The sequence below is a fragment of the Nocardia sp. NPDC004568 genome, from assembly GCF_040609955.1.
GTDB lineage: Bacteria > Actinomycetota > Actinomycetes > Mycobacteriales > Mycobacteriaceae > Nocardia.
Window position 1 is genome coordinate 1 of sequence record NZ_JBEXLL010000038.1, and the last position, 57,671, is coordinate 57,671.

50 protein-coding genes (1 of these 50 running past the window's edge) are annotated in these 57,671 nt (G+C 68.1%); 18 read left to right on the top strand and 32 right to left on the bottom strand.

Features of this window, described 5'->3' with window-relative positions:
* Positions 1–184: 184 nt before the first annotated feature.
* Positions 185–976: a winged helix-turn-helix domain-containing protein gene (locus tag ABZV91_RS18165; RefSeq protein ID WP_355242658.1), complete on the bottom strand. Its 792-nt coding sequence runs from the start codon at positions 974–976 to the stop codon at positions 185–187.
* 99 nt (positions 977–1,075) lie between these two features.
* On the opposite strand from ABZV91_RS18165, the gene ABZV91_RS18170 reads away from it, so the two are divergent.
* The gene (locus tag ABZV91_RS18170) at positions 1,076–2,449 is read left to right on the top strand and encodes an AarF/ABC1/UbiB kinase family protein (RefSeq protein WP_355242661.1); all 1,374 of its coding nucleotides are present in this window, start codon (positions 1,076–1,078) and stop codon (positions 2,447–2,449) included.
* Positions 2,450–2,547: 98 nt separating this feature from the next.
* Here the strand turns inward: ABZV91_RS18170 and ABZV91_RS18175 are convergent, their stop codons facing one another.
* Positions 2,548–3,147 (bottom strand): GDSL-type esterase/lipase family protein, encoded by a 600-nt coding sequence (locus ABZV91_RS18175; protein ID WP_355242664.1) that lies wholly within the window; start codon positions 3,145–3,147, stop codon positions 2,548–2,550.
* A 118-nt stretch (positions 3,148–3,265) separates the two neighbouring features.
* On the opposite strand from ABZV91_RS18175, the gene ABZV91_RS18180 reads away from it, so the two are divergent.
* Complete coding sequence (locus tag ABZV91_RS18180) at positions 3,266–5,650, top strand: lysylphosphatidylglycerol synthase transmembrane domain-containing protein (protein WP_355242667.1); 2,385 nt, start codon at positions 3,266–3,268, stop codon at positions 5,648–5,650.
* Between the two features lie 283 nt (positions 5,651–5,933).
* On the opposite strand, the gene ABZV91_RS18185 is transcribed toward ABZV91_RS18180, so the two are convergent.
* Together ABZV91_RS18185 and fadD5 are read right to left on the bottom strand one after the other, a co-directional pair.
* Positions 5,934–6,527 carry a cysteine hydrolase gene (locus ABZV91_RS18185; RefSeq protein ID WP_355242670.1) on the bottom strand — a complete coding sequence of 198 codons (594 nt, stop codon included), beginning with the start codon at positions 6,525–6,527 and terminating at the stop codon, positions 5,934–5,936.
* A 143-nt stretch (positions 6,528–6,670) separates the two neighbouring features.
* A complete protein-coding gene (gene fadD5, locus ABZV91_RS18190; RefSeq protein WP_355242673.1) occupies positions 6,671–8,239 on the bottom strand; it encodes a fatty-acid--CoA ligase FadD5 in 1,569 nt (522 codons plus the stop codon).
* Positions 8,240–8,570: 331 nt separating this feature from the next.
* Between fadD5 and ABZV91_RS18195 the strand changes: the two genes are divergently transcribed.
* Positions 8,571–9,548 carry a nitronate monooxygenase family protein gene (locus ABZV91_RS18195; protein ID WP_355242675.1) on the top strand — a complete coding sequence of 326 codons (978 nt, stop codon included), beginning with the start codon at positions 8,571–8,573 and terminating at the stop codon, positions 9,546–9,548.
* A 135-nt stretch (positions 9,549–9,683) separates the two neighbouring features.
* On the opposite strand, the gene ABZV91_RS18200 is transcribed toward ABZV91_RS18195, so the two are convergent.
* Entirely contained in the window at positions 9,684–10,637 is a 954-nt protein-coding gene (locus tag ABZV91_RS18200) for an MBL fold metallo-hydrolase (protein WP_355242677.1), read from the bottom strand.
* Positions 10,638–11,100: 463 nt separating this feature from the next.
* On the opposite strand from ABZV91_RS18200, the gene ABZV91_RS18205 reads away from it, so the two are divergent.
* Positions 11,101–13,068, top strand: a complete 1,968-nt coding sequence (locus ABZV91_RS18205; RefSeq protein WP_355242680.1) for an acyltransferase domain-containing protein — start codon at positions 11,101–11,103, stop codon at positions 13,066–13,068.
* 95 nt (positions 13,069–13,163) lie between these two features.
* Here the strand turns inward: ABZV91_RS18205 and ABZV91_RS18210 are convergent, their stop codons facing one another.
* Entirely contained in the window at positions 13,164–13,568 is a 405-nt protein-coding gene (locus ABZV91_RS18210; RefSeq protein ID WP_355242683.1) for an RNA-binding S4 domain-containing protein, read from the bottom strand.
* A 3-nt stretch (positions 13,569–13,571) separates the two neighbouring features.
* The gene (locus tag ABZV91_RS18215) at positions 13,572–14,213 is read right to left on the bottom strand and encodes an NlpC/P60 family protein (protein ID WP_355242686.1); all 642 of its coding nucleotides are present in this window, start codon (positions 14,211–14,213) and stop codon (positions 13,572–13,574) included.
* Positions 14,214–14,601: 388 nt separating this feature from the next.
* On the opposite strand from ABZV91_RS18215, the gene ABZV91_RS18220 reads away from it, so the two are divergent.
* The 5 genes from ABZV91_RS18220 (at position 14,602) to ABZV91_RS18240 (ending at position 20,336) form a co-directional block, all read left to right on the top strand.
* The gene (locus ABZV91_RS18220) at positions 14,602–15,789 is read left to right on the top strand and encodes an ATP-binding protein (protein WP_355242689.1); all 1,188 of its coding nucleotides are present in this window, start codon (positions 14,602–14,604) and stop codon (positions 15,787–15,789) included.
* 398 nt (positions 15,790–16,187) lie between these two features.
* A complete protein-coding gene (locus tag ABZV91_RS18225; protein ID WP_355242692.1) occupies positions 16,188–16,478 on the top strand; it encodes a hypothetical protein in 291 nt (96 codons plus the stop codon).
* Between the two features lie 287 nt (positions 16,479–16,765).
* Positions 16,766–17,599 (top strand): hypothetical protein, encoded by an 834-nt coding sequence (locus ABZV91_RS18230; RefSeq protein WP_355242695.1) that lies wholly within the window; start codon positions 16,766–16,768, stop codon positions 17,597–17,599.
* 15 nt (positions 17,600–17,614) lie between these two features.
* Positions 17,615–19,585 carry a fumarate reductase/succinate dehydrogenase flavoprotein subunit gene (locus ABZV91_RS18235; RefSeq protein ID WP_355242698.1) on the top strand — a complete coding sequence of 657 codons (1,971 nt, stop codon included), beginning with the start codon at positions 17,615–17,617 and terminating at the stop codon, positions 19,583–19,585.
* A gap of 4 nt (positions 19,586–19,589) precedes the next feature.
* Positions 19,590–20,336 (top strand): succinate dehydrogenase/fumarate reductase iron-sulfur subunit, encoded by a 747-nt coding sequence (locus ABZV91_RS18240; protein WP_355242700.1) that lies wholly within the window; start codon positions 19,590–19,592, stop codon positions 20,334–20,336.
* 19 nt (positions 20,337–20,355) lie between these two features.
* On the opposite strand, the gene ABZV91_RS18245 is transcribed toward ABZV91_RS18240, so the two are convergent.
* Together ABZV91_RS18245 and ABZV91_RS18250 are read right to left on the bottom strand one after the other, a co-directional pair.
* Positions 20,356–20,553 carry a hypothetical protein gene (locus ABZV91_RS18245; protein ID WP_355242703.1) on the bottom strand — a complete coding sequence of 66 codons (198 nt, stop codon included), beginning with the start codon at positions 20,551–20,553 and terminating at the stop codon, positions 20,356–20,358.
* A 73-nt stretch (positions 20,554–20,626) separates the two neighbouring features.
* Entirely contained in the window at positions 20,627–20,863 is a 237-nt protein-coding gene (locus tag ABZV91_RS18250; protein ID WP_355242706.1) for a DUF397 domain-containing protein, read from the bottom strand.
* Positions 20,864–21,142: 279 nt separating this feature from the next.
* Here ABZV91_RS18250 and ABZV91_RS18255 point away from each other — a divergent pair, with 279 nt between their 5' ends.
* On the top strand, positions 21,143–21,343 hold the full coding sequence (locus ABZV91_RS18255) for a hypothetical protein (protein WP_039827478.1): 201 nt from the start codon (positions 21,143–21,145) through the stop codon (positions 21,341–21,343).
* 100 nt (positions 21,344–21,443) lie between these two features.
* On the opposite strand, the gene ABZV91_RS18260 is transcribed toward ABZV91_RS18255, so the two are convergent.
* The 3 genes from ABZV91_RS18260 to ABZV91_RS18270 all read right to left on the bottom strand — a co-directional run bounded on the left by ABZV91_RS18260 (position 21,444) and on the right by ABZV91_RS18270 (position 27,219).
* Positions 21,444–22,388, bottom strand: a complete 945-nt coding sequence (locus ABZV91_RS18260) for a DNA-3-methyladenine glycosylase 2 family protein (protein ID WP_355242709.1) — start codon at positions 22,386–22,388, stop codon at positions 21,444–21,446.
* Positions 22,389–22,665: 277 nt separating this feature from the next.
* Entirely contained in the window at positions 22,666–25,470 is a 2,805-nt protein-coding gene (locus ABZV91_RS18265) for an FAD-binding and (Fe-S)-binding domain-containing protein (RefSeq protein ID WP_355242712.1), read from the bottom strand.
* Between the two features lie 294 nt (positions 25,471–25,764).
* Positions 25,765–27,219 carry an MFS transporter gene (locus ABZV91_RS18270; protein WP_355242714.1) on the bottom strand — a complete coding sequence of 485 codons (1,455 nt, stop codon included), beginning with the start codon at positions 27,217–27,219 and terminating at the stop codon, positions 25,765–25,767.
* 174 nt (positions 27,220–27,393) lie between these two features.
* Here ABZV91_RS18270 and ABZV91_RS18275 point away from each other — a divergent pair, with 174 nt between their 5' ends.
* Together ABZV91_RS18275 and ABZV91_RS18280 are read left to right on the top strand one after the other, a co-directional pair.
* Positions 27,394–28,506: a DNA polymerase IV gene (locus ABZV91_RS18275; protein WP_355242717.1), complete on the top strand. Its 1,113-nt coding sequence runs from the start codon at positions 27,394–27,396 to the stop codon at positions 28,504–28,506.
* A gap of 75 nt (positions 28,507–28,581) precedes the next feature.
* Positions 28,582–30,462 carry an ABC transporter ATP-binding protein gene (locus ABZV91_RS18280; protein ID WP_355242720.1) on the top strand — a complete coding sequence of 627 codons (1,881 nt, stop codon included), beginning with the start codon at positions 28,582–28,584 and terminating at the stop codon, positions 30,460–30,462.
* A gap of 18 nt (positions 30,463–30,480) precedes the next feature.
* Here ABZV91_RS18280 and ABZV91_RS18285 read toward each other — a convergent pair whose 3' ends face one another.
* The 7 genes from ABZV91_RS18285 to ABZV91_RS18315 form a co-directional block, all read right to left on the bottom strand.
* The gene (locus ABZV91_RS18285; protein WP_355242723.1) at positions 30,481–32,082 is read right to left on the bottom strand and encodes a molybdopterin-dependent oxidoreductase; all 1,602 of its coding nucleotides are present in this window, start codon (positions 32,080–32,082) and stop codon (positions 30,481–30,483) included.
* 185 nt (positions 32,083–32,267) lie between these two features.
* Entirely contained in the window at positions 32,268–33,143 is an 876-nt protein-coding gene (locus ABZV91_RS18290; RefSeq protein ID WP_355242726.1) for an anti-sigma factor, read from the bottom strand.
* Positions 33,136–33,795 carry an ECF RNA polymerase sigma factor SigK gene (gene sigK / locus ABZV91_RS18295; protein ID WP_355242729.1) on the bottom strand — a complete coding sequence of 220 codons (660 nt, stop codon included), beginning with the start codon at positions 33,793–33,795 and terminating at the stop codon, positions 33,136–33,138. Before sigK ends, ABZV91_RS18290 begins: the two co-directional genes overlap by 8 nt.
* Positions 33,796–33,946: 151 nt before the next feature.
* Positions 33,947–34,600 carry a fasciclin domain-containing protein gene (locus ABZV91_RS18300; RefSeq protein WP_355242732.1) on the bottom strand — a complete coding sequence of 218 codons (654 nt, stop codon included), beginning with the start codon at positions 34,598–34,600 and terminating at the stop codon, positions 33,947–33,949.
* Between the two features lie 182 nt (positions 34,601–34,782).
* A complete protein-coding gene (gene lon, locus ABZV91_RS18305) occupies positions 34,783–37,173 on the bottom strand; it encodes an endopeptidase La (RefSeq protein WP_355242735.1) in 2,391 nt (796 codons plus the stop codon).
* 302 nt (positions 37,174–37,475) lie between these two features.
* Entirely contained in the window at positions 37,476–37,928 is a 453-nt protein-coding gene (locus ABZV91_RS18310; RefSeq protein ID WP_355242797.1) for a protein-tyrosine phosphatase family protein, read from the bottom strand.
* A gap of 234 nt (positions 37,929–38,162) precedes the next feature.
* Positions 38,163–38,888 carry a serine hydrolase domain-containing protein gene (locus ABZV91_RS18315; RefSeq protein WP_355242738.1) on the bottom strand — a complete coding sequence of 242 codons (726 nt, stop codon included), beginning with the start codon at positions 38,886–38,888 and terminating at the stop codon, positions 38,163–38,165.
* Between the two features lie 67 nt (positions 38,889–38,955).
* Here ABZV91_RS18315 and ABZV91_RS18320 point away from each other — a divergent pair, with 67 nt between their 5' ends.
* Positions 38,956–39,099, top strand: a complete 144-nt coding sequence (locus tag ABZV91_RS18320; RefSeq protein ID WP_355242741.1) for a hypothetical protein — start codon at positions 38,956–38,958, stop codon at positions 39,097–39,099.
* Between the two features lie 53 nt (positions 39,100–39,152).
* Here ABZV91_RS18320 and ABZV91_RS18325 read toward each other — a convergent pair whose 3' ends face one another.
* Both ABZV91_RS18325 and ABZV91_RS18330 read right to left on the bottom strand, forming a co-directional pair.
* A complete protein-coding gene (locus ABZV91_RS18325; RefSeq protein WP_355242744.1) occupies positions 39,153–40,856 on the bottom strand; it encodes a thiamine pyrophosphate-binding protein in 1,704 nt (567 codons plus the stop codon).
* Positions 40,853–41,653 (bottom strand): cyclase family protein, encoded by an 801-nt coding sequence (locus tag ABZV91_RS18330; protein WP_355242747.1) that lies wholly within the window; start codon positions 41,651–41,653, stop codon positions 40,853–40,855. The genes ABZV91_RS18325 and ABZV91_RS18330 overlap by 4 nt, the downstream gene beginning before the upstream one ends.
* A gap of 143 nt (positions 41,654–41,796) precedes the next feature.
* On the opposite strand from ABZV91_RS18330, the gene ABZV91_RS18335 reads away from it, so the two are divergent.
* The 4 genes from ABZV91_RS18335 to ABZV91_RS18350 all read left to right on the top strand — a co-directional run bounded on the left by ABZV91_RS18335 (position 41,797) and on the right by ABZV91_RS18350 (position 45,476).
* Positions 41,797–43,152, top strand: a complete 1,356-nt coding sequence (locus ABZV91_RS18335; protein WP_355242750.1) for a hypothetical protein — start codon at positions 41,797–41,799, stop codon at positions 43,150–43,152.
* Between the two features lie 111 nt (positions 43,153–43,263).
* Positions 43,264–44,067 (top strand): TIGR03084 family metal-binding protein, encoded by an 804-nt coding sequence (locus ABZV91_RS18340; protein ID WP_355242753.1) that lies wholly within the window; start codon positions 43,264–43,266, stop codon positions 44,065–44,067.
* 365 nt (positions 44,068–44,432) lie between these two features.
* A complete protein-coding gene (locus ABZV91_RS18345; protein ID WP_355242756.1) occupies positions 44,433–44,903 on the top strand; it encodes an SRPBCC family protein in 471 nt (156 codons plus the stop codon).
* 9 nt (positions 44,904–44,912) lie between these two features.
* Positions 44,913–45,476 (top strand): ribonuclease H, encoded by a 564-nt coding sequence (locus tag ABZV91_RS18350; RefSeq protein WP_355242759.1) that lies wholly within the window; start codon positions 44,913–44,915, stop codon positions 45,474–45,476.
* Positions 45,477–45,794: 318 nt separating this feature from the next.
* Here ABZV91_RS18350 and ABZV91_RS18355 read toward each other — a convergent pair whose 3' ends face one another.
* Entirely contained in the window at positions 45,795–46,103 is a 309-nt protein-coding gene (locus ABZV91_RS18355) for a hypothetical protein (RefSeq protein WP_355242762.1), read from the bottom strand.
* A gap of 155 nt (positions 46,104–46,258) precedes the next feature.
* Here ABZV91_RS18355 and ABZV91_RS18360 point away from each other — a divergent pair, with 155 nt between their 5' ends.
* Positions 46,259–47,335: a helix-turn-helix transcriptional regulator gene (locus tag ABZV91_RS18360; protein WP_355242765.1), complete on the top strand. Its 1,077-nt coding sequence runs from the start codon at positions 46,259–46,261 to the stop codon at positions 47,333–47,335.
* 563 nt (positions 47,336–47,898) lie between these two features.
* On the opposite strand, the gene ABZV91_RS18365 is transcribed toward ABZV91_RS18360, so the two are convergent.
* The 10 genes from ABZV91_RS18365 to ABZV91_RS18410 form a co-directional block, all read right to left on the bottom strand.
* Positions 47,899–48,525 (bottom strand): hypothetical protein, encoded by a 627-nt coding sequence (locus ABZV91_RS18365; protein WP_355242768.1) that lies wholly within the window; start codon positions 48,523–48,525, stop codon positions 47,899–47,901.
* 51 nt (positions 48,526–48,576) lie between these two features.
* Positions 48,577–49,458, bottom strand: coding sequence for a hypothetical protein (locus ABZV91_RS18370; RefSeq protein WP_355242771.1), 882 nt, complete (start codon positions 49,456–49,458; stop codon positions 48,577–48,579).
* Between the two features lie 132 nt (positions 49,459–49,590).
* Entirely contained in the window at positions 49,591–50,754 is a 1,164-nt protein-coding gene (locus ABZV91_RS18375; protein WP_039827493.1) for an MlaD family protein, read from the bottom strand.
* Complete coding sequence (locus ABZV91_RS18380) at positions 50,754–51,848, bottom strand: MCE family protein (RefSeq protein ID WP_355242774.1); 1,095 nt, start codon at positions 51,846–51,848, stop codon at positions 50,754–50,756. The genes ABZV91_RS18375 and ABZV91_RS18380 overlap by 1 nt, the downstream gene beginning before the upstream one ends.
* The gene (locus ABZV91_RS18385; RefSeq protein WP_355242777.1) at positions 51,845–52,945 is read right to left on the bottom strand and encodes an MlaD family protein; all 1,101 of its coding nucleotides are present in this window, start codon (positions 52,943–52,945) and stop codon (positions 51,845–51,847) included. Before ABZV91_RS18385 ends, ABZV91_RS18380 begins: the two co-directional genes overlap by 4 nt.
* Positions 52,942–53,940, bottom strand: a complete 999-nt coding sequence (locus ABZV91_RS18390; protein ID WP_245564194.1) for an MCE family protein — start codon at positions 53,938–53,940, stop codon at positions 52,942–52,944. Before ABZV91_RS18390 ends, ABZV91_RS18385 begins: the two co-directional genes overlap by 4 nt.
* On the bottom strand, positions 53,937–54,968 hold the full coding sequence (locus ABZV91_RS18395; protein WP_355242780.1) for an MCE family protein: 1,032 nt from the start codon (positions 54,966–54,968) through the stop codon (positions 53,937–53,939). Before ABZV91_RS18395 ends, ABZV91_RS18390 begins: the two co-directional genes overlap by 4 nt.
* Positions 54,965–56,521 carry an MCE family protein gene (locus ABZV91_RS18400; RefSeq protein WP_355242783.1) on the bottom strand — a complete coding sequence of 519 codons (1,557 nt, stop codon included), beginning with the start codon at positions 56,519–56,521 and terminating at the stop codon, positions 54,965–54,967. Before ABZV91_RS18400 ends, ABZV91_RS18395 begins: the two co-directional genes overlap by 4 nt.
* 3 nt (positions 56,522–56,524) lie before the next feature.
* The gene (locus ABZV91_RS18405) at positions 56,525–57,388 is read right to left on the bottom strand and encodes an ABC transporter permease (protein ID WP_355242786.1); all 864 of its coding nucleotides are present in this window, start codon (positions 57,386–57,388) and stop codon (positions 56,525–56,527) included.
* A 4-nt stretch (positions 57,389–57,392) separates the two neighbouring features.
* Positions 57,393–57,671 carry the final stretch of an ABC transporter permease gene (locus ABZV91_RS18410; protein ID WP_030524481.1) on the bottom strand. It continues 540 nt past the right edge of the window, so only the last 279 of its 819 coding nucleotides appear in the window; its start codon lies off the right edge, out of view — the gene reads right to left on this strand; its stop codon occupies positions 57,393–57,395.

The following is a 57,671-nucleotide window of genomic DNA, read 5'->3' on the forward strand; positions in this document are numbered from 1 at the left end:
TCGAGACTTGCGCTTCGCGCGGCGCTTTCGAGGCCGAAACGGCGAGACGGGCCTCAACCCTTGGAGGTGTCTCGTAAGACTCGACACATGGGGTTGCGCCGGGAGTCGATGGGGGGGACGCATGGGGGCGTTCGCGCAGCGGGAGGTTGTTGCCGGACTTCTCGTGTCGCGCGGGCAGCCTCGCTCAGGCGGTGGCCGCGTGGACCTCTTCGGTGTCGTCCTCGGCGCCGAGCAGTTCCTCGAATCGGGCGATGACCTTGTTGTGGTAAATCCCGAACAGGTCCTCGAACAGTGCCAGCTGGGCGGGGGTGGGCCCGGATTCCGATTCCCAGACCGCGATCAATGCCCGCCACACCAGGACGTGCAGGTCGGCGGCACCGGCGAAATAGGCGTCGACGGCCTCGGGGACTTCGAGCACCATTTCGCCGATGGAGTTGAGGATGGCGCGCTGCATACTCGATTCCAGGGCTACCAGCAGTTTGCGGACCACGCCGATTTCGATGGCGAGGATGCGACGGTAGTCGGGAACATCCAGGCGCGCCAGCGTTTCCAGGGTGTCGATCTCGGCCTTCAGCTCGGCGAGGTCGACCCCGGCCGCGGCCGCGACACCGTGGGCCAGACCGGTGTAGGAGAGCAGTGCGTCCATCACGATGCCGCGCTCGACCTCGACGATATCGCGGAACATCTCGATCGCGACCTCGGGCATCGGGATGGAGAACCGGAAGAGATGCCGGTAGACATCCAGGCCGCCGGCCGCGCGGACCTCACGGATGGTGAAACCCTTACCGCGCCGTGCCTCGACGAATCCGTAGGACTCCAGCCGACCGAGAGTGAGCTGAGCGGTGGCCCGGTTCATTTCGAATTCCTCGGCGACCTGACGGACCGAGGGCATCAGCTCGCCCGGCTGATATTCCCCGGCGGCGACCCGCCGTGCCAATTCGTCGGCGACGTCGGCGACCACCGTGCGGGATCCCATGGATACACCTTTCTCGGCAGCTGACACGTCCCAGACAGTCTATGCGCAAATATGCCAGACTGCACAGGAGAACAGGCGAATCGCTTCTGGGGATGAGGTATGAGCAGTCGACGTGATCCTGGCGCGCCGCCGGTGCGCCGGGCGCTGCGCAGCGCCAAGCTCGTAGCACTACCGGTCGCGTTCGCGGGCCGGCAGGCGGCGGGCGCGGGCCGCCGGGCGCTCGGCCGCCCGGCGCGGGAGGTGGACCGGGATATCCAATCCCGTACCGCCGAACACATGTTCGCGGTGCTGGGCGAACTGAAGGGCTGCGCGGCGAAACTCGGCCAGCTGCTGGCGATATACCAGCTGGCATTGCCTCGCGATATAGCTGCCCCCTATCAGGTCGCGCTGGCCCGGTTGCAGGATTCGGCGCCGGTGATGCTGCCCGCCACCGTGCACGCCGTGCTGGCCGAGCATCTGGGACCGGACTGGCGGGAACTGTTCCGCGAGTTCGACGATCGGCGGGCGGCAGCCGCGTCCATCGGCCAGGTGCATCGCGGGGTCTGGCACGACGGGCGCGCGGTCGCGGTGAAGGTCATGTATCCGGGCGCGCGAGCGGCGGTGGAGTCGGACCTGGTCCAGTTGCGGCGGATCTCCACACTGGCGTCGGTGTTCCTGCCGGGCGCGGATGTGAAATCGGTGACCGAGGCACTCTGTGAAAGTGTCCGAGCTGAGCTGGATTACGCGGCCGAGGCCGATAATCAGCGGGCGTTCGCACGGGCGTATGCCGCCAGTACCGAATTCCGGGTGCCCGAGGTGCTGGAACAGCGCGGCGACGTGCTGGTCTCGGAGTGGCTCGACGGGATTCCGGCCCCTCGGCTCGTCGAATCCGGGAGCCGCGCGCAGCGGGACCGGGTCGGCGAGTTGATGATGCGGTTCGTCCTGACCGGCTGGGAGGAGCACGGGCTGCTGTACTGCGACCCGCATCCCGGCAATCTGCGGCTGCTCGCCGACGGACGCCTGGGGGTGATGGATTTCGGTGCGTGCGCGCCGTGGCCACATCCGGGTTTCACCCGGCTGGTGGTCGAGATGTGCGACGCGATCTTCAACGGCGGCCCGGCGGCGGTGGAGACGGCGGTGCGGGCGCACGGGTTCGCGCTGCCCGGCCGGGCCTTCGACGCGGTGGCGCTCGACGCGGCGTTGTCGGCCTGCGCGGAACCGGTGCGGCACCCCCGATTCCGTATCACCACCCCGTGGCTGCGCAAGCAGGTGCTGCGCACCACCGCCCTGCGGCTGACGAATGTGATGCGGGAGTTGACCCTGCCGCCGGAGTGCACGCCGTTCGCGCGGGCCGCGCTCACCATGGTCGGCACCTTGGGCCAGCTGGAATGCGAATGCGATTTCGGCGACGAACTGGAGCGGTCGGTGCCCGAACTCGGGGAGGTCTTCGCGGTCATGCGGCGCGCTCCGGCACCGGGTGTATCAGCGAACTGACAGCCGGCGGCCGGATACAGACACCGCACCGTCTGGGACATTTTCCGGTGAGGATACCGAATTTGCGGAAATTCTATCCTATTTATCCACGGGAGCGCTCAGTACCCCAGCCATCGACGCCACGCGGGCAGCAGCCGCTCGGCGAACGCGGCGTATCCCTCCGCGGCGGGATGTGCCCCGTCCCCGGCCCGCACCTGCTCCCGCCAGACCGGATCCTGCGCCAGCAGCCAATACGACGCCGCATACGGCACCCCGAACTCGGCACACGTCCGCTCGAAGCGCCGGTCCAACTCCTCGATCCGCCGATTGTGCCCGGCCTCGTCGACCGGCGGCGGCCCCACCACCAGCACCGGCCACTCCTGCGCCTGCGCGCTGGTGAGCAGCACGGAGAGATTCGTCACCGAGTTCTGCTCCTCGACCAGGCGCCGCCCCTCGGCGACCACGGTGTCGTTCACCCCGAACGAGAACACCACCCGGCCGTCCGACCCCGCCGGCAGGCGCACCAGGCATTCCGCGGACCACCGCGCGACGATATCGGCGGAGGTGTGGCCGCGCACTCCGAGGTTGTAGGTGGTCCACGCGGCCGCCGCGGCCCGGGCGTGGGCGGTCAGCCGGCCGGTCCAGCCCAGAGCCTGTGGGTCCCCCACGCCGGCGACGAAAGAATCTCCCACGAAACAGATGCGTTGATCACCACTCACCCCTGCATTCTGACAGCGTGTTGGTGTGTATCGTCCGGCTCGGGCTCCTGCATACTCACCTGCTGGTGGGCGTGACCGGCCCGTCAGCGTCACCTCGATCCGAAAGTACCGATACGACATGCGAGTCGATGGGCGGGAGATCCCGGTCACGGGCAGTCTCCTCCAGCCGCTCACGCGGCGGACCAGCGATATCCTCCGTGTCGTCTTCGCGGCCGTCGGCGTCGCCGTCGTCATCGCCGGTTCCCTGATCACCCGGCCCGAATGGCTCGCGCTGGAACGCTCGGTCTCCAATATCGTCGGATTCCTCAACCCCGACCAGTCGAACCTGGTCTATCTGCTGTACGGGATCGTCATTCTCATCCTGCCGTTCGCGATTCTGGTGGAACTGGCGTTCGGACGGCAGTGGAAGCTGCTGGCCGGGTACGCCACCGCCGGGCTCACCGCGGTACTACTGCTGTCCATCACACCCAGCGGGTTGTCGGCACCGCAGTGGCACCTGCAGGTCCCGGAGAATCTGGACGACAAAACCTTCCTACAGCAGTTCCTCGACGACCCCCGCTGGATCGCCATGCTGGCCGCGGTGCTCACCGTCTCCAGCCCGTGGCTGCCGGTGCGGCCGCGGCGCTGGTTGTGGGTGCTGCTGCTGGCCTTCGCGCCGATCCATCTGGTGGTCAGCACGGTGGTTCCGGCCCGCGCCATGTTCGGCCTGGTGGTCGGCTGGCTCGTCGGGGCGGTGATCGTACTGCTGGTGGGGACCCCGGCACTGGAGGTTCCGCTGGACGCCGCGGTGCGCCGGCTGGCCCGCCGCGGCTACACCGTCACCCGGTTCACCGTCGTGCGGCCGGCCGGACCAGGCGCGCTGCTGCTGTCGGCGACCGTGGAGGAGCGCGAGCGGGCGCTGGTGGTCGAGCTGTACGGCAAGAATCAGCGTTCGCTGAGCGCACTGCGCCAGCTGTGGCGCTGGCTGACCTTCCGCTCCAGCGAGACCGCGCCGCTACACGGCTCCATGCATCGGGCGGTCGAGCATCGCGCGCTGATGTCGATCGCGCTGGCCGACCTCGGCGTAGCCGCGCACCGGCCGGTGACGGTGGCCGGATTGCCGCGCGGCTGGATGCTGTACGCGCATACGCTGCCGGCCGGGCGTTCGATCGAACAGGATCCCGCCGATACCGCGGCACTGGATTCGGTATGGAAAGCGCTGACAGTACTGCGCGAGCGCGGGATCGCGCACGGTGAGTTGCGGCCCGCCGAGATCCGGGTGGGACCCGACGGTGCGCTGTTCGGCGGTTTCACCGCGGCCGAACTGTGCGCCTCCGACGCGCAGCTGCAATCCGATATCGCCCAGCTGCTGGTCTCGATGACGGCGGTTTTCGGCGCCGAGGCGGCGGTACGGTCGGCGATCGGCGTACTCGGCGAACAGACCGTACTCACCGCGTCGCGCCGGCTCACCAAATTCGCCATGCCCGGCGGAATCCGTAAATCCATCCCCGATTGGAAATCGGTGGTGTCGGCGGCCCGCGAAGAGGTCCGCGCCCAGACCGGTGAGGACCGGATCGAAGCCGAGCAGATCACCCGCTTCAACCGCAAGAGCCTCATCCAGCTGGTACTGCTGACCGGCCTGGTCTACGTGGCCTATCCGTTCATCAGCGCGGTACCGACCTTCTTCACCCAGCTCAAAGAGGCCAACTGGTGGTGGGCCCTGGCCGGCCTGGCGCTGTCGTCGCTGACCTACCTCGGTACGGCCGCGGCACTGTGGGCGTGCGCGTCCAGTGTGGTGAAGTACTGGCCGCTGGTCCTGATGCAGATCGCGAACACCTTCGCCGCCACCACCACTCCGGCGCGCGTGGGCGGCCTGGCCCTGAGCGTGCGCTTCCTGCAGAAGGGCGGAGTCGGTGCGGTGCGGGCCACGGCCGCGGTGGCATTGCAGCAGGCCGTGCAGGTCTGCACGCATATCGGGCTGCTGGTGTTGTTCAGCGTGGCCGCCGGGACCTCGGCCGACCTCTCGCATTTCGTACCCTCACCGACCATCCTCTATCTGATCGCCGGGGTCGGGGTGGGTATCGTCGGCACCTTCATGTTCGTGCCGAAACTACGGCGCTGGCTCAACAATTCGGTACTCCCGCAGGTGCAGGAGGTGATCGGCGAGCTGGCGCTGCTGGCCCGCGACCCGAAACGCTGCGTGATCATCGTGCTCGGCTGCGCGGCCCTGACCCTCGGACAGGCGCTCGCGCTGTTTGCCAGTGTCCAGGCGTTCGGCGGCGGCACGACCTTCGTCACCGTCACCATCGTGACCATGATCGGCGGCACCCTGGCCTCGGCCGCGCCGACACCCGGTGGGGTCGGCGCGGTCGAGGCCGCACTGATCGGCGGTCTGGCCGCGTTCGGTCTGCCCGCCGCGGTGGCGGTGCCGTCGGTGCTGCTCTACCGGGTGCTCACCTGCTGGATCCCGGTGTTCTGCGGCTGGCAGGTGATGCGCTGGATGACCGAGAAGAACATGATCTGAGCTGTGCCTGATTGCTCGCCTCCGGAGCAGACGGAAAGTGCACGCCGACGGGCACCTCGGCCGATCCGGTGATGCTCGAGGCGCAATCGTCGCCGGTTCCCGAGCCGCCCGCCGCACAGCCCCGAGAACCGGGGCGCGCCCCGAGCGCGGAAGGGTCTTCGCAGACGTGCGCCCCGACCGGCCTCGGAGGGAGGCCCACAGCACCGTCGGTGCTCATGGTCGCCGATCGACCGACGGCACACGCGCCGTCGCCCGGAACCGGTCGGACCCCGGCCACGGAAGGTCAGTAGAGGTCGGCGAAGGCGTCCGCGGTGGTGCGGAGGCCGGCGCTGACCAGCGCGATGTTCGCCAGGGAGGCCGTATGTACCTGGTGGTCGGCGGCGGCCACGCAGTCGGCGACCGTGTAGACGGTGAAACCGAGGTCGGTGCCGTGGCGTGCGGTTTGCTCGACGGTGAGGTTGGTGGCGACACCGGTCAGGTACAGGGTGTCGATATCGTGCTCGGCCAGCCAGCGCGGCAGATCGCTACCGGCCAGCCCGGACAGTTTCTGATTGTCGACGACCCGGTCGGCCTGCCCGGCGATCTCGTCGATCAGTTGGCTTCCCGGAGTGTCCGGACGGAACTCGTGCTGGGCGGCGCCGACCGACTGCATGAACCCGGTATTGCGCACCAGCCGCCCTTCCCCTTCCGGGACGGTGAACCGCGTGCAGACGATCGGCAGGCCCAGCTCCGCCGCCTGTTTGTGGAAGTCCGCGGCCCGCTGTACCACTCCGCTGGCGGCCACCGGTTCGGCCAGCATCGGGCCGAAGAACCCTTCCGGCCGAATAACGTTCACCTGCCAGTGCAGGGCGAGGACTGCAGCATGTTGATCCGACATGGCGTAGATGATCGACCATGCGTACCCGGCGCGCACCACTGACCGGGAAAAGTCCAGGCCACCGGGCGCGCCGGAGCTCCCCCGCGCGGGTGTGCGCCGGATCGGCGGAACCGATCCGGCGCATGCTTCACGTGAAACATTGCCTACGAATCGAGCTTGCGCAGTTCGACTTTCACGACCTTGCCGCTGGCGTTGCGCGGCAGTTCCGCCACGAGCACCAGCTCTTTCGGATGCTTGTAGCGGGCCAGGTGCTCGTTGAGGAACGCTTCCAGTTCCGCGAGGGTGAGATCGTCGGCCGGATCGTTGAGCGCGACCACGGCGACCGGCACCTCGCCCCACTTCTCGTGCGCTTTGCCGATCACCGCGGCCTCGCGAATCTTCGGATGCGAGAACAGGACATTCTCCACCTCGGCGCAGTAGATGTTCTCGCCGCCGGAGATGATCATGTCCTTCTTACGGTCCACGACGTAGACGAAGCCCTCGTCGTCCTGGCGGACCAGATCGCCGGAATGGAACCACCCGCCGGCGAACGCGTCCGCGGTCGCCTCCGGCTTGTTCCAGTATCCCGACATCATGGTGGGACCGCGGTAGACGATCTCGCCGACCTCACCGGGCGCCACATCGTTCATCTCGTCGTCGACGATACGTGCCTGGATGGTGGGGATGACCTTACCGACCGAGCCGAGTTTGCGGATGGCGTCCTTACCCTCGAGCACACAGGTGATCGGCGACATCTCGGTCTGTCCGAACACCGCGACATTGAAGGCGTCGGGGAAGGCGTCGGCCATCGCCTTCAACACCGTGTCCGAGGCGGGCGCGGCGCCCCAGCTCAGCGCCCGCAGCGCGAGTTTGCGCTGCTTGACGGTCGGCTCGTTGCAGATCAGCTGCCACTGGGCGGGCACGCAGAACGCGGAGGTCGCCTGCTCGGCCTCCACCGCGTCGAGGAACTCGGTCGCGCTGAAGGCGCCCAGCGGATGCAGCACCGTCTTCGCGCCGAGCAGGAAAGCCGGTGCCAGGCTGCCGAGCCCGGCGATATGGAACAGCGGCGAGGTGCAGAAACCGATCGACTCCTGCTCCAACTGCAGCGCGCGGATACAGGTGAGCGCCTGGGCGTTCATATTGCCGTAGGAGAGGACGGCGCCCTTGGGACTACCGGTGGTGCCCGAGGTGTACATGATGAGGCACGGCGTGTCCTCGGCGATATCGAGCGGGGTGTGCGCATCCCCCGCCTCGGCGATCGCGTCCTCGAAGCCGACGACCCCGTCACCACTGCTGCCGCCGATGACGAAGCAGTGCTCGAGGCCCGGTGCCTGCCCCTGCACGGCGGTGGCCAACGGCTGCAGCACGGTATCGGTGACCACGGCCTTGGCGCCGCTGTCGCCCACGATATAGGCGACCTCGGGCGGGGTGAGCCGGAAGTTGACCGGCACCGCGATAGCGCCCAGGGCATTGATCCCGAACACGGCCTCCAGGTATTCGGGGTAATTGAGAGCCAGGATGAGGACCCGGTCGCCGAAGCCGACACCGCGGCGCGCGAGGGCGTCGGCGAATTTCTGCGAGCGCTCGTGCAGTTGCCGCCAGGTGGTGTCGGCACCGCGGAAACGCAGCGCCACCTCGTCGGGCCGCATCACCGCATGCGTGGCGAGCTGGTTGTTCCAGTGGTTGCGACGCGATCTGATCGGCTCGGCGAGGGCCTGCGCACCGGTGGACATACCACGTACTCCTCTCGGTACCGCGCGTCCCGCCGGAGTGTCCGGCGCCACACGCAGTGTGAACATGTCGGCAGAATAACAATTCACATCAGCACCGGCAAGGAAATCGAGGCCGAATAGCGGTTAATCCCGAGGAACTCGACCGGGCACAGAGTTCGCGCTCGTTGAAGCGCGTATTTGGGGTGATGCCCACCGCTCCGCACGTCACCCAGCTACACGAGATCCCATCACATATGCGAATCACGGCTCACTTCCAGGGTTGATCGGGCGCTCGCACCCGTGGCACCATGCAGCAGACGCGGACTATCCGCGAAAGTAGAGGAGAGCACCGATGCTGCGGACCAGGTTCACCGAGACCTTCGGTATCGAACATCCGATCGTGCAGGGCGGGATGATGTGGGTCGGCCGGGCCGAACTCGTCGCGGCCGTCGCAGGAGCCGGTGGGCTCGGTTTCATCACCGCACTGACCCAGCCCACGCCCGACGACCTCCGGCGCGAGATCGAGCGCACACGCGAACTCACCGACAAGCCGTTCGGCGTGAACCTGACCATCCTGCCGTCGATCAACCCGCCGCCGTACGAGGAGTACGCGCGGGCGATCGTGGACAGCGGGATCACGATCGTGGAGACAGCCGGCAGCAACCCCGAGCCCTTCCTACCCACCTACCACGAGGCCGGGATCAAGGTGGTGCACAAGTGCACCAGCGTCCGGCACGCCCTCAAGGCCCAGAAGATCGGTGTGGACGCGGTCAGCATCGACGGCTTCGAATGCGCCGGGCATCCCGGCGAGGACGATGTACCGGGCCTGGTGCTGATCCCCGCCGCGGCCCGCGCGCTGACCATCCCGATCATCGCCTCCGGCGGTATCGCCGACGCCCGCGGCCTGGTCGCGGCGCTGGCGCTGGGCGCCGACGGCGTGAACATGGGGACCCGGTTCCTGTGCACCGAGGAGTCCTCGATCGACCGCAAGGTCAAGGAGCAGATCGTCGCCAACTCCGAGCGCGATACCAAGCTGATCTTCCGCACCATGCACAACACCGCCCGGGTCGCCGACAACGAGGTGAGCCGCAAGGTGGTCGAGATCGAGAAGGCCGGCGGCAAGTTCGAGGATGTCCGCGAACTGGTGTCCGGCGCCCGCGGCCGGCGCGTTTTCGAAGAGGGCGACCTCGACGCCGGTATCTGGTCGGTCGGCCTGTGCCAGGGACTGATCGAGGACATCCCGACCTGCGCCGAACTCATCGGCCGCATGGTCGGTGAGGCCGAGGAACTGATCAGCGCCCGGCTGGCCGGTTTCGTCGCCTCGGCCTGATCGGGCCGGTTCCGTCGTATCGGAACCCCTGCGCCTCGTCGGACCAATGGCGATTCGATCCGACGCAGGAACGCGGGAAGCCATCCGGGAAAGGTTGGCTTCCCGCACTCTCCGGCCGCGGCCGGATCCCCCGGCTCAGTGCGCCGCGAGCGCGGTCACGGCGTCGTGATCGTGCGCGGCGACCACCTCGATACCGTCGGGCAGCGCGTGCAGCCGATGGATGGTCTCGAAGGCGAGATCGCGGTCGGCGTCGAACAATTGGCCGGGCATGGGCGCCTTCTCCCGGATCAGCTGGATCTGCAGCCGGTTCCACACCGAGTCACCGGCGAGCAGCACGCGGCGCCCGTCACCGGTGGCCAGCAGGACGCCGATACTGCCCGGGGTGTGCCCGGACAGGTCCACGAGCAGTACCGAACCGTCCCCGAACAGATCCAGGCTGCGCGCGAATGTCAGCACCGGCGGACCATCGAGTTCCAGCGGCTCCAGCGGCCGCCCCTGCAGCGGCCCCCGCACCACCCCGGTCGGTGCGTGCGGACCCTCCAGCGCCCAGCCCAGTTCCGCGGACGGCAGCCGAATCGGCACCGAATCCGGTAGTTCGAGCACCCCGGAAATATGGTCCCAGTGCAGGTGGGTGGGCAGGACGAAGTCGATGGCGCCGGGGTCGAGATCGCGGGCGGCCAGCGCGTCCGCCAGCCCGAGTACGGGTTCGTCCGGTGCCACCAGAGAAGGAATCGGGAAGGGCAGGCCCGGCAGCACCCGCCGGTGTACATGGGCACACAGGGCCGGGTCCACGATGAACCGCGCCGCCGGATGCTCGACGATATAGGCGCCCATCGCCATGGGCAGATGCCCGAGACTGCGCACCCCCTCCGCGACGATGGTCGTCGGCGCCGACATCCGCCCCTGCACGAGCACGGTCAACTGCACACCCGCCCGGGCCGTCGGCAACGGGGCGGGTTCCAGCCGCGCCAGGAATCCGGTATCGGCCCGGCGCGGGCGCAGCAGCCGCGCGGGGGTGGCGGCCAGCGCCGCGCAGCAGCGCAGCAGAGTCGGGATGGTGGGGGTTCGTCCGTCCGCGGAATCGGCCACCCGGCAACGGTACCGGCCGGGCCCGGGAACCAGTAGCGACAGCCGGCCGGGTCCCCGAGATCTGCCGGCACGCGGATGGTTCGGTGTCGCCGAGCCCCCTTCCGCCGGCACCGCCGGACCCTGCCCCATGTCCCCGCACAGCGCGTCCGCGTATCGGCACGATCACGACCACGACCGATATGAACCCATCCGGTGGTCTCCGGTGGCGCGCCGCATTTCGTCGACCGATCGGGCCCGGCACGATCGCGATCAAGCGGGCAGGCGCCGGGCCGGGCGTGCGGTGATCGCGGCCGCCGCGCGGACGACCCCAGACCGATCGGTCCAGACCGTTCATGGTGGAAGCCGCACGGCGCCAACGGTTTCGGAAGGCGGGATCACCCGTATTCCTCCGGCATAATCGACTCGTGAGGCCCTCCGCTCGCCACGGCCGCCAGGCAGTCCGGCTTTCCGCAATGTCACTACGATGATCGATTCTCCCCAGGGAGTGCTCTTCCTGTTCCCGGGCGACGGCGGAGAACACGAGCGAATGGGCCGGATGCTGGCCGGCCGCTATCCGGTCTTCGCCGACGCGGTGACCGCGGCCGGTGACGCGGTGGCCGCCGCCGGCGGTGCCCGGGTCTGGACTCCCCGATACGGCTTCCGCCCGCCCGGCCCTGCTGTGTCCACGGCGGATCCGGCGGCACATCCGGAATTCGTCCAACCCGCCCTGTTCGTCTACCAGGTGGCGCTCGCCGAATTGCTGACCGCGTGGGGTGTCCGGCCGGATGCCGCCGTCGGGCACGGTCCCGGCGAGATCGCCGCGGCGGTGACCGCCGGTGTGCTGCCACTGGCCGAGGCCGCGAAGGTGGTGGTGGCGCGCGGCCGCGCGGCGGGCCACCCGCCGGGTTCGAGCGCGACGGCCGAACTGCTCACCTCGGAGTCGGAGGCGGTCCGCCTGGTGCGGCCACTGGAGGGCAAGGTCACCGTCGCCGCGGTCAACGGGCCGCGCTCGGTACTCGTCACCGGCACTTCACGGTACGTGGATGTGGTGGTACGCCGCGCCGAACGCCGCGGTATCGCCACCGCCCGCATCCCGCGGGTCCATCCCGCGCACAGCCCGGCCACCCGCGAGGCGATACCGCGCTTCCTCGACGAACTCGGCCCGATCCGGTCGACCGTCCCACGCCTACCGCTCTACTCCAGCACGTACGCGGGCACCGTCGTCGGCGCCGCCGGTATGTCCGCCGGATACTGGGCCGAAAACCTCACCGGTCGCGTCGACCTCGATGCGGCGCTGCGGCGGGCAGCCGACGACGGAATGGCAATGGTCCTGGAGATCGGACCCGAACCCTTGCTCGCGGCGGCCGTCCGGGCGATACCGCGGTTCGCGCACACCACCTACGGCGCCGCGGACCGCACGGACGAGGGCACCGCCTTCCTCACCTGCCTCGCCCAGTTCCACGCGGCACGCGCGCTGGGCGCGGCCGGGACAGGGGGCGGGTCGGCGAACGGCCGCAACCGGACCGAGGGGAGACCGGCTCCGGAAGCAGGAATCCGGACGGTGGCTCCGGACGAACGGTGGCCGGAGCCACCCGTGGACGGAACAGGTCGCCCGCGAATGGCTTTCGGCGGTCGGGGTACGGCCGCCATCTCGGATCGACCGCTGCGCTCGGCCGCGGCCGAGCCCGACCGGCGACTCGACGGGGAGGATTTGCGGGCGGAGGTCATGGGTGCCGGAACGCTGGCATCGATACGGCTCGCCGATGACCCCCCACCCACAGATATCATCGCATGGACCCGGGTGGTCGATGCCAATAGGGCTATCCGCTTCATGGCCGGGCGCATCGCCGTCGATCCACCGATGGTGATCGATCGGGCCGGAACCTATGTCGTCAGTGGGGGTCTGGGTGCCCTGGGTTCGGTGATGGTGCGCCGGCTGCTCGCCGCGGGAGCGCGCGATGTGGTGGTGCCGACGCGTTCGCCGCGTCCGGTGCCACCACTGTTGGAGGGGTTCGAAGAGCGAATCGTGGTGGTGCGCTGCGATACCGCCGACCGCCACGATCTCGACAACGCACTGCGCGATATCCGGGAAACGGGATGCACGATTCGCGGAGTGGTCCACGCCGCACAGGTTTTCGAGGACACGGTGATCGATGCTGCCGTATCCGGCGATATCGCAACCAGTTCGGCGACCATCGCATCCGAATCGCCAGGTGAGCAACGGGTTCCGGATCAGGAGCCGGCACTCGATGCGGGCCGGCTGGCACGGCGATTCGCCGGGATCTCGGCGTCGGCGGCCCATCTCATCGAACTCACCGCGGCCGATCCGGTCGCTTTCATCGCCGTGTTCGCGACCCCGGTCGGCGGAGCGCCCCGACCGACCGGGAACACCTGGGCGTGCGCGGGTACCGCCGACTCCCCGGAACCGGCCGCCGGAAACCGCGAGCACTGAGAATCCGGCGCACCCGAGCACATGGGTTACACCGGAGCGGTAGAGATCGGATCTACCGTTTCAGCGAGCGGTTGGACGACGCCCCGGGAAGGCGGTCAATGATCGGTTCGACCGAGCAGCCGGTCGGTGTCGCGGCGTTCTCGTTTCGTCGGACGTCCGGAGCCGCGGTCTCGCTGCGGTAGGGTAACGAGAATTTCCCTGGGCGGCGGCGGTGGACTGCGGTCGATCAGGCATTGGGCGGCGATCGGAGCACCTACCCGTTTCGTGATCACCCGTTCCACGATGACGATCCGCTCGACACCGTTGTTCCGGATGCGGATCTCGTCGCCCGGACGTACCGGCTGTGCGGGTTTGGCCGTCGCGCCGTTCACACGCACATGGCCGCCTCGACAGGCGGCCGCGGCAGCCGACCGAGTTTTGAACAGGCGAACAGCCCAGACCCAGGAGTCGACCCGGGCCTGACCATTGCCGTCGTTCGGCTCGGTAGCGGCTCGGTTCACCCCTTATACGATACGACGCGCGGTGACCACATCGTCGGCGGAGAGGTGGGTGTAGGTGACCGGCTCACCGGACTGCACCGCGTTCAGCAGCAGGCCGTCACCGGCGTACATACCGACGTGACCGCCACCGTTGGTGATGACGATATCGCCGGGCTTCAGGTTGGAGAAGGCCACCGGCGCGCCCACATGAGACTGTTCGAAGCTGGTACGCGGCAGTTTGATACCGGCCTGCTTGTAGGCCCACTGGACCAGGCCGGAGCAGTCGAAGTTGGCCGGGCCGGCCGCGCCCCAGGAGTACATGGCGCCGACCTTGGTCTTGGCGGCGTCGAGCGCGATATCGCCGAGGGTCTGCTGCTGGACCGGGGCGGGCGGCGCGAAGTTGGGCAGCGCCGGAGCGGCGGGCATGGCGTGCGGAGCCTGCTCGAGGGCCTGGTTCAGCTGCTGGTTGAGCTGGTCCGCCTGCGCGGCGAACTGGTCCGGTACCTCGACGTCGAATTTGCCGATACCGGGAACGTCGATCGTGGTCGTCGCGGCCGAGGCGATCGCGGGCATGGTGCCCGTAGTCGCGGCCAGCGTGCCCATGACCAGTGCGCCCTTGACAGAATTAGGCAGCTTGGATTCTCGCTGCAAGCTGTGCTTACCCACCGAGCTACGTCTCCGATCTTCGTGCTCTCCCGCTGCTACGGTCGCGCGTCCTACTCGATTCGCGGCGGCCGACTGCGGCGGTGACCAATGGCGCCGCCTCACTTACGAAACGACTCGACTCCACTAAGTCACAAGAAGGTTACGATGCCACCCGGGTGTTGTCCAGCCGAACGGGTGTCCTTTTCGCGCCAACAGGGAGTACATGCGTAAAGCGTCGGCGCGGCAGCACTTTTCAGGTCGGCAGCAGGTCACGCGAAGGTCTCGCCCGGGCGTGTCCGCCCGGTGTCGTGGTGGCGCGGCCAGGAGACGCCGGAAGCCCGCTAGGCCTCTCTAGAACCCGACATAGATACGGCCAGATTTCCCCATCGGTTCGCTACGGTGTGAGGGTATGGACCCCGTGCGGAACCCGTATGCGCCCGGCGCTGGTCAGCGTCCACCGGAACTCGCCGGACGCGGCAAACAGCTCGACGCGTTCGATATCGTCCTCGAGCGGATCGCGCGGGGTCGCCCGGAGCGCAGCGTGATGCTCACCGGCCTGCGCGGCGTAGGGAAGACGGTCCTGCTCAACCAGTTGCGCTCGGCGGCGGTCTCGCGGGGCTGGGGTACCGGCAAGATAGAGGCCCGCCCGGACCAGGAACTGCGCCGGCCGTTGTCCTCGGCGCTGCACATGGCCGCGCGGGCCATTGCCAAGAACCACCACAACCAGGAACGGATCGACGACTTCCTGGGGATCCTCAAAGCGTTCGCGCTGCGCGCCACCGCGGACAAGGGCATGCGGGAGCGCTGGCAACCGGGTATCGACGTACCGGCCGTGACCGGTCGCGCCGACTCCGGCGATATCGAGATCGACCTGGTGGAACTGCTGGTGGAGGCCGCGGCACTGGCCCAGGACGTCGGCGCGGGTATCGCTGTCTTCATCGACGAGATGCAGGACCTGGGCCCGGCCGATATCTCGGCCATCTGCGGCGCCTGCCACGAACTCGGCCAGGACACCGCGCCGCTGATCGTGGTGGGGGCGGGCCTGCCCCATCTACCGGCGGTCCTGTCGGCGTCCAAGAGCTATTCCGAACGGCTGTTCAGCTATCACCGCATCGACCGGCTGGACCGGGAGTCGGCCGACCGCGCCCTGATCGCGCCGGCCGAGCGCGAGGACGTGAAATTCTCCGACGAGGCGCTGACCGCGCTCTACCGCAAAGCCGACGGTTATCCATATTTCGTCCAGGCCTACGGCAAGGCGACCTGGGACCAGGCGCCGGGCAGCCCGATCACCGCCGAGGATGTCGAGGTGGCGGCCCCGACCGCCGAGGAGGAACTCGCGGTCGGGTTCTTCGGCTCGCGGTACGAACGGGCGACCCCGGCCGAACGCGAGTACATGCGCGCGATGGCGGACCTGTCCGGCGACGACGGGCCGGTCGCCACCTCGGCGGTGGCCGCCGAACTGGGCCGCAGACCCGCCTCGCTGTCGCCGGCCCGCGACGGACTGATCAAGAAGGGTCTCATCTACTCCGCTGAGCGTGGAACCATCGGGTTCACGGTCCCGCATTTCGGGCGCTACCTGCGCAGTGTCACCACCTGACCGGGCGGCACCAGCGTTCTATCGGACTCACTACAAGATTCCGTAGAAGGGACCAGAGAGTCCGATGGAGCGGGAGGCCATAGCTTTATTCGGCTTTCTACCATTTCTACTAGAGGCGCTTATACAGCGATCGACTCCGGATCGAGCGGTGTATACGTATTTCTCGCCGCAGAGCTAGAGAGCCGTATACGGCCGCAGAGCGCCGTGCCGACCGCGGACGGGTCGCTCCCATCGGCGCCCAACCGAGATCCGATCTTGATCTTCGGACGAGCCGGAATCGGGATTTTGCCGTACTGTGTTGTAGATCACCTTGTGTGGTCGGTCACAAGCGCGCCGGACGGCCGGCGTAGTCCGGATGGCGTTCGCACCGCGACCGGTCAGCAACTCAGGAGGTACCCATGACACGTAGCGACATCGCGGAACTCCGATACGCCGTAAACCAGCTCCGCCAGTCCATCGGGGTGCTGCGCACCCATTATGGAGACGCCGGCTCCGTGCGCCGGCTGGAGAACGATCTGGAACGGCTCTGCATCGATGCCGACGAACTGGAGAAGAGCCCACCCCCGCAGGTGGCGGCCCGCCGCGGCCAGGAACCCATCTACGTCCCGGACAGCAAATCCGACGAATCGGCGTGGATGGGCGCCCAGGACGAGGGCCTCGGCTTCCACTCCCGGCCCCGCACCCAGTAACCGCCCGGAGTTCACCGCCGGATAACTGGACCCCGGACATCGGACCACAACCCGATGATCTTCGGACGGCCGGTCGCCGCACAGGCGACCGGCCGTCCTCGTTTGCGACGTGTTCACCGGAGCAAGATCGTCAGTAAATGTGGCGCAAATCACTGCCCCTTCGGGCCATCGAGATTGCGCGGACCCTGCTCATTCGATAGCGGGCCGGGCGTATGGTGCTCAGCATCACATTCGATCGCGGAGGTACCCATGACCACCCGCACCGCCGATCAGCGAGGCATCGACCAGTGAGTGCCGCAACGACCACAACCGCTCCCGAAGCGGGTACAGGCGTATTCAGCAGGACCCGGGCCCGGATCACCACCCGGACCCTACGCACGGATCGGTGGTGGCTACCGCCGCTGATCACCGTGATCGGGCTGGCCGCGTTCGTCGTCTACGCGACCATCAGATCCTTTGTGCGAACGGCGTACTGGGTGCCGGACTACCACTATCTGACGCCGTTCTACTCCCCCTGCCTGAGCACCTCGTGTGTCGAGGGCGCCAGCCACTTCGGCACCCCGTTCGGCGACCTGCCGATGTTCCTGCCGCTCGGGTTCCTGGTGCTGCCGTTCCTGCTCGGATTCCGGCTCACCTGCTATTACTACCGCAAGGCCTACTACCGGTCGGTGTGGTTCTCCCCGCCGGCCTGCGCGGTGGCCGAACCCCACGCGAAGTACACCGGCGAGACCCGGCTGCCACTGATCATCCAGAACGCCCACCGCTACTTCTTCTATGTCGCGGTGCTCATCTCGTTGATCAACACCTATGACGCGGTGATCGCCTACCACGGCAAGACCGGCGGCCTCGGCATCGGCCTGGGGAGTCTGATCATCACCGGCAATGTGATCCTGCTGTGGGCCTACACCCTGTCCTGCCATTCCTGCCGGCATATCGCGGGCGGACGACTCAAGCACTTCTCCGCGCATCCGGTGCGGTACTGGTTCTGGACGCAGGTCTCCAAGCTCAACACCAGGCATATGCAGCTGGCCTGGACCACGCTGGGCACCCTCGTGCTCACCGACTTCTACGTGATGTTGGTGGCCAGCGGCACGATTTCCGATCTTCGCATCATCGACTGAGGAGTTTGCACGGCTATGCCCGAAGTGGAGCGGCACACCTACGACGTCGTGGTGATCGGTGCCGGCGGCGCCGGACTACGCGCGGTGATCGAAGCCCGGGAACACGGCCTGTCGGTGGCGGTGGTGTGCAAATCGCTGTTCGGCAAGGCCCACACCGTGATGGCCGAGGGCGGCTGCGCGGCGGCGATGGGCAATGCCAACGAGAAGGACACCTGGCAGACCCATTTCCGCGACACCATGCGCGGCGGCAAATTCCTGAACAACTGGCGGATGGCCGAACTGCACGCGCGGGAGGCTCCCGACCGGGTCTGGGAGCTGGAAACCTACGGCGCTCTGTTCGACCGGACCGCCGACGGCCGGATCAGTCAGCGCAACTTCGGTGGCCACACCTACCCGCGACTGGCGCATGTGGGCGACCGGACGGGGCTCGAACTGATCCGCACCATGCAGCAGAAGATCGTTTCGCTGCAGCAGGAGGACTACGCGCAGACCGGCGACTACGAGGCCCGGATCAAGGTCTTCGCCGAATGTACGATCACGGACCTGCTCAAGGACGGTGACCGGATCAGCGGCGCCTTCGGTTACTGGCGTGAATCCGGCCGCTTCATCCTGTTCGAGACCCCCGCGGTCGTGCTCGCCACCGGCGGAATCGGCAAATCCTACAAGGTCACCTCGAACTCCTGGGAGTACACCGGCGACGGTCACGCCCTGGCGCTGCGGGCCGGTGCCCGGCTGATCAATATGGAATTCCTGCAGTTCCATCCCACCGGCATGGTGTGGCCGCCGAGTGTGAAGGGGATCCTCGTCACCGAGGGTGTCCGCGGTGACGGCGGTGTACTGAAGAACACCGACGGCAAGCGGTTCATGTTCGACTACATCCCGGCGGTCTTCAAAGGGCAATACGCGGAGAGCGAGGAAGAGGCCGATCAGTGGCTGCGCGACAACGATTCGGCGCGCCGCACCCCCGATCTGCTGCCCCGTGACGAAGTGGCCCGCGCCATCAACGAAGAGGTCAAGGCCGGTCGGGGTACCGAACACGGCGGGGTCTACCTGGATATCGCCTCACGGCTCACCCCGGAGGAGATCATCCGCCGGTTGCCCTCGATGCACCACCAGTTCAAGGAACTGGCCGATGTGGACATCACCAAGGAACCGATGGAGGTCGGACCCACCTGTCATTACGTGATGGGCGGTATCGAGGTGGATCCGGATACCGGCGCTGCGCATGTACCGGGCCTCTTCGCCGCCGGCGAGTGCTCGGGCGGTATGCACGGGTCCAACCGGCTCGGCGGCAATTCGCTGTCGGATCTGCTCGTCTTCGGCCGGCGGGCGGGCCTGGGCGCGGCAGAGTACGTCGCGGGGCTCGCCGAGCGGCCGGCGGTGGCCGACACCGATATCGCGACGGCGGCCCGGACCGCGCTCGCCCCGTTCGATCCGCCGGAGGGCGCCTCCGGGGAGAACCCGTACACGCTGCACACCGATCTGCAGCAGACCATGAACGACCTGGTGGGCATCATCCGCAAGGAACGCGAGGTCCGCGAGGCGATCACCCGGCTCGAGGCGCTGCGCGAACGGTTCGCGCACGTCACCATCGAGGGGCACCGGCAGTTCAACCCCGGCTGGCATCTCGCCCTCGATATGCGCAACATGCTGCTGGTCAGCCAGTGCGTGGCGCAGGCCGCGTTGCTACGCACCGAGAGCCGCGGCGGGCACACCCGCGACGACCACCCCGGTATGGACCCGCAGTGGCGCAACAAACTGCTCGTGTGCGCCACCGACGGCGTCGGAGTCGCCGACGTACCGGATATCTCGGTGACCGTGCGGGACCAACTGCCGATGCGGGGCGAACTACTCGCCCTCTTCGACTTCGGCGAGTTGGAAAAGTACTACACCCCAGCCGAACTCGCGGGCCATCCGGCCGCGGTGAACGGCGCCGCGGCAGGGTCGACGCCCGCAGACCGCGAATCGGACAGCAAGGAGGCGTGAGCGGATGAGTTACGACGCCCAGTTCCGCGTATGGCGTGGCGATACCGAAGGCGGGGAACTACAGGATTTCACGGTGGCGGTGAACGAGGGCGAAGTTGTCCTCGACATCATCCACCGCCTGCAGGCGACCCAGGCGCCGGATCTCGCGGTCCGCTGGAACTGCAAGGCGGGCAAATGCGGTTCGTGCTCGGCCGAGGTGAACGGTAGGCCCAAGCTGCTCTGCATGACCCGGATGTCCACCTTCACGCCGGAAGATGTTGTCACTGTGACGCCGTTGCGGACGTTCCCGGTGGTCCGCGACCTGGTGACCGATGTCTCCTACAACTACCAGAAGGCGCGGGAGATCCCCTCCTTCACACCGCCCCCGGATCTGGAGCCCGGGCAGTACCGGATGCAGCAGGTCGATGTGCAGCGCTCCCAGGAGTTCCGCAAGTGCATCGAATGTTTTCTGTGCCAGAACACCTGTCATGTGGTGCGCGATCACGACGAGAACAAAGAAGCCTTCGCCGGCCCGCGTTACCTCATGCGCATCGCGGAGTTGGAGATGCATCCGCTGGATGTTGCCGATCGCCGGGACGCCGCGCAGGAGCAGCACGGGCTGGGTTACTGCAACATCACCAAATGCTGCACCGAGGTGTGCCCGGAAAATATCAAGATCACAGATAATGCGCTGATACCGATGAAGGAGCGCGTCGCCGACCGGAAATACGATCCGATCGTGTGGCTCGGCAACAAACTCTTCCGGCGCTGACCGATTCGACCGGCCGATTTCACAACATCCCGACCACACCGGTCGCGACCAGCCCCACGAGCACTCCGACGAACAACGCCGAGAACACCGAGCCGGTGAGTACGAAAACGCCCACCGCTGATGCCGCAAAGAGCAGGCCGACGATCAACCGCGCAACGGCGTCGCCGGGCCCGAATTTGCGGAGCCGGGGACGGGAGTTCTTGATCCCTGGGTCCACATATTGTTGTCTACCCGTTACCTGACGGACCCAAACTCCGTGCACGTGACAGGTCGCGCCGGGTGCACGAAGGTCACGGCCGGTCGAATTCGCCGTCGCGTACACCGGCGGTGAAGGCGGCCCATTCACCCGGCGTGAAGACCAGTACCGGCCCGTCGGGATTCTTACCGTCGCGCATCCCGACATGACCGTCGGCGAGCATTGCGATCTCGACGCTGTGCGTCCCCGGTGTAGCGGCATCTTCCCCGGTCGCGCCGCTCACCCACCGGGCACCGGAGAGGTCCACGTTCGTACCGTTGTCGATGCTCATCCAGGTTCTCCTTCACCGCCGTGGAAATCGTCGTTCTTCGAGTCGAGGGTCCAGGCGCAGCGCGCCTCGAGGATGTAGCGCGATGCTACGCGCCGCCCGGCCGAGCCGGGGTTTACACCCGTCTACAGGAAATTTCGCGAATCGGTACCCGCAAAAACACCGAATCTCACCCGTTATCGGTCGTTCTCGGCCTATGGTGAGCTGTTGGTCGTATGTGCACACCCGGAAAACCACCGCGGACAACAGGAGTCGACCGCGGGTTCAGAAGGAGGTCGTGTGATGCGGTTGAATCTGGACGCCCCGATCCCCACCCTGCTCGCTTGCGGTGCCGATCCCGGCGTGATGACCCCCGAACAAGCCCATTCGGCAATGCAGTTGCACCTGGACTGCACCGTCGACGAGTGCCGGGTCCGCCGGCGCGCCCGAGCCACCCTGGTGGAAGCGGGCCGCTGCGTACTGGACAACCGCGCCCTCCAATAGCGACCGCGTTCCGCCGCCGTACCGGCCGCTCACCGGCCGGTTCCATACGGCTCTCCGGAACAAGAACCTAGATCTTCCAGTCCGCGAATACTCTTACCGGTCAGTGCCAGCGATGATCGGTAACCGGAGCACGCGGGCCGAACCGCGGTTTACGAGCTTGCCCACTGATCTCGAGCAGACGGATGGTGCGATAGCGATGCGGACGTACCGGTTCGAGGTATTCCACCATCTCGGCGTCGTCCATATCGCGTCCGAGCAGGGTCCAGCCGACGATGGACGCCAGGTGGAAATCCCCCACCGACAGCGCGTCGGCGTCGCCGAAAGCGCGCTGCGCCGTCTCCGCGGCCGTCCATTCCCCGATACCGGGAATCGTGCGGAGCCGGCGTGCGGCCTCGGCCGGGGGCAACGCCGTCATCCGCTCCAGCGACTCGGCCACCCCAGCCACCCGCACGATGGTCCGGCTGCGCTGCGGCCCGACATCGGCGCCGTGGAAGCTCCATGAGGGGATCCGGCTCCAGACCGCCGCGTCCGGCGGTACCCGCATGCCCGCCGGAGCCGGGCCGGGCGCCGGACTACCGAACAGGTGCACCAGGCGGCGCCACGCGGCATGGGCGGAAACGATGGTCACCTTCTGTTCCAGAATCGCCGGGATCAGCGCTTCGAGTACCCGCCCGGTGCGCAGCATCCGCAGCCCGGGATACCGCTGGTGCGCGGCCGCCACCGTGGGATGGATGGGCACGAAGTCGTCGACCGTCTCGTCCAGGCACAGCATGCGATCGAGCCCGCCGAGAAACTCCGCGGCGCCCGCGCCCCACGCGGCCGCGCCGACGGTCAGTGGGTCCTCTTGGACCAGCCGGTAGGTGACCGGTCCGGTCGGCATGCGCGAGGTGTGCCAATGCGCCCCGTCCGGGGTGATCTGGTGACAGGGGTCACCGGGGCCACGACGCAACGGCGCGAGGGTATGGGCCAGGTCGATCGGGGCGGCGGCGGACAGGGTCCGCGTCGCCCGCGCATCGTCGGTGGATCCCGCGGTTCGGACAGGCATCATGCCATTGTGCGCTGCGCGGGGTAACGCCGTTCGGCCGCCCGCCGATGAAGACGCAGTTGAGCAAATATGTGGTTTTCGCCGTGACTGGAGGTTCCTATGCTCACCGAGGCGCTCAATTGGTTACTCGATCTCTGGGGTTCGGTCTTCGCCGGCAGCTCCGGCTACGAGATCCCGCCCGGAACCCTCCCCTCCGGGAGCTGAGCCGCCGCGACGAGCGGCCGATCTCTCGAGATCGGCCGCTCGTCGCCGCGAAGAAATCCTCAGAAATCCCGAATCAACTGTCTGCCAGCAGGATCTGCGCCAGATGCCGACCGCGCCGGGCGGTGAACTGGGCCGCCTGGGTACGGCAGGAGAACCCGTCGGCGACCACGACGGCGTCCGGTCCGGCACTTTCGAGCGTCGGCAACATTCCGTTACCCGCCACCGCCGCCGATATCTCGTAATGCCCCTTCTGCATTCCGAAATTACCCGCCAGACCACAGCATCCCGCGATCTCGGTCACCGCAACCCCCATCTGGGCAAATATCTGGCGATCGGCATCGAAGCCCAGCACCGAATAGTGGTGACAATGCGGCTGGACAACCATCGCCCGGCCGGGGCGCCGCGGCGGACGCCAGTCCGGTTGCGCGGTGAGGAACTCGGCGAGCGTGCGGACCGCGGCCGCGACCGGCCGCGAACGCGGGTCCCCGGGCAGCAATTCCGGCAGATCGGCCCGCAGCGCGGCGGTACAGGAGGGTTCGAGGCCGATCACCTGCCCGCCGGCCCGCACATGTTCGTCGAGAGTGTCGAGGGTGGCACGCAGCCGCGCCCGGGCACCGTCCAGCTGTCCGGTGCTGATCCAGGTGAGGCCGCAGCACACCCGCCGACGTGGCACGACCACCCGATAGCCGAGCGAATCCAGCAGGCGCACCGCCGCCACCGCGATATCGGGATCGAAGGCATCGGTGAAGGTGTCCACCCAGAGCATCACCGTCGGGGCGTCCGATTTCGCCACCTGCCGCTTCGCCAGTTCGCGGCGCCAGATCCGCCGGAAGGGCACCGGCGCGAGCTGCGGCACCTCCCGGCGCGGATCGATCCCGGCGGCCCGCAGCCCGAGGCGGCGCAACGGTCCGGCGCCGGCCAGCGCGTTGACCAGTCGCGGCATCCGGGTGGCGCCGGCCAGCCAGCGCGGGAGCATTCCCAGCGTGTAGTGGTCGCGGGGGCGCAGCCGACGGCGGTAGCGGCGGTAGAGCGTCTCGGATTTGTAGGTCGCCATATCGACGCCCGCCGGGCAGTCCGTGCCGCAGGCGCGGCAGGACAGGCACAGGTCCAGGGATTCGGCCACCGCGGGCGCGGACCAGTCCAGTTCTCCACGGACCACCTCCTGCAATACCCGGGCCCGCCCCCGGGTGGTGTCCTTCTCGTCGGCCGTGGCCAGGTAGGAGGGGCACATGAAACCACCCGTGCCGCGCGTATCGGCCCGGCATTTGCCCACCCCGACACAGCGGTGCACCGCGGTGGACAGGTCCCCGGCGTCACCGGCGAAGGCGAAACCGCCCGCGCGCGGTAGCGCCGGCAGACCCGCCAGCCGCAGATCGGCGTCGAGCGGGCGCGGACGCACCAGCACGCCCGGATTGAGCAGGTTCGCGGGGTCGAACAGCGCCTTGTAACCGGCGAAAACGGCGCGGACCTCGGGTGAGTACATGATCTCGAGCAGTTCCGACCGGGCTCGGCCGTCGCCGTGCTCCCCGCTCAGCGAACCACCATGGCCCACCACAAGGTGCGCCGCGTCGGTCAGGAAAGCGCGGAACCGTTCCGGCGCGGTGGCGATGGGCAGGTCCAGCCGCACATGGATACAGCCGTCACCGATATGCCCGTAGAGCAGTCCGTCGACCTTGTGCTCGCGGGTCAGCTCGTCGAAATCGCGCAGGTAGGCCCCAAGCCGGGCGGGCGGAACCGCCGCGTCCTCCCAACCCGGCCAGGCCGGCTCACCGTCGCGAGTGCGGCCGGCCAGACCGGCGCCGTCGGCCCGGATCCGCCACAGCGCGGCCGCGGCGCCGGGATCTTCGATGATCCGGCTGTCCAGCGCATCCGCCGCCGTGCACAACCGGCGGGCGGCGGCATGGGTGGCAGCCGCATCGTCTCCCGCCAACTCCACGAACAGCCAGCCGGTGCCGCGCGGCAGATCGGGGACCCGGCGGCCGTGCGCGCGCACCATCTCGACCAACCGGGCATCGATACCCTCGACCGCCACCGGCGCGACCGAGACCACCGCGGCGATATCGTCGGCGGCGGTGGCCAGATCGGGATAACCGAGCACGACCAGCAGGGTCGCCGCCGGGATAGGCACCAATTCCACCTCGGCTTCGAGCAGCACACCGCAGGTCCCCTCGGTGCCGACGAACGAACCGGCCACCGAGCCGCCCCGCTCCGGCAGCAGGTATTCGAGCCCGTAGCCCGATGCCTGCCGGTCGAACCGTCCCAGATCGGTGCGCAGCACGGCGAGGGCCCGCGCGGTGAACTCCGGCAGCCCGGGCACCTCGTCCAGCGAATCGGCGAGGCGCCGCGGCGCGCCGGTACCGTCGATGATCCGCAGCTCCCGGACCCGGTCGGAGGTGCGACCCCATGCGATGGCGTGCGGACCGCAGGCATTGTTGCCGATCATTCCGCCCAGGGTGCAGCGGTTCTGCGTGGACGGGTCCGGGCCGAAGCGCAGCCCGTGCTCCCGCGCCCGGCGCTGCAACTCCGACAGCACCACGCCCGGCTGCACCCGCGCGGTCCGCCGCTGCGGATCGATCTCGGCGATCCCGGTCATGTACCTGCTGAAGTCGAGGACGATGCCGGGACCGACGGCATTGCCCGCCACGGAGGTGCCGCCCCCGCGCGCGGTCACCGATCCACCCTCGCTCCGCGCCACCTCCAGCACGGCCGCCACATCCGCGTCGGACCGGGGAAAGACCACCGCTTCGGGCAGCACCCGGTAGTTCGAGGCATCCGAGGAGTACTCCACCCGGCGGCGGTGGGAGATGTCCACCGCGTCGATACCGATCCGCGCGCGCAGATGTCGTGCGAGGGTGTCCCGTGCATTGTGGTCGGTCACACGGTCCAGCCTAGGCTCGGGTGCCGGATCATCCGGCCGACTCGGCCACACCGGGCCGGGCCCCGACCGGTTCGGCGTTTCCTTCGGAATCGGAACCCCTGGCATCCCGTCTCCGGTCTCGAGGCGGATGCGAGCCCGCGGCCCGGTGATGAGCTTCCCGAACGGCGATGCCAGGACACGGCCTCCGCAGACGCGAGGCAGTTCGCGGCGACCGGACGGATCGGCCGAACCGTTTCGGCCACCCTGGGATTCGGTGATCGGCTGCGCCGGTGGAGAACCGGCCGAACCGAATGTTCAGCGCTCGGGCGGCAGGGTCTCGCCACGCGACGGCCGGACGGTGACCGAGGCCTGTCCCCGCCGAAGTACCAGCGCCACAACGATCGTCACGACCATCGCCACCGCACCGAGCACGGCCGCTGTTGTATATCCGGCGTCGACGGGGAAAACCGAGCCCGCGGGAATGTAGGCCGCCAGCGCCAGCCCGCCCAGCGCACTGCCGATCGAGAAGCCGACACTACGGACCACCTGGTTGAAACTCATCGCGCTCGCGGTCTCCGCCGCGGGAGTGACGGCGAGGATCGCGGCCGGCACGGCCGCCGAGAATATCCCGACACCCAGTCCGAGCACACCCATCACGGTGAAGGGCAGCCACAGCCGGTTCCGGCTCAGGGCGAACAGGATCAGCGCCACCAGGACCACCCCGGCCCCGGCGGCGAGCACCGTCGGCGGGGCGAAACGCGCGCGCAACCGCGGCACCAGCTTGCCGCCGGCGAACCCCAGCACCGAGAACGGCACGAGCACCAGTCCCGCGACGAAGACATCGACGCCGAACCCGTAGCCGGCCGTGGCCGGTGTCTGCACATAGCGGGTCACCAGGGTCAGCAGCAGGTACATGCCTATACCGCCGAGCAGCATGACGATATTGGCGCTCGCGACCGCCGGGCTGCGCAGCAGGGCGAGGTCCACCAGCGGTGCGGCGCATCGGCGTTCGCGGTGCGCCCAGGCCGCGAGCAGTACCGCGGCCGTGGCCGTGAGTGCGATGCCTCGGGCCGGGCGGTCGGTCCAGAGGGTGCTCTGGCCGATCGCGAGCAGGAGTGCCGACAGGCCGCCGCCCAACAGCATGGCCCCCGGCACATCGACCGTCGCCGCGCGTCCGGGCGGGGACTGCGGCACCGTGGACCGGGCGGTGAGCCACGCGACCACGGTGATCAGCAGGCCCACGCCGTAGGCCGCCCGCACGCCACCGAGCTCGGTGAGCAGGCCGGCGAGCGGGTAGCCGATACCGATACCGACCGTGGAGGCCACCGAGAGCAGCGCGACGGCCCGGCCGGCGCGATCGGCCGGCAGGTGGTCACGGGCGATACCCATCATCAGCGCGGTCAGCCCCAGCCCGGCGCCTTGCGCGACCCGGCCGGCCAGCAGCCAGCCGAACGACGGCGGCACCACGGTCAGCAGCCCGCCCACCGCGACCACGGTGAGCGTGGCGAGCACGACCCGGCGCCGGTGCGGGCCGGCGCCGAGCCGGCCCAGTACCGGGGTGGCGACCGCACCGACCAGTAGCGGCGCGGTGAGTGTCCACTGCGCTGCCGTCAGCGAGACGCCGAACTCCCCCGCCACCGCGGTGATCAGGGGTGCGCCGAGACTGCCCACGACGGCCACCACCAGCGCAATCAGCACGGCGGCCGGTACGAGCCGGCGCGCCGTCGCCGGGGTCACGGTCGTCGCCGGTTCGCCGGGTCTTACCGCCACGGCCACCTCCCGGTCGGAACAGGTGAATCCTCTGTAACCTACGACCGCGGCGGGCCGTCCGGCACCCACGGAGCATGTCGCGAACGCCACACCGCCGGTGCCCGGCCCGGGCCACTCGGCCCGCGCTGCCCCGATATCCCCCTTCTTGTCACCCGGTAGGAGTAAGACGGTGTCGTGGCCCGATGGCTGTTGCACGTCGACCTCGACCAATTCCAGGCCGCGGTGGAATACCGGCGCCATCCCGCACTACGCGGGCAGCCGGTGATCGTCGGCGGAAACGGCGACCCGGACGAGCCCCGCAAGGTGGTGACCTGCGCGTCGTATCCGGCGCGCGCCTACGGAGTGCGGGCGGGGATGGCATTGCGGTCGGCGGCGCGAAAGTGCCCGGAGGCGGTCTTCCTGCCCTTGGACGTTCCCTGCTACGAGGAAGCGTCCGAGGAGGTCATGGCGCGGCTGCGCGCGTTCACCGATCAGGTGGAGGTGTGGGGGTGGGACGAGGCGTTCGTGGCGGTCGATACCGAGCGGCCCGAAGAATTCGCCCGGGCGATCCGGGCCGCGGTGGAAGAACTGGATCTCACCTGCGCGATCGGCATCGGCGACAACAAGCTCACCGCGAAACTGGCCACCGGTTTCGCGAAGTCGGTGGGGAAACCCGGGGTCGCCGCCACCGACCATCCGGGAGCGCACGACGGTATGTTCCGGCTCACCGCCGCGAACTGGTCCGAGGTGATGGCCCATCGTCCGACGAACGCGCTCTGGGGGATCGGTAGCCGGATCGCGGCCCGGCTGGCCGAGCTCGATATCCATACCGTCGGGGATCTGATGACCGCCGATCGGTCCCGGCTCGCGGCGGAGTTCGGCCCGGCGAACGGTCCCGCGTTGTGGGTGATGAGTCGCGGCGCCGGTGATACCGAGGTGGTGACGAGACCGCCGCCGGCGGTGGGGCGGAGCAGATCGCAGACCTTCGCGCGGGATCTGGTCGATCCGGCCGAGATCGGCGCGCAGGTGGCCCGCCTGGCGGCGGAGGTCGCGGCGGAGATCATCGAGGCGGGCCGGATCGCCACCCGGGTCTCGGTCACCGTGCGCACCAGCACCTTCTATACCCGCAGCAAACAGTCCAAACTGCCGGAGCCGACCACCGATATCCCCGCGATCGTCGAGGCGGCGCTGCGGGTGCTGGGTCGCTTCCCGCTGGATCGTCCGATCCGGTTGCTCGGAGTCCGTCTCGAACTCGCCCCGGTCGCGCAGGCACCCGGGAACGGTGACGGGCCCGCCCCCGGCGCTTGACCTGAACATTGGTTCAGCTTTTAGTGTCGGTGCACCGGAGTTCAATCGTGCTCCGGAGCGGAAGGACATTGTCAGATGAGCATGGAATCGGTGGCCTGGGACCAGATGTACCGGCGCATGCACGCACCCGAGGAGACACGGTCGTTCAGTCTCGCCACGGCGCGGCGCATTCTGCGCTTCGCCCGGCCACATCGGCGGCGCCTGATCGCCTTTCTCGTCCTCAGCGTGGCCGCGGCGGTGCTGGTGGTGGCCACGCCGCTGCTCGCGGGCCGGGTGGTCGACGACATCTTCGCCGGGTCGCCCCCGCGGACGGTGATACTGCTGGCGCTGGCCATCGGCGTGCTGGCCGTCCTCGACGCGGGCCTGGGCCTGGCCATCCGGTGGCTGTCGGCGCGGATCGGGGAGGGCCTGATCCTCGACCTGCGGACCGCGGTCTTCGATCACGTCCAGCGGATGCCGATCGCCTTCTTCACCCGGACCCGGACCGGCGCGCTGGTCAGCCGCTTGAACAATGATGTGATCGGGGCGCAGCGCGCTTTCAGCGACACCCTCTCGGGTGTGGTCGCCAATATCGTCACCGTGGCGCTGACCCTGGTGGTGATGCTCCAATTGTCCTGGCAGATCACCCTGCTCGCACTACTCCTGCTGCCGGTGTTCGTGATCCCGGCCCGGCGGATGGGCGACCGGCTGGCCGATATCCAGCGGGAGGCGGCCGGATTGAACGCGGCGATGAGCACGCAGATGACCGAGCGTTTCTCCGCGCCGGGCGCGACGCTGGTGAAACTCTTCGGCCGTCCGGCCCAGGAATCGGCCGAATTCGCGCTGCGGGCGCGGCGGGTCCGCGATATCGGTGTGCGCACCGCCATGCTGCAGACCGTTTTCGTCACGGCATTGACACTGGTTTCGGCGCTGGCCGTCGCCCTGGTGTACGGCCTCGGCGGCTGGTACGCGCTGCGCGGGCAATTGGACGCAGGTGCCGTGGTGGCCCTTTCCCTGCTGCTGACCAGGCTGTACTCCCCGCTCACCGCGCTGGCCAGTGCCCGGATGGAGATCATGTCAGCGCTGGTCAGTTTCGAGCGGGTCTTCGAGGTGCTCGATCTGAAACCGCTGATCGAGGACGCTCCCGGCGCGCGCCCGGTGCCCGCCGGCCCCGTCGCGGTGGAACTCGACGATGTCCGTTTCGGATACCCGGCCGCGGACAAGGTCTCGCTGGCCTCGCTGGAAGAGGTGGCGACACTGGACACCCGCGGCGGGGAGGAAGTGCTGCACGGGGTGACGCTGCGCGCCGAACCCGGCCAGCTGATCGCCCTGGTCGGCTCCTCCGGCGCCGGCAAATCGACCATCGCTCAGCTGGTTTCCCGGCTCTACGATGTGGATTCGGGTGCGGTCCGGCTGGGCGGCACCGATATCCGCGAACTCACCACGCAGTCGATCCAGGAAACCGTCGGCCTGGTCACCCAGGACGGCCATCTGTTCCACGACACCATCCGGGCCAATCTGCTGCTGGCCGCCCCGGAGGCCGGCGAGGAACAGCTGTGGGACGCGCTGGCACGGGCACGGCTGAGCGATCTGATCGCGAGCCTGCCCGACGGGCTCGACACGGTGGTGGGGGAACGCGGCTATCGCCTCTCCGGCGGTGAGCGCCAGCGCCTCACCATCGCCCGGCTGCTGCTCAAACAACCACGGGTGGTGGTGCTGGACGAGGCGACCGCCTCGCTCGACTCGACCTCCGAGGCGGCGGTGCAGGCCGCGCTGACCGAAGCGCTCCAAGGTCGTACCGCCCTGGTGATCGCCCACCGGCTCTCGACGGTACGGGCGGCCGATCAGATTCTGGTGCTCGAATCCGGACGCATCGTGGAACGCGGCTCGCATACCGAACTCCTCGCCGCGGACGGGCGCTACGCCGAGCTGTACCGGACCCAGTTCGCCCAGGAACCGGCGCCGGCCGCGGCATAGCGGACCGGACGGTCATCGTCAGCCGACGGTGACCGTCCGGCTGTGCCAACCCGTCGCGCCGTCCGGGACCGGGTCGGCGCGTTCCGCGGTCTGCACCCGGCCGGACCCATCGGTGGCCCGTACCCGCAGGGTGTGCGAACCGGGTGGCGCGTCCCAGCGCCAGGTCCACTGCCGCCAGGTATCCACGGAGTACTCCGGCGCCAGGTCGGCCGGCTGCCAGGGACCGTCGTCGACCTGGACCTCGACCGCAGCGATCCCGCGATGCTGAGCCCAGGCCACCCCGGCCACCACCACCGGTCCCGCAGGGACACGGCCGAACGCCGCCGGAACATCGATACGGGAGGCGGTTTTGATCGGGCCGAATGCCGACCAGCCGCGCCGGGTCCAATAGGCCTGGGCCCGATCGAACCGGGTGATCTCCAGATCCACAACCCATTTCGTGGCGCTGACATATCCGTAGAGACCGGGCACCACCAGCCGGGCCGGGTAACCGTGCTCGACCGGCAGCGGAGCACCGTTCATACCCACCGCGAGCAGGGCGTCGCGACCATCGGTGAGCGCCGCGACCGGGGTACCGGCGGTGAAACCGTCCACGCTGGTGGACAGCACCATATCCGCGTCCGGCCGGACCCCGGCCTCGGCGAGGAGATCGGCCAGCGGGTACCCGATCCAGCTCGCGTTGCCGGTCAATTCACCACCGACCTCGTTGGACACACAGGTCAGAGTGATCATCTTCTCCACGGCGGGCCGCCGCAGCAGATCGTCCATGGTGAGCCGGATTTCGCGGTCCACCATGCCGTGGATCCGCAGCCGCCAGTCGGCGCTGGTCAACGCGGGTAGGCGCAGGGCGGTATCGATGCGGTAGAAGGTGTCGCTGGGGGTGCGGAACGGGGTGAGTCCCGGGACGGGCGGGTCGGTGCCCGGCGGTACGGGCGCGGCCGCCACCTCCGGCCGCGGGATCACGAAACGCCGCACATCAGCGGTCACCGCGCGCGCACGTTCGCCGATCCACCGCCCGGCCGCGGCGGATCCGGCGGCAAGTACCACCGCCCCGGCGGCCGATACCAGGAACCGACGCCGTGCGGCGTCGGTACCGGACCCGCCCGCGGCGGCGCCCTCCGAAGCCGCGTGGCGCGGTGCCCGGGTGATCAGCATCCGCAGGGTGAGAATTCCGGCGACGGTACCGAGCAGAATCGGCACGGCGAACACCGCCGTGGCGTTCGGCCGCTGCATCACCGCGATACCGACGACCACAGCGAGCCCGGCCAGCAGCGCGCTGCCGTAGGGTCGGCGCCGTTCCAGCGATCCCGCCACCACGGCGAGCGCCACCATCACCGTGCCCATGCCGAGGAACAGCACGAGCTTGTCGCGGGTCCCGAACTGTTCGATCGCGAACTCCCGCAGGGTCTGCGGGGTGTGGTCGACCACGGTCGCCCCGGTGGCCAGGAACGGCGAGGCGTCGGGAGCGATCAGGGCCGCGATCAGTTCACCGACGCCGAGCACGACGGCGGCGGCCAGCAGACCGCTCAGTCCCGCCGCGAACCGGCCGACGGTGCGCCGATCCGGCTGATCCGGCTGATCCGGCCCCGGAGAACCGGTCGAACTCGTCGTGTCCTGCATCAGCGTCCTCGTTCATCCACCGGCGCGGGGCGCACCGGCGGTGGGAATTCGTCACATGGCCCACTGCGGATGGTGTCACTCCTGGCCGCGGCAGGGAAGACGTCCCGGCACGGCGTCACCGAAACGTCGGATTCCGCTCCACGACGGTGGACCGGAGCGGGCGGACGCGCCCCGGAATCGCGGACTCAGCCGAGCGCGACAGCCACGAGTGGATCCCCTGTCGGCGCGGGCGACCCTCCATCGGGCTCCAGTGTGATCGCGAGCTGGTCCGAACCGGTGAACTCGGTGACGTACGGATCGTTCGCGCCCGGCAGATCGGTCAACACCCCGGCCGACCGCGGCGTCCCGTTCGCGTCGATGAGCCACAGCTGGTAATCGCTGCCGGGCGGCGGTGCGGGGGCCGCGGCGAAGGACACGGTGGCCGCGCCCAGCGCGTCGGATACGTGGACGGTGAGAATTCCGCCGGCACCGATCGGGCTGCTGGTGGTGCGGGCGTCCGGCTGGGCCAGCACCTCCTGCGCGCTCACGGTCGCGGACGGTCCGTCGCCGCGCTCGGCGACCACGCCCACCCCGACCGCGATACCGATCGCGGCCACCACCGCGGCCGCCGCGCCCACCACAGTCCACCGGCGCGAAAGCGCCCGTCTACGGTCACGGGCGCGCGCCGTCCGGTCGGTGTTGCCGGCACCGTGCCCGGAAGCCGCCGGCCCGGCTTGCGTGGACCCGGCGGAACCGAGGGCGTCGTCGTGCGCTGTCCCGGTCCGCGCCGACCGCCGGATCGCCGACCGAGCACCCGGCGCCTGTTCCAGGGACGCGAGAATCCGGGCCTCTATCCGGGCCGGCGGAGTCTGGGCATCGAGAACCGACAGCGCAGCCATGGCTTCCCGCACTTCTCGGACGGTGTCGTGGAAAGCGCGCGCGGTCGCGGGATCGGCCGCGTGCACCCGCTGCCGGATTTCCGCGCCCTCGGCGGTGTCCACCGCGTGGAGGGCGTACGGGAACGCGAGATCCAGTAGCTCGCCACCGTTCTCCGGCGATTCGGGTAGTGAGGTATCAGGCATCGGAGACAACCCCTGCGAGGCAATTCTGGAGCCGCTTGAGACCATCGCGGATGCGGCTTTTGACGGTGGGCAGCGCAGACTCGAGGTGGTCGGCCACCTCGCGGTAGGTGCGGCCGCTGTAATAGGCGAGGGCGACCGCCTCCCGCTGTGTGGCGGTCAGTACCCCGAGGCAGTCGCGGACCGCCTGCTCATCGAGGCGCTGATCCACCGTTTCGGAGACTATGTCGTGATCACGCCCCAAATGAGTGTGTCCGTAGACGGTCTCTCTACCGGTGGCGGACTCCTCGGCCCGGACCCGGTCCACGGCGCGCCGGTGGGTGATCATCATCAACCAGCCGATGGCGCTCGACCGGGCCGGGTCGTAGCGAGCCGCCGCGGACCAGACCTGGAGATACACCTCCTGGGTGGCTTCCTCGGCCGCTCCCGGACTGCGCAGGATGCGCCGCGCCAGCCCGAATACGCGCGGGCTGGTCTCCCGGTAGAACCGGGTGAACGCTTCCCGGTCGCCGTCGCCTGCCGCGGACAGCAGCTCGGCGAGGCGTCGTTGCGTCGCGCGATCGTCGTGCCCACCGGTGCGAACCGGGCAGGCCGCGCCGCCATCGGTATCGGCATCGGCCAACCGGATCGGGCCGGACCCCGGGCTCTTCGTCATGATCGTGCCCTCGACTGCATGGGAAGGCGTTCGCCGCGGCCCCCGGCCGGGATGGGTTCACGTCCCGGGTTGTTGTTCAGGTCACCGTGCCGAACACAACGCATCATTCCGCCAGTCTGATGTACGCGGACCGCACCCGCACCCGTAACGATCAGGCCGGCGGCATGAGGACCTTGTCGATCATGTACACCGTGGCGTTCGCCGTCTGTACTCCGCCGCAGATCACCGAGGCGTCCCCGACCTCGATGTTGTCACCGTCCCGGGTGACCTCGACGGCCCCGCCCTGGACCGTGGCGTGGTCGCCGGCGATATCGGCGGGTGCGATCCGGCCGGGCACGACGTGATAGGTCAGGATCTTCGTCAGGGTGGCGGAGTCGGTCTTCAGACTGTCGAGCGTCGCCGGATCGATCTGCGCGAAGGCCGAATCGACCGGGGCGAAGACGGTGAATTCGCCGCCGTTGAGCGTATCGACCAGGTTCACCTGCGGATTGATCTTGCCGGATACCGCCTGGACCAGGGTCTTCAGCATCGGGTTGTTCGAGGCCGCCACCGCGACCGGGTCCTGGGCCATACCGCCGACCGACCCCGCGCCGGTGGGCACCTGCGCCGCGTAGTTCGCGCAACCGGGTCCCACCAGACCGGCGGCCGGATCGTCGGCGGCCCGCGACCCGGGATTCGCCGCCGGGCTACTGGTGGCCGGTCCGGCGGAATCACTGGCCGCGTCGGTGGAACAGGCCGTCGAACCCAGCAGGGCGGCGGTCGAGACAATCGTCGCCGCAAGCACAACGCGTCGCATGCTCTTCATGGATTTCCATCACTTTCGGCCAGGACGACCCGCGAGCGGGCGCACCGTGAACATTGCAGGACGGAATTCGGGTGGCACGGCGTAGCGGATGGGACCGGTCCGGAATCGGCCGAGCGAAACGATCACGTACGAATGGGCCGCGGCGACCCTTTCGAGTCGCCGCGGCCCATTCGGCCACTGGATCAGGCGCTGGCCGCCAGCGTGCGCCCGTCCAGGGCCGGTTCCCGCACCGGTTCGATGGCATAGGCCAGGATCTCGGCGACATCGCCCACCGGGCGGACGTCGAGCTCGGCCAGCACATCGGCGGGGACGTCGTCCAGGTCCGGTTCGTTGCGGGCCGGGATGAACACCGTCTTCAGTCCGGCGCGCTGTGCGGCGAGCAGCTTCTGCTTCACCCCGCCGATCGGCAGCACCCGGCCGTTCAACGTGACCTCACCCGTCATGCCGACATCGGAGCGCACCGGCCGGCCCAGGGCCAGCGACACGAGCGCGGTGACCATGGTGACACCGGCCGACGGTCCGTCCTTGGGTACGGCACCGGCGGGCACGTGGACGTGCAGGTTACGGTCCAGCACCGCCGATTCGATGCCGATCTCACCCAGGTGCGACCGCACATAGGTGAGCGCGATCTGCGCCGACTCCTTCATGACGTCGCCCAGCTGACCGGTCAGGGTCAGGGCCCGCTCGCCCTCGGCCGTATTGGCCTCGATGTAGAGGACGTCACCGCCGAGCCCGGTGACCGCCAGGCCGGTCGCCACACCCGGCACCGCGGTGCGTTCCGCCGAATCCGGGGTGAAGCGCGGACGCCCGAGGTATTCCTTCAGATCCGCGATATCGATGGTCTGCGCTTGTGCCGTGGCCCCGGTGCCCGGGGTCTCCGTATCCGTCCTGGTCCCGGCGCCACCGGTCTCGGACAATCGCGTCGCCGCCTTGCGCAACGCCTTGGCGATCAGCCGCTCGAGCTGCCGCACGCCGGCCTCCCGGGTGTAGTTCGCCGCGACCTCGCGCAGCGCCGCGTCGGTGACCCGGACCTCCTCGGCGGTCAACGCGTTGCGTTCCAGCTGCCGGGGCAGCAGGAAGTCGCGGGCGATGGCCACCTTGTCGTCCTCGGTGTACCCGTCGACCGTGATCACTTCCATCCGGTCCAGCAGCGGCCCCGGGATGGTCTCCATGACATTGGCCGTGGCCAGGAACAGCACATCGGACAGGTCCAGGTCCATATCCAGGTAGTGATCGCGGAAGGTGTGGTTCTGCGCGGGGTCGAGTACCTCGAGCAGGGCCGCCGCCGGGTCGCCCCGGAAATCCGAACCGATCTTGTCGACCTCGTCCAGCAGAACGACCGGGTTCATGGAACCGGCCTCCTTGATCGCCCGCACGATCCGGCCGGGCATCGCGCCCACATAGGTGCGCCGGTGGCCGCGGATCTCCGCCTCGTCCCGCACACCGCCGAGGGCGACCCGGACGAACTTGCGGCCCAGGGCGCGGGCGACGGATTCACCGAGCGAGGTCTTACCGACCCCGGGCGGGCCGGCCAGCACCAGCACCGCGCCGGATCCGCGGCCGCCCACGACCTCCAGGCCGCGTTGTGCCCGCCGCGCCCGGACCGCCAGGTACTCGACCATCCGGTCCTTCACCTCGTCCAGGCCGTGATGGTCGGCGTCGAGTACAGCCCGAGCCGCGGCCACATCGGTGGAATCCTCGGTTTTCACCTGCCATGGCAGTTCCAGAACGGTATCCAGCCAGGTGCGGATCCACCCGGTTTCCGGGCTCTGATCGCTGGAGCGCTCCAACCGCCCGACCTCGCGCAGCGCCGCCTCGCGCACGCTGTCGGGCAGGTCGGCCTGCTCGACGCGGGTGCGGTAGTCGTCGGCGCCGTCCGGCTCGTCCTCGCCGAGTTCCTTGCGGATGGCGTTGAGTTGCTGGCGCAGCAGGAATTCGCGCTGACTCTTCTCCATGTTCTCGCGGACCTCGTCACCGATCTTCTCGGTGACCTCGGCCTCGGCGATATGCGCCCTGGTCCATTCGATCAGCCGGTTCAGCCGCTGGGCGACGTCCGGGGTCTCGAGCAGTTCGCGTTTCTGCTCATCGGTGAGATACGCGGCGTAGCCCGCGGTATCGGCGATGGCGGACGGATCGGTGAGCTGGTTGAAGGCGTCGACCATCTGCCACGCCTCGCGCTTCTGCAGCACCGAGACGACCAGCTTCTTGTACTCGGCGGCCAGTTCCCTGGTACGTCCGTCGGCGGCGGGGATTTCGACCGGTTCGGCCTCCACCCACAGTGCGGCGCCGGGGCCGGTGACCCCGTGACCGATCTTCGCGCGCCGTTCCGCCTTCAGCACCGCGGCGGGCGTACCGCCGCGCATCCGGCCGATCTGCTCGATGGTGGCGATCACGCCGTAGGCGGCATAACCCTCGGACAGGCGCGGAGCCAGCAGTACGGTCCCGGTCTGCGCGGCCTGCGCGGCGTCGATGGCCGCCTGCGCGGATTCGTCCAGTTCGATCGGCACGACCATCCCGGGCAGCACGATGGGATCGGTCAGGAACAGCACCGGAAGATTCAGTGGTGTAGTCACGAACACAACCTCCAATAGTTGAGCTACACCCACTCAACTTGGTCGGGTTCGCCTTTGTTCCACCGCGCGACCCTGTTCGCCCACGGCGAATAATTCGGCTGCCGCCACCGGCACCTGCCAGCTACGCGGTCTGGCCGGGCTCGGTACTACCGCCGCTGTCGATCTGCGCCTGCCGGGCCGATGATACGAACGGTTCGCCGACCACACCGTCGCGGTGGGGCGCCATACCCGGTCGAGATCACCGGCCGACCGTCGAGCGGCGACGGACCGATACCGAACGCGTCGGCGAGGCGAGCGCAACGTCACTCGAAACGGGTGACGAATCGCTGCTGCCATGGCATTTCGACGGCCCTACGCGAGTAGTTCGCTCGGATGTAATCGACGGCTTCGGCGGCCGGTATCCCGTCGAGCACCGCGAGACAAGACATGGCCGTGCCGGTACGGCCGAAGCCACCGCCGCAGGCGATCTCGACGCGCTCGCTCTCGGAGCGCTCGAGCAATTCACGCAGCACCGGGGCGAGTGCGCCGCGATCGGAGGGCAGCCAGAAATCCGGCCACTGCACCCATCGGCTCTCCCACTCGACCGGCGCGGGTTCACGGGATCGCAAGTACACCCCGAAGCGCGGCTCGTCGCCCGGTGGAAGGGGATTACGGAGCCCCCTGCCACGCACCAGACGCCCGGATGGCAGGCGCAACACTCCGGGAGCGGGCCGGGTCCCAGGACCGGTTCGGCATCGATGACCCTTTCGTCGAATGGAATGCTTCGTCCGACGGTATGTACCGCGGGCGCTCGGCGCTGCTCGCGGGTGGGTCGAGGTGTGCCCGGCCCCGCGAGTCGCGTCTCACCGGACCCCTTCGCACCCACGGAGCGACTCGCCGATCGGGACGTACTGCTCATTCCCCACGACCTGGCGAGAAAGCGGTGAGACGTTCGCACCGGTGGGTACGGTCCGGCGATACCGGGTCCCGAGCGGGAACCCCGGACCGGGTCACAGCGAGTCGTAGACGGCGGCCACGAGGTCGTGGGCGCGGGTATCTCCGTCGAAGGCGTCACGGCGCAGGTTCGGTACGAAACCGAACGCGATCCGGTGTCCGGGATCGGCGAGCCCCAGCGACCCGCCCGTGCCGGGGTGGCCGAATGCGCCGGAGCGCGCCGGTTCGGGCAGCGCCAGGGTCGCCGCGGGCAGCATGTAGCCCAGGCCGAACGCGCTTTCCAGCATAAGCACCTCGTCCGGGCCGCGGACCTGTTCGGCGGCGGCCGTGCGCAGGATCTCCTCGGGCAGCAGGGCGCCTTCGCCCAGGTCACGATAGAACCCGGCCAGCGACCGCGCGGTCGTGTGCAGGCCGCTGGCCGGCCAGCCGCCCGCCTGGACCGCGGGATCGGAGTAGGAGGCGCGCGGGTTGGTCGAGCCGCGCATGATCAACGAGTCCGGATCTCCGTAGGCACGTACGAGTCGTGCGGTGGCACCGTGCCCGGTATCGGTGGTGAACCGGACGGTGCCGGAGCGTTCGGGGAAGGTGGTGCGCGCCGGCGGGACCCGTGGGATTCCGAGACACAGGTCGGGCCCGAAATGCTCGGCCACATAGGCCGCGACCGAATCACCGGTGTGCCGTCTGACGAATTCACCGGCCAGCCAGCCGAAGGTCAGAGCGTGATAACCGTGCCGGGTACCCGGCTCCCACACCGGTCGCTGTGCGGCGAGCAGTGCGGCCATCGCCCGGGGGTCGGCCGGCCGCCTCGGCGACGGTGACCGGCCGGTCGAACGCGGGCAGACCGGCCCGGTGGGCCAGCAGATCCGCCAGGGTGGTGGCCTCCTTGCCCGCGGCTCCGAGATCCGCGCCCGTCGCCAGATTCGCCGCGAAGACCTCGCGAACCGCACCGAAGGCGGGGTCGGCGTATCCTTCCACCGTCACACCCACGATTAGAACACGTTCTCATTCCGGCGAGACCTGTTCCGTTCCTGCCCGAGCTCGCGGATTCAGTGCCCGGCGAACGCCTCCGCCAGCCACCACGCGCCACCGTCGCTGGTGATCTTCGCATCGATCACCAGCGGCCGGGCCCGGCCCGTACGCCGGTACTGCTCGACCCACTCGCGGACCGGGGCGAGATCGGCGACCGAACGGGCGGTGACACCGGTGGCGCCGAATCCCTCGGCCACAGCGGCGATATCGGTCTCGGGAAAAGTGACCGTGCCGTGGTCGGCGGTGCCGAAGTGGTGTACCTCGGCACCGTATGCGGAGTCGTTGTAGACGATCACCACCAGCGGAAGCGCGCAACGCACCGCCGTTTCCAGCTCGGCGATCGCCATGAGGAACCCGCCGTCCCCGGTGCCGAGCACCGGGAGCCGGTCGGGCCGGGCGAAGGCCGCGCCGATCGCGGTGCCCAGTCCGAGGCCGATCGACTGGAACGCCTGAGTGAAACAGAATCCGTTCTCGTCGGGCACCGACAGATGGGTGGCGGGGTAGCCCATGAAGTTCCCGGAGTCGATCGAGACGATCCGCTGCGCCGGCAGGATCTCGTCGAGCGCGATGGTGAGCGCCCGGGGATCGATCCGCTCGCCGGTGGACGAATCGTCCACCGGGACGTCTTGCCAGCGACCCGTACGGGCGATGCGGGCCGCCACCTCCGGGGTGCGGTAGCCGCTCACCTGCCGGGCGCCGGACCGTTCCCATTCGGCCAGTACGTCCCGAGCGGTCGCCGCGCAATCGCCGAGTACCCCGAGATCGACCGGGCGGTGCGCGCCGATGGCGTCGATATCGTCGTCGATCTGCACCACCCGGGCGCCGGGCCCGATCAGGCGGCCGTGCCGCATGGTCCACATGTTCAGCGCACAGCCCCAGCCGACCACGAGATCGGCGCCCGCGATCAGCTCGGCACTGGTCGGCGACGAGAAGCCCCCCGAAATCCCCAGCGAGAACTCGTCTTCGGCGAAGAGTCCGTTCGCGACTGCCGAAGTGGCCACCAGCGCACCGCAGGCCCGCGCCAGCGCGGCGATCGAAGGCCCGGCCCCGCGAGCGCCGCGGCCCGCCACGAAAACCGGCTTGCGCGCACCGCGCAGCGCCGCCACCAACTGCGTCACCGCCTCGGCGCCCGGCCGGACCGGCGGCAACAGCACCGGCGCCACGACGGGCCCGGTCGCGGTGGCCGGGGCGGCGGCGACGTCGATCGCCACATTGAGGACCACGGTGCGGCGCCGGTCGACCGCCGTCCGGAAGGCCCGCGTCACATCGGCGACCGCGGTCTGCGCCGCGAACACCCGGTCACTCACCGCGCCGACACTCCCGGCCAGCGCCTCCTGGTCCACCCGGAAATTGGACCGCAACGCCGCCGCCGGACTGTCCGCGGTCAGCACGATCATCGGGGTGCGGCTCTTGGCGGCCTCGCCGATCCCGGTCATGGCGTTGGTCAGCCCACAACCCTGGTGCACCGACAGCACCCCGACCCGCCCCGACATCCGGGTGTAGGCGTCGGCCATACTCGCCGCGCCGCCCTCGTGCCGAGCCGCCGTGAAGGGCACACCACCGCGGCGCAGCGCGTTGGTCATCACGAAATTTCCGCTGCCCACGACCCCGAAGCAGTGCCCGGAGCCGAGATCGGCCAGCACCCCGCCCACCACATCGGCAACGGTCGGGCCGTGGCCGGGCCCGCCCGCCGGGGCATTGGCCGCGCCGTCCCCCGTCACGCCGCGCCGGCCCGGTCGAGCACCGCGAGCACTCGCGACGGGCTGCCGGTACCGCCGACGATCGGCAGCGGACTCACCACCAGCATCGCGCCCACGGCGGGGAGCCGGCCCAGATTGCGCAGCGAGGTGAGGCCGTATTTGTCGTTGCCGAGAAAGTAGTGGTGCACCGGGAAGGCGGGGTCGAAACCACCGGCCAGGCCGGCGTCGACACCCACGGTCTCCACCCCGAGCCCGGTCAGGCCCCGCTCGGTGGCCAGCCAGCGCGCGCAGTCGACCGCCACCCCCGGCGTATGCGAACCCGTCTCGTCGGCGTTGAGGAACTCGGCCTCGGATCGGCCGCGCGACTCCCAGCCGGTGCGCAGCAGCAGCCACATCCCCTCGGTCAACCGGCCGTGCCGCTCTTCCCAGGCCTGCACCTCGGCGATGGTGAGCAGATGGTCCGGATCGGCGGCCACCTCGGCGGTGAGGTCCAGCACGGCGGCCGGGCCGATGAGCCGACCCACCGGGATCTGCGACACATCGTCACCGTCGCGCCCGGTGACCCAGTGCACCGGGGCGTCGAGGTGGGTGCCGATATGTTCCCCGGTGTGGATGTTGTTGTGCCGCCAGAACGGACCGGGTTCGTTGTAGGCGCTGACCTCCTCGAGACTGAAATCGATCAGATTGGCGAACGGCTCGGGCAGCCGCAGGGCCGGCGTGGAACTGCTCAGCGGCGTGGTCAGATCGATCACTTCCAGCCGCCCGTCGGCGAGGGCGGCGAGGAAAGCGGGGAGTACCGAGGTCTCGGGGTTGCTCATGTCGGCACCCTATTCCGGTTTCGGACGGCAGGGCGGTCGCACGCGATGGCCGCGGGGGCCGGTGAGCCCTGATTGACACCCGGGACGGGCCGATGACAATGTGATGATCTCGAATACCCGATCCGGCCCAAGGGGAGCGCGCGATGATCACACTCTCGTCCGGAGTGTTGATCAATTGGGAAGAACTCACGGGTCAGAGCAAGTTCGTCGTCGATCTCATCAGTTTTCCGATATTCAGCGCGGCGGCCGGTTGGCTCACCAACTGGACCGGCGTGCTGATGCTCTTCTGGCCGCTGCTGTTCCGCGGTATCCGGATTCCCGGCCTCGACGTGCTGTACCCCTATCTGCCGCGCCGGGTCCAGGTCCTGCCGACCTTTTCCGAGGACGGGTCCCGGCTCGGTTTCCAGGGTTTCATCCCGGCCCGCGCCGAGAAGATGGCCAGCATCTGTGTGGACAAAGCTCTGCTGCGGATAGGTAGTCCCCGGGATTTCATTCACGAACTGGATCTCGACGGTATTGCCGACTATGTCGCCGCCCTGGCCCGCAAACAGGTCAAGAGCATTGTCGACGAGGTGATGAACCGGGAGAACCCGGATCTGTGGAATGCCGTGCCGCGGGCGATGCGGCAATTGATCTATCAGCGGGTGGAACGGGAACTGCCCGAACTCACCGGCCGCGCCTTCGATTCGCTCGGCGACAATGTCGATCAGCTCATCGACGTGAAGGGTTTCGTGATCCGGTATCTGCAGGAGAATCCGCAGATCCTCGAGGACCTCACGACCACCATCGCGGCGCCGGAACTGAAGTTCATGGTGCGGATCGGTCTACTCGGTGCCCCGTTCGGGCTGCTCCTCGCGCTCTACCTGCACATCCACTCCGATATCCCGGTATGGAGCTGGGTTCCGTCCTGGGTGATCGTGCTGGCGGCCTCGGCGCTCATCGGCGTCATCGTCAATATCATCGCCGTGCGGGTGGTGTTCACCCCCGGCGATCCGCAGCCCCGCTACAAATACATCTGGAAACAGGCGCTGCTGGCGAAACGGCAGCCGCAGGCGGCCACCGACCTGGCCCATATCCTCGCCTACCAGGTACTCACCCTGCCCAATCTGTCCAACGAGTTGCTCAACGGACCCAACGGCGACAAGACCCGGTTGCTGCTCGAACAGCTCATCTCCGACGAGATCCACCGCCAACTCGGCCGCACCACCTCGGTGGTCCGGGCCGCGTTCGGCCGGCGGCAGTTCGACAATCTGAAGGTCGGGGCGGCGGGCGCGGCGGTCGGGCTGGCTCCCTCGCTGGTGGAGGACGCCGATTTCATCCGGGAGCAGGCCGAGAACATCGACGAGTTCGCGGCTCGCAAGCTACAGCAGCTGACGCCCGGTGAATTCATGGAGATGTTCTACGCCTCGGTCGAACAGGACGCCTGGCTGCTCTACCTGCACGGGGCCGCGCTCGGGTTGCTGGTCGGCGCCACCCATCTGCTGATCTTCGGCTGGTAGTCGCCACCGGTCCCGGCAGTCCAAATACAAGCAGGCGTGCTTGTATATTTCTCGCCCCGCTGGAATGCTGAATCCCGCACCGACCTGCGCGTGACGGGAACGAGGGAACCGATGGCCGATCTGGACGCGCTGCTCCGCGACCTCGCCGCGGAAGGCGCCGAGCTCGAGGCCCTGGTGGCCGGCCTGCCGCCGCGGGACTGGGCCCGGCCGACCCCGGCGGCGGGATGGACCGTCGCCCACCAGATCGGCCATCTCGCGTGGACCGACGAGGTCGCCACACTGGCCGCCGACGATGCGCGGACCGGCGGCAACGCCTTCACCGACCTGCTCACCGCGGCCGCGGCCCGGGTAACGACCTTCGTCGACGAGGCCGCCACCGAAGCCGCCGGAGCTCCGCCGCCGGAACTCCTCGAACGCTGGCGGCGCGGCCGGGCCGCACTCGCCACGGCATTGCGCGCGGTCCCGGCGGACGCGAAGGTGCCGTGGTTCGGGCCGCCCATGCGCCCGGGATCGATGGCCACCGCCCGGCTCATGGAGACCTGGGCCCACGGCCAGGACGTCGCCGATGCGCTCGGGGTGGAACGCGAACCGACCGACCGGCTCCGCTCGGTGGCTCATATCGGGGTGCGTACCAGGGATTTCGCCTACACCGTCCGGGAACTGCCGGTACCCGCCACGGAATTCCGGGTCGAGCTGCGGGCGCCCTCGGGGGAGCTGTGGTCGTGGGGGCCGGCGGAGGCTCCCGAACGCGTCACCGGCCCGGCGCTCGACTTCTGCCTGCTGGCGACCCAGCGCCGGCATCCGGACGATCTGGCGCTGCGAACGACGGGCGCGGAAGCGGCGCGGTGGCTCACCATCGCCCAAGCGTTCGCCGGCCCACCGGGCAGCGGGCGCGCGCCTACCGGGAAGGGCTGACAGCGCCAGCGAGCGTCACACCGTCCCCGGGACAGCCGGACATCGTTGGCCGGATAGCTCGTCACGGCAGTCGGGTACAGCGCTCGCTGGCTGGCATTGAGTACCCCGGGGGGCGGTTGCCGAAACCCGGCAGCGGTCACGGATCGACACCTCGGCACCGGCACGACCGACACCCCTGTGACGCTCGTCTCGAGTGTTCAGGCCACTTGTTTTCCACCCGGCCCGCTCTCACCTGCTCTGATAGGCTCTGCGAACCTTTCGGTGCTGCATCACATCCGGTGTCAAGAGGCTATCGACTCCTAACCGGCCTTAAATAAACCGGAAAGCTATAGTACTTTTAGCGGGCAGCCGTGGAGGGAGGGCCCGTGGGCTTCATCAAATACGCGAGCGACGTAACGGCGCCGATCACCGTTGCCTTCGCCTATGCCGACGATCCCCTGTCCATCCCGAACTGGATGGTGGGGGCCGCCGAGATCACCCGGTGTGGCGATCCGGAACGCGGTATCGGAGCGAAGTACGAGATCGGCTACCGGCTCGGCCCCTGGCGCCCCGTCCTGCACTGCGAGGTCGCCGAACATCGTCCGGACGCGGTGTTGGGCTACACCCTCACCGGCCCCTTCACCGCTCGGCTGACACTGCGATTCGATCCGCTGGGCCGCGGCCGCTCGGTGCTTACCTCCGAACTCGACTTCCCCGGTTCCAAGGGTTTCGCCGCGGCGCTGCGCGAACGACCGCGCGCCGCGCTGCTGCGCCGCGCCCTGCGGCGCAGCGAATCACGATTGCGCAGGGCGATAGAAGAATTCCACGGTACAGATCTTGTCGGCCGACTTGCGTAGGGTACTGCCATGATCATCGTGAGTACCGACGGATCGTGTCTGCGCAACCCCGGCGGAGCGATCGGCTGGGCGTGGGTGGACCACGCGGGTGGCGCGGAAAGCGGCGGCGAGGCATCGGGTACCAATCAGATCGCCGAGTTACGTGCCGTCCTGGAGGCGATCCGGGCCCACCCCGGCACGGATCCGCTACTCATCGAAAGCGATTCGCTGTACGCGATCAAATGTGCGTCCGAATGGCTACCGAACTGGCGCAACAACGGCTGGCGCACCTCGAGCGGGTCCGCGGTCAAGAACGTCGAACTCATCCGGGACATAGACCATGCCATCGCGGGCCGTCCCGGCCCGGTGCGGTTCCGCTGGGTACGCGGACACGTCGGTAACTATTTCAACGAACAGGCCGATGCACTGGCCGGAGCCGCCGCGCGTAAGGCCGCGGCCACGTCCACCGTGGCCACCCGGACCGTCACCCGCGTCGCCCCCGAAACTTCCGCGGCAGCAGGGAAGGCTGCGGAACCGGCGGTCCTACCGACCGTCGACTACGCGACAACAGCGCAGGCTCTCCACCTGTTCTGAATCCCGTCCGGGATCGGAGCGCCCGCGCTGTTGTCGTCGTAGAACTGCTGGATCCGGATACCAACCGAATAGCCTCCGGCGGTGGTGGCTCGACCCACCGCCGGGGGCGCCCGGGTCTGCTGATTCTCGTGTCCCCTAGCCGTATACAGGAATCTGCCGCTCAGGATCACGTCTGGTTGCGGTATCTCTCGCGACGTTGTGCCCAAAGTGTGCCCACGACCGGACGCATGTCGGAGTGGTTGGTTCACTCTCGAAACAGCACGATTGTGAGCCCGGTAAGTGAGAGGACCAGCAGGACCAAGGCAATATCGGCGCCTGTCACAGCTGCACGATCGGCCAGCGGTGTCCGCGCGGGTAGACGCACACCGGGGTGACAAGGGCCGCATGCTCGGTGATCGCGTGCCGAACCGCGTCGGCGTGTTCGAACGACGGGACTACGATCGCGGTCGCGCCGTGCTCCATAATGGCGCCGGCCAGAATCAGCGAAGTCGCCAGCGGCCCGGTGTCGAGCCGTATCGTCCACACGATCGTGTAGCCGTGCTTCTCGGCCACCCTGAAGACGTCCGCCCCATCTCCTTGGATGTCTCTGCGCACCATCGCGATTGCCCGCTGAATCTCCCCGACCACTCCGCACCCCTCGTACCCGACCCGCCACAGTTGGAAGGCACCCGCCGCCGAGGAGTCGGGTTCGAACCCGGCGGCGGGGCTACAGCGACGTTAAATATGCTGTTAGACAACGAATGTTCGACGAATGTTCGAAACACATTTGCTACCGTCGAGACATGCAGCAAGGCGAAACTGTCGGCGAGCGCATTGCACACTGGCGCAAGGTTCGCGGACTGACGCAGCACCAACTCGCGGCTCGCGCCAACGTCTCCCGCTCGATGCTCGCCCAGGTGGAAACCGGGAAGGCGTCGGCGTCCACGGTATGGGTCGGAGCCATCGCCAACGCGCTACGGGTCGACGCATCCCGGCTGTATGGCGCCGGACAGGAACCCGAACCGCTGGCAGATGTATTGCCGGTCCTGCGCCGTGCACTCGCCGCGACCGTTCCGTTGGATCCTGACAGCGAGCCCGCGCCGTTCGACGAATTGCGCCGACTGTCGGCCAAGGTGGCGCGCTGGCGTATCGACGCCCGGTATCGACGCATTGCCGATGTGCTGCCGGATCTCGTTGACTCCCTGCTGGTCGCCGGTGACCGGACCGGGCGGCCGGCCTATGCGATGCTGACCGACGCCTATCGCGCCGCGAACACGGTCGCGCACAAGTTCGGATACACCGACCTGTCTCTGACAGCTACAGAGCGTATGGAGTGGGCGGCCACTCGGTCCGGTGATCCGCTGCTGTTGGCGACCACCCACTATGTCAAGGCTGCGAGCCTGGCTCGGATCGGTGCGTCTGCGCATGCGCTGCGGCTATTGACCCACTCCATGTCCGATATCGAGCCGCTCGTCGAGGAGGACGCGACCGCGGCGGCCGTGTATTCGATCCTGCATATGCGCGCCGGAACCATCGCCGCGGCAACCGGCGACGCCGATACCTCCCGGGGACACCTCGAGGTAGCGGAACGACTCGCGCCCCAGATCGGCGACCGGGTGATCTACGGCAGCCCGGTCGGCCCGGCGAACGTGCGCCTGTACCAGTTGTGCGCCGAGGTCGATCTGGGTGAGCCGGGGCGCGCGGTCGATATCGCGAAGGGCACCCGGCTTCCGCAAGGGATGGCCGCCGAGCGCCAGGCGTATTCTGGGTCGACGCCGCGAGGGCGCACCTGCTCAATGGGGACCCCGATTCCGCGATCGGCGCGCTCCTGGAATCGCGGCTGGCCGCACCTGAACATTTCCGGTCGAGCCCGGCCGTGAAGAACGCCATCCGCACCACGGCCCAGCAACAGCGGCGCGCGAACGACAATCTGCGGAGTCTAGCCAACGCTGCCGGTATCGACGACTGACCACAGTAACGTCAATGCGACGCTTGATATCCGCCGAATGGGCAAGAGGTCAGCGAGATCGTTATCCCTTGAACCGTTGGGCGTGAGCCCGACTCACAAAGAGTATGGCCGAACCGACTTCTCGTAATCCGCAGACCGGTAGCCAACCGGACCGACAACCTCTGTACCCCGGACAGGGTTGGCTGCGTAGTCGTCGGCCATACGCTCGTAGTCGGCGGCGCTCGGCCGCTTACGACCAGCGCTTTCTGCGGACATGCCGTTCTTTTTCGCGCTCATGGGTTATCTCCCCTCTCCCGGCCGTTGATGGAAAGCATGGCTCTGACCTGCATATATAACAATGGTTATGCGCGTTCGCCCACAGCGTGAGATAAGCAGGAGCCGGAAAGATGCTCACCTCCAGCATCTGCATACCGGGATCTACGGAGGTGGCTCGACCCACCGCAGGGCGCCCGGGATCGCACCGGGCGCCGCGCATCAATTACCCGGCTGCGGGGCCGGCTGTCCACCTTCGGGGGCGGCCGGCGCGGGACCGGCCGGAGCGGGCTGTCCGCCCTGGCCGCCGACACCGGCGAGCATGGCCAGCTCCCACTGGTTCACGATCCAGCGGTCGCCGTCCTTTTCCAGGCTCGCGGTGACCGCGATGTCCTGGCGCTTCGGCTCGGGCGTCACCGAGTTCGTCTTCATAAGACCGATATTGACGAGCACCTTCGCGGATTTCTCATCACCGGACTGGAAACCGCAGGTCGCCTCGTCGACCCAGGATTTCACCTTGGATTCGGTGAGCAGCTGGCGCAGCACGTCCCAGTTCTGTTCGAGCGAGGACACCACATTGTCGGTGGCGCCGTCCTTCATGGCCTGCATGAAGCCGTCCAGGTCGCCCTGGTAGTCGTAGGTATTGGTCGCGCGGGCGAAATCGCATGCGGCGCGGGTGGACTGATCCTGGGCGGCGAGCTCTCCGCGGTTCTGCTGGAACGCACGGAAGTACACGACGCCGGCGGCGACCAGCGCCACCAGCACCACGCCCGCCACGAAGGCAGCCACCACCGGCAGCAGTCCGGACTTGTCGCCGGTGTCCGGTGCCGCGGTCTCGTTCTTGGCCATAGCTTCGAGTCCTAACGTCTGTTCGTCTCGCGGCTGCTACTACTACTACTACTACTGCATCATCGGCGTATCGAAGTCGGCGACCAGCCAGGTGCCGTCGATCTTCTGCATGGAGACATTCGCGGCAACCTTGACCTGCCCCGGCCCCTGCTCCTGCGGAACGTTCGCGGTGGTGAACTGCTGGTCGATGACCAGCACCACCCGCGCCTCGTCACCGGACCCGGATTCGTAACCGCACTGCACCCCGGTGGCGGTGGAGCTGACCTTGGACTCGGCGAACCGGGTCTTCAGGTCCGGTCCGATCTGGGACACCAGTTTCTTCCACTCACCGGTGGCGGACCGGTCCAGGCGCTGTATGTAGTCGTCGGCCTTGTCGCCGGTGTAGGTCGCGAAATTGTTCCCGAAATCGCAGGCGGCCTTGGTGGCCGCGGCGCGACGGTCCAGTTCTTCCTGCTTGTTTCCGGCGAGGAAGAAGAAAACGCCGACCGCGACGAGGGCGGCGACCAGCAGCACCGCGGCGCCGACCAGCGCGGGGAGCGGGAACGGCGAGCGCCGGCGGGCAGGCTTCGCGGCGGCACCGGCCCCGGCGGCAACCGACTCCTTGTCGGCCTCCGGTTCCGCCTCGGTGGCGCCGGCCGGTTTCTTCGCGGTATCGACCTTCTCGGCGGTCGACTCCGCTTTGTTCAGCGCGACCGTGGCATCCGAACCCGCTCGGTCCGCGGGCGCGTCGCCCGCGGCGGGCGTGGACTCGCCGGCCACGGCGGTCTCGGCGTCGGGATCACCGGATTTATCGGCTCCGCTCTCGGCTGCTCCGCGACCGGTCGCGGCGTCGGTCTCATCGTTTCCGGAAGGGGCGTGCTCAGCCGCGGCGTCCGCTGGCACACCGGTGCCTTCCGGCTCCTGGGGATCGGAGACGGGTTTTTCTGAGGACATCTGTACTGTTCACACCTTCCCGGCGCGGCTGGAGACGCGCCGTAATCTACCGGTCGAAAACGACCGCCGGGTGTGGCGGGCATCTCTGCGAGAGTATGCACCGTCGCACCCGGCGCGCGGCGACCGGACCTTCTACCGCACGGGCGGCAGCGTACGTTCGTTCGGATCCACCCCCGGCGGAATGGTGGCGCCGTTGTTCGGGATGTTCGGTCGCGGTGCGTTCACCGCGCCACGGATCTGCTGACCCGGGCCGGGGCTGTCGCAGTAGTTCCACTTCGGCAGCGTGCCGTCCTGCACCACCTGGGTCTTCATCGGAGTGGACTGGTACTGGCAGTACGGCCGGAACCAGATATCGAGGATGGTGTGGAACTCGTTGTCGTGCGCGGGGACACCGAGCGCGGCGCCACCGATCTCGAGTGCCGGGAACAGCGCAGCCAGCGCGGGGGTGCGCAGCTGCGCCGCCCGGGTCACCGCGAGGAAATTGTTGGCCAGCGCGGTGATCGGATCACTGGTGCTGTCCAGCGTGGCGGTCACGCTCGCGAACTGTCCCGGGGCCTGGTCGAGCACATTGATCAGTTCGGCGTTGGCCTTGTTGAACTGATCGAACAGCACCCGCGAATTGGCGGTCAGCGTCCCCAGATCCGGCTGGGCCTGGGAGGTGGTGCCCGCGATGGTGCGCAGATTGGCGATGAGGTGGGTGGTCTGCGGGAGCAGCGAATCCATCCCCGCGGTGACCAGGCTGACCCCTTCGATCAGCGAACGCAGCTGGTCGGGCCCACCGCTGAGCGCGATATCGAGCTCGTTCAGGATCACCGCGAAATGTTCCGGGTTCACCTGGGCGATGAGGTCGCTGGAATTCTCCAGCACCGCCGATATCGGGACCGGGGTGCTCACGCGCTCGGGATCGAAGGTGACCTCCGAACCGTCGGTCAGGTACGGGCCCTGGTCGGCGGCCGGCCGGAAATCGATGTACTGCTCACCGGCGCCCGACAGCGCCTGTACGGCCACCTTGGTATCCACCGGAATGTCGTAGCGGGAATCGATCTCGGCCTTCGCCTGGATACCGGCGCCGTCGTCGACGAGCTGGAGATCGCTCACCTCCCCGACCCGGAAACCGCGCAGGGTGACATCGTTGCCGGGCTGCAGCCCACCGGACCGGTCCAGGTTCACGATGACGGTGTAGGTACTGCGCAGCGGATTCACCCGCATGACGTTGACCAGCAGGTAGGTGCCGCCGATCAGCAGGGCCAGCACCAGTCCGATATTGGACAGCAGGATCTTGTTCTTGGACAACATCACTGGCCTCCCACGCGGTACTGCACGACCTGGAGGATCTGGAGCAGGCTGCCCGCGAAGTCCTGCAGATCGCGCACATCGTAGAAGTGGCTGGTGCCGGGCGCGGTCAGCATGGCGATATCGAGATTGGTGACATTGACCTGGGCGGCCAGGCTGCTACCGCGGAAGGTGGCGTTCACCGGACCCTTCAACTCGTGCAGGGCGTCCAGCAGCGCGCCGAAGTTGTCACCGGTGGCCGCGAGCGCCGCCATCAGATTGTTCAGGTTGTCCAGCGTCCCGGCCAGATCACCACCGGTGGTGTTCGCGTAATCGCCGAGCGCCGCGCTGGTGGTCGCGATCTTGCCCAGCAGATCGCCGAGCGCCCGGTTGTTCTCCGCGATGGCTCCGATCATGTCCGGCAGCGTGTCGGCCACCTGACCGAGTTCGGTACGGCGGCTGTCGAGCGTATCGGCCAGTACATCGAATTCGCCCAGCACACTGTCGATCTGCGCGGAGTTGGCGTTGATACTCGAGACCACACCGGTGATCTCGTTGACCAGATGCACCAGCTGATCGCTGCGTCCGCCGACGATCGAATCGAGTTCGGTGCCCAGCCGGGTCAGATGGGCGATACCGCCGCCGTTGAACATGAGCGAGACCGACAGCAGCAGTTCCTCCACTGTCGCACCGGCCGAGGTCTTCTCGATGGGCAGCGTATCGCCGTCGGTGAGCAATCGGCTGCCCTGTTCGGTGGGCGGTTTGGAGACCGCGATGAACACATCGCCGAGCGGGGTGGCCTGGCGTAATTCGGCGGTGGTGCCCTCCGGGAGGTCGATATCCTTACGGATCTCCATATCGACGATGGCCTGGAAGTTCTTGGTCTCGATATTGGTGACCACACCGACATCGGAACCGCCGATCTTCACCTTGGCCTGGTCAGGCAGGTTCAGCGCGTTCTCGAACACCGCCTTCAGCGTGAAGGTGTCCCCGCCGATACCGGGTTTCGGCAGCGGGATGTCCTCCACGGTCAGACCACATCCGGAGGCCAGCACCACCGTCCCGGCCGCGGTGAGGGCGGCCATGGCACGGCGGGCCCGGCGGATCGTTCGCATCATTTCGTCAGTCCCAGCAGTGCGGCGGTGAGTCCGAAGTCGGGTCCGAAATCTTCGGGCCGGCCGGTGCGGCAGCCGTCGGACTTCATCTGTATCCGTTCGCAGAACAGGCTGACGAGTTCACCGTTGGCGAGGTTCGTGCCGATCAGTGCGTGCAACCGGACGTAGCCCTGTTCGTAGTTCATCGACCGGTGGATACTCTGCAGCAGCATCGGCGCCACGTCGACCACCTCGGTGACGCCGTGCGCATTGGCCCGCAACTGCTCGATCACGGTCTTCATCCGGTTCAGCGTGTCCACCAGCTGATCCTGGTGCTGCGCGAAGACCGAACTGGTGTTGTTGAGGAAGTCGTAGAGCTGCTGCAGGGTGGCCTGCAGGCCCGGCGCCTGTTCGGCCAGCATGGTGGTCATCTGGGTGGCCTGGTTGCTGAAATCGCGGACCGCCTGGTCGTTCTCGGCCAGCATCGTGGTCAGCTCGTTGAGCTTGATGATGATGTTCGAGATGTGGTCCTTGTTGTCGACACCGACCTTCAGCGCGCTCGACAGTGCGTTGAGGGTGTCGCGCAACTTCGCGCCCTGGCCGTTGAGCATCGGGTACAGCACCCGGCCCGAGAGCGGGCCGACGCCTTCCTGACCCTCCTGCGGTTTGAGCGCATCGGCGAACTTGTCGATGGTCTTGAGCATCGTGTCCAGTTCCACCGGAACATCGGTGCGTTCCAGCGGCAGATGATCGCCGCTCTCGAGCGTGTCCCCTTCGACGTAGCGGGGCGTCATCTCGATATGCCGGTCGGTGACGATGGAGGGCGAAACCACCACCGCCATCGCGTCCTTCGGGATCTGCACATCACCGTCGATGGTCATATGGACCTCGACCAGATCACCGTGCGGCACGATCTTGTCGACCTTGCCGACCTCGAGCCCCAGCACGGTGATCGGGTTGCCCTCGAACATGCCGGCGATGTTCTCGAAGTCGGCGGTGATTTTTATATCTCCGCCGGTCACGCTGTTCACCACCGAACAGCTGCCGAGCGCGACCGCCGAGACCCCGATGACCAGCGCCTGGGCGGTCCGCTTCACGATCCGGATCTTGTTCTTGATCATCCCTGGCACCCTTCGGCGACTTGGGCGAAGCACAACCAGTTGTCCGGGAACAGCCACGGAATGCCGACCTCGGCGTAGTTGCCGTTACCCCACGCATTGGCCAGGTAGCGCACCGACGGCGGCATGATCGACAACAGCCGATCCAGGTTGTCCTTGTTCTTCTGCAGGCCCGACGCCATGACGTTCAGCTGGTCGAGCGTGGTGCCGAACTGGTTGTTGTTCTGGGCGCCGATCGCCTGCAACTGCGCGGTCAGCGTGGCCACATTGTCGAGCAGCGTCCGCAGCAGCTGCTGCCGTTCCACCACCCGCGAGGCGATGGCCTCACCCTGGGTGATGATCAGCAGTGCGCTGTTGCGGTTGTCGGCCAGGATGGTGGTCACCCGGTCGAGGTCCTTGAGCAGCTGGGAGACATCGTCCTTGCGCTGATCGATCACCTTGGCCAGCGCACCGATGCTGTCCAGCGACTGGACGACCAGTTCCGGCGACCCGTTCAACTGCTCGTTGAACAGGTTCAGCGATTCGGCCAGTTTGCCGGGATCCAGTTCCTGGAACTCCGGGGTGCCCTTGGAGACCACATCGGCGAGGTCGTAGGGGACCGCGGTATTGGTCTTCGGGATCCGGTCGTCGGGCAGGCCGGAGCCGTCACCGGGATCAAGGTCCACATAGCGAGCGCCGAGCAGGGTCGCCATCTTGATGGCGGCCCGGGCGTCCGGTCCCAGCTTCACGTCATTGCTGACCTGCAGGGTCAGCAGGACGTGATCGCCCTCGAGTTCGGCGGCCGCGACCCGGCCCACCGGCACCCCGGCGACATCGACCTTGTCACCGACGGTGATACCCGCGGACTGCACGAACTCGGCCTCGATGGACTGTTCACCGATCCCGAGGTTGCGGAACCCGCTCGAGGCGATCACCACGACAGCGACCACGATGACGCCGATGATGCCGAGGCCGAAGTACCGATTGTTGTTGAACCAGGTTTTGAGTTTTGTCATCATGGCCGGCACACCGCCGATTGGGAATTGCCGCCGATCTGGGAGAACAGCCCGCGTGGGAAGAGCACACCGTAGAGCGATACATCCAGTCGGCAGATGTAGGCGTTGGCGTACGCGCCCTCGGAGGTGAAGCGTCCGGCGTCGGCGAGGATGGACGGGAGGTCGATCGCGGCCTGATCCAGCTTGGCGCCGTTGGCCAGGAACAGGGTCAAAGCGTCACGTGTCGAATTCTGGACGGCCTCCAGCTTCGGCTGGATATTGCCGACCATGCCGACGAGAGCCGTGGTCGCGCCCGCGATCTGCTCGGTCGAGCCGAGCAGCTGTTGCCCCTGCTCGTACAAACCGCCGATCAGCGCCCGCGTCTGGGTTATCAGCGTCTCCAATTCGTCCCCTCGTTTGGCCAGACCGGCCATCACACCGCTGAGGTTGGTGATCACATCGCTGAGGATGGCGTCGCGCCGCTGGAAGTCGGTGGCCATGGTGGCCGCCTGGGTGATGAACGAGCTCAGCGATACCCGGTCACCCTGCAACGCGAGGATGAAGGTTTCCGAGAGCCGGTTCACCTGCGCCGGCTCGAGCACCTCGAACAGCGGCTGGAAACCGTTGAGCAGCGCCGAGATATCGAAGGACGGCTCGGTGCGGTCCACCGGGATGGTGCCGTCCTCGGGCAACTGGGACGCATCCCCACCGGACCCCGGCGCCAGCGCGACATAGCGCTGGCCGATCAGGTTCTGGTAGCGCACCAGCGCCTTGGTGTTGCCGAAGAGCGTCTGATCGTCCTGGACGATAAAACTGACCTTGGCGTTGTGATCGTCGGTGACCTCGATCTTCTGGACCTTGCCGACCCGCACACCCGCCATCCGGACGTCATCGCCCTCACGCAAGCCCAGTACATCGGTGAAGACCGCAGAATACGATTTCGTACCACCGTCGACCGTACGCGCCAGCGTATTCCATACCAGCACCGTGACCAGCACGGATACCACCGCGAACAGGCCGAACCCGATCAGCGGTTTGCGAACTCCCCTCACGAGGCGGCCTCCTCGGTCACGCGCAGGGTTCCGCCTTCCAGAATCGAACTCAGCATCAGGTACTCCATCGAGGACGGCTTACGCCCCAGCAGCGTCTCCACCGCGGCGTCGCCCTCGTAGGTGATCGGTGCGGCCGCGGGCACCACGCCGGTACCCGAGGCAGTGCCGCGGTCCGCGGCCGGTGCGGGCGCACCCGGCTGGGCCGGCGGGTTCTGCGGCTGCGCGCCGGGCTGCGCGGCCGGGGCGGGCGCCGGGGCGCCGGGCAGGCCCGGAAGCTGCGGCAACTCCTGGGGGAAAAGCCCTTCCAGCGGCGTACCGGCGAACGGGTTGTTGCCCGGTGCCTGTGCCGTCGGCGCGGGCGCGCCGGCCTGGGTGGTGACCCCCGGGATCTGCGGCAGTCCGGGCAGCGGCGGCAGCACCGGCAGCCCGTCGGCGGCGGGGAGCCGGCGCGGTTTCACCTGCTCAGGGAGATAGCCCGGATCGGCGACCGCGGGGGCGGTGGCGCAGCTCGGACCGGCCAGATCGCCGTAGCGCGGGCAGTCCGCCACGGTATTGGGGTTGAACGGGGTGAAGGTGACACCCGCGTTCCAGACCATCTGCCGCTGCGGCCCCCAGGTGAACACCGTGCTCAGCTTGCGCGACGAGTTGTTCAGGTTACTGATGGCGTTGGTGATCGACGACGGGTTGGCGGCCAGCGCCCCGAAGGTCTGGTTCAGCCCGACGGTGAGCTCTTTACCGACATTCGGGTTCCGGGCGAACAGATCGTTGATCTGATCGGCCATACTGCTGGCGCCGGTGATCACGTTCACCAATTCCTCGCGCCGGTCGGCGATCGTGCTCGCGGTCTTCACCGAGGAGGCCAGCACGTCCATGAGTTCCGGCGCCGATTCGTTGAGCGCATGTGCCGAGCCCGAGAGGTCGGCGAGGAAGACACCGAGATCGGGGATCGATTCGTCGACCGAGGTCACCCAGCGGTCGATCCGTTCGATGGTCGATCCGGGCATCCGGCCGCTGCCGTCCAGCGCGTAGGACAGGGTGCCCAGCACCCGGCCGAACTGCATCGGGTCGATGGCGTCGAGGATGTTCTGCACCGTGGTCAGGGTGTCCTGCAGGGCGATGGTGCCCTGGCTGCGGTCTTCCTCGATGGTCGAGCCCTCGTCGAGGTGCTCCTGGCTGGGCCCGTTGTAGACCAGTTCCACCGAGGTGACGGCGAACAGGTTGCTGGGCACCACCCGGGCGGTGACCGTGGCCGGGATTCCGTCGGCGAATTCGGGCTTCAGTTCGATATTTACCTGCTGCAGTTCGCCCTGGGCGGCGACCGACACGTTCTTGACCGCGCCGACCAGCACACCCCGGAACTTGACGTCGGCTTGTTCGGGCAGCCCGTCACCGGTGGTGGTGAGGTTGGCCGTCACCCTGACCTTTTCCACGAAATAGCCTTGATACCGAGCCATCAGGAAGCCCAGCACGACCGCGAAGACGATCAGGCCGCAAACGCCCGCGATCAGCAACTGCTTCATCGTGGGCCCACGCCCACTCGGATCGATGATCATTGCCTACCCCGAGATCCGGATGCCGGGGTTGACACCCCAGATGGCCAAGGTCATGAAGAGGTCCACGAAAACGGTGGCGATGATGCACATCTTGATCGCGCGACCGGCCGCCACACCCACGCCCTCGGGACCACCGGAGGCGAAGAAGCCGTAGTAGCACTGGATGAATGTGGTGATGGCGACGAAGACGATTGCCTTGAGCAGCGAGTACAGCACGTCCGTCGGAATCAGGAACTGATAGAAGTAGTGCTGGTAGGTGCCGCTGGCGGTACCGCCGATGAGCTGCACGGTCAGCGAGCAGGAGATGTAGGCCATCGCCAGGCCCAGGCAGTACAGCGGCAGGATGGTGATCATCGCCGCGATCATCCGGGTGCTCACCAGGTAGGGCAGCGGGCGGATGGCCACCGACTCCAGCGCGTCGATCTCCTCGGAGATGCGCATGGCGCCGAGCTGGGCGGTGAACCGGCAGCCCGCCTGGGCCGCGAAGGCCAGTGCGGCGAGCAGCGGACCGAGCTCGCGGGTGGTGGCGAAGGCCGAGATGGCGCCGGTGATCGGGCTGAGTCCGAGCAGATCGAGCGAGGTGTGGCCCTGGATGGCCACGGTCATTCCGCCGAACGCGCTCAGGATGAGCACAACGCCGATGGTCCCGCCACCGACGATGAGATTGCCGTTGCCCCAGGTGACATCCGAGAGCAGGCGCCAGACTTCTTTGGGGTACTGCTTGAACGCCAGCGGCATCGAGCCGACCGAGCGCAGGAAGAAGAACACTTGGTGCCCGAGCCGGGCCAGCCAATCGACCGGAGCCCCGGCCGCATTTCGCAGTTGCTGCAGTGGTTTGAGCAGCGGGGGCACATAGGTTGCGGACACCGGCTCACACCACCTGCGGGGGGAACAAAGTGTTGTACACCTGGGTGAAGATCACATTCACTCCGAACAACATCACCGCGGACATGACAACGGCGGTATTCACCGAGTTGGCGACACCGCCCGGACCACCGCGGGTGTTCAATCCGGTATCGCAGGCGATGATTGCCGCGAGCAGACCGAACAACAGCGATTTCACCAGCGCGACAAGCAGGTCGAGCGTTATCGCAAACGAGGCGAAGGTCGCGATATAGGAGCCCGGGGTGCCGCCCTGGGCGAAAATATT

Coding starts and splice junctions, on each gene's coding strand:
- ABZV91_RS18170 (WP_355242661.1), top strand. CDS start 1,076: ATGAGCAGTCGACGTGATCCTGGCGCGCCGCCGGTGCGCCGGGCGCTG.
- ABZV91_RS18340 (WP_355242753.1), top strand. CDS start 43,264: ATGGCCGATCTGGACGCGCTGCTCCGCGACCTCGCCGCGGAAGGCGCC.
- ABZV91_RS18365 (WP_355242768.1), bottom strand. CDS start 48,525: ATGGCCAAGAACGAGACCGCGGCACCGGACACCGGCGACAAGTCCGGA.
- ABZV91_RS18385 (WP_355242777.1), bottom strand. CDS start 52,945: ATGATCAAGAACAAGATCCGGATCGTGAAGCGGACCGCCCAGGCGCTG.
- ABZV91_RS18165 (WP_355242658.1), bottom strand. CDS start 976: ATGGGATCCCGCACGGTGGTCGCCGACGTCGCCGACGAATTGGCACGG.
- ABZV91_RS18330 (WP_355242747.1), bottom strand. CDS start 41,653: ATGAGCAACCCCGAGACCTCGGTACTCCCCGCTTTCCTCGCCGCCCTC.
- ABZV91_RS18335 (WP_355242750.1), top strand. CDS start 41,797: ATGATCACACTCTCGTCCGGAGTGTTGATCAATTGGGAAGAACTCACG.
- fadD5 (WP_355242673.1), bottom strand. CDS start 8,239: ATGTCCACCGGTGCGCAGGCCCTCGCCGAGCCGATCAGATCGCGTCGC.
- ABZV91_RS18360 (WP_355242765.1), top strand. CDS start 46,259: ATGCAGCAAGGCGAAACTGTCGGCGAGCGCATTGCACACTGGCGCAAG.
- ABZV91_RS18205 (WP_355242680.1), top strand. CDS start 11,101: ATGATCGATTCTCCCCAGGGAGTGCTCTTCCTGTTCCCGGGCGACGGC.
- ABZV91_RS18350 (WP_355242759.1), top strand. CDS start 44,913: ATGATCATCGTGAGTACCGACGGATCGTGTCTGCGCAACCCCGGCGGA.
- ABZV91_RS18400 (WP_355242783.1), bottom strand. CDS start 56,521: ATGATCATCGATCCGAGTGGGCGTGGGCCCACGATGAAGCAGTTGCTG.
- ABZV91_RS18315 (WP_355242738.1), bottom strand. CDS start 38,888: ATGGCCGCACTGCTCGCCGCACAGCGACCGGTGTGGGAGCCGGGTACC.
- sigK (WP_355242729.1), bottom strand. CDS start 33,795: ATGACGAAGAGCCCGGGGTCCGGCCCGATCCGGTTGGCCGATGCCGAT.
- ABZV91_RS18250 (WP_355242706.1), bottom strand. CDS start 20,863: ATGAGCATCGACAACGGTACGAACGTGGACCTCTCCGGTGCCCGGTGG.
- ABZV91_RS18180 (WP_355242667.1), top strand. CDS start 3,266: ATGCGAGTCGATGGGCGGGAGATCCCGGTCACGGGCAGTCTCCTCCAG.
- ABZV91_RS18225 (WP_355242692.1), top strand. CDS start 16,188: ATGACACGTAGCGACATCGCGGAACTCCGATACGCCGTAAACCAGCTC.
- ABZV91_RS18220 (WP_355242689.1), top strand. CDS start 14,602: ATGGACCCCGTGCGGAACCCGTATGCGCCCGGCGCTGGTCAGCGTCCA.
- ABZV91_RS18280 (WP_355242720.1), top strand. CDS start 28,582: ATGAGCATGGAATCGGTGGCCTGGGACCAGATGTACCGGCGCATGCAC.
- ABZV91_RS18300 (WP_355242732.1), bottom strand. CDS start 34,600: ATGAAGAGCATGCGACGCGTTGTGCTTGCGGCGACGATTGTCTCGACC.
- ABZV91_RS18375 (WP_039827493.1), bottom strand. CDS start 50,754: ATGTTGTCCAAGAACAAGATCCTGCTGTCCAATATCGGACTGGTGCTG.
- ABZV91_RS18380 (WP_355242774.1), bottom strand. CDS start 51,848: ATGATGCGAACGATCCGCCGGGCCCGCCGTGCCATGGCCGCCCTCACC.
- ABZV91_RS18290 (WP_355242726.1), bottom strand. CDS start 33,143: ATGCCTGATACCTCACTACCCGAATCGCCGGAGAACGGTGGCGAGCTA.
- ABZV91_RS18255 (WP_039827478.1), top strand. CDS start 21,143: ATGCGGTTGAATCTGGACGCCCCGATCCCCACCCTGCTCGCTTGCGGT.
- ABZV91_RS18235 (WP_355242698.1), top strand. CDS start 17,615: ATGCCCGAAGTGGAGCGGCACACCTACGACGTCGTGGTGATCGGTGCC.
- ABZV91_RS18285 (WP_355242723.1), bottom strand. CDS start 32,082: ATGCAGGACACGACGAGTTCGACCGGTTCTCCGGGGCCGGATCAGCCG.
- ABZV91_RS18240 (WP_355242700.1), top strand. CDS start 19,590: ATGAGTTACGACGCCCAGTTCCGCGTATGGCGTGGCGATACCGAAGGC.
- ABZV91_RS18370 (WP_355242771.1), bottom strand. CDS start 49,458: ATGTCCTCAGAAAAACCCGTCTCCGATCCCCAGGAGCCGGAAGGCACC.
- ABZV91_RS18390 (WP_245564194.1), bottom strand. CDS start 53,940: ATGATGACAAAACTCAAAACCTGGTTCAACAACAATCGGTACTTCGGC.
- ABZV91_RS18185 (WP_355242670.1), bottom strand. CDS start 6,527: ATGTCGGATCAACATGCTGCAGTCCTCGCCCTGCACTGGCAGGTGAAC.
- ABZV91_RS18260 (WP_355242709.1), bottom strand. CDS start 22,388: ATGCCTGTCCGAACCGCGGGATCCACCGACGATGCGCGGGCGACGCGG.
- ABZV91_RS18195 (WP_355242675.1), top strand. CDS start 8,571: ATGCTGCGGACCAGGTTCACCGAGACCTTCGGTATCGAACATCCGATC.